Annotated in this window: 50 protein-coding genes and 1 pseudogene (2 of these 51 cut by a window edge); 22 read left to right on the top strand and 29 right to left on the bottom strand. The window is 46.4% G+C overall.

From position 1 onward, the window contains the following. The 5 genes from OQJ86_RS03205 to glnA all read right to left on the bottom strand — a co-directional run. Nucleotides 1–2,178: the 5' portion of an EAL domain-containing protein gene (locus tag OQJ86_RS03205; protein WP_045419401.1), read on the bottom strand. It extends 369 nt beyond the left edge of the window; 2,178 of the gene's 2,547 nt are visible here — the first part of the coding sequence; its start codon is at nt 2,176–2,178; its stop codon lies off the left edge, out of view. Between the two features lie 112 nt (nt 2,179–2,290). Further along, nucleotides 2,291–3,694 carry a nitrogen regulation protein NR(I) gene (glnG, locus tag OQJ86_RS03200; protein ID WP_265986271.1) on the bottom strand — a complete coding sequence of 468 codons (1,404 nt, stop codon included), beginning with the start codon at nt 3,692–3,694 and terminating at the stop codon, nt 2,291–2,293. A 59-nt stretch (nt 3,695–3,753) separates the two neighbouring features. Then, complete coding sequence (glnL, locus tag OQJ86_RS03195) at nt 3,754–4,800, bottom strand: nitrogen regulation protein NR(II) (RefSeq protein WP_038877002.1); 1,047 nt, start codon at nt 4,798–4,800, stop codon at nt 3,754–3,756. 130 nt (nt 4,801–4,930) lie between these two features. Then, nucleotides 4,931–5,512, bottom strand: coding sequence for a DUF4124 domain-containing protein (locus tag OQJ86_RS03190; protein ID WP_265986268.1), 582 nt, complete (start codon nt 5,510–5,512; stop codon nt 4,931–4,933). Nucleotides 5,513–5,709: 197 nt separating this feature from the next. Then, on the bottom strand, nt 5,710–7,119 hold the full coding sequence (gene glnA, locus OQJ86_RS03185; protein WP_038870033.1) for a glutamate--ammonia ligase: 1,410 nt from the start codon (nt 7,117–7,119) through the stop codon (nt 5,710–5,712). 529 nt (nt 7,120–7,648) lie between these two features. Between glnA and typA the strand changes: the two genes are divergently transcribed. Both typA and OQJ86_RS03175 read left to right on the top strand, forming a co-directional pair. Further along, entirely contained in the window at nt 7,649–9,478 is a 1,830-nt protein-coding gene (gene typA / locus OQJ86_RS03180; protein WP_038870035.1) for a translational GTPase TypA, read from the top strand. Nucleotides 9,479–9,555: 77 nt separating this feature from the next. Beyond that, nucleotides 9,556–10,098, top strand: coding sequence for an AAA family ATPase (locus OQJ86_RS03175; protein WP_042604053.1), 543 nt, complete (start codon nt 9,556–9,558; stop codon nt 10,096–10,098). A gap of 31 nt (nt 10,099–10,129) precedes the next feature. Here OQJ86_RS03175 and OQJ86_RS03170 read toward each other — a convergent pair whose 3' ends face one another. Further along, nucleotides 10,130–10,771, bottom strand: a complete 642-nt coding sequence (locus tag OQJ86_RS03170) for a DUF2959 domain-containing protein (RefSeq protein WP_265986260.1) — start codon at nt 10,769–10,771, stop codon at nt 10,130–10,132. 35 nt (nt 10,772–10,806) lie between these two features. Between OQJ86_RS03170 and OQJ86_RS03165 the strand changes: the two genes are divergently transcribed. From OQJ86_RS03165 to OQJ86_RS03155, 3 genes are all read left to right on the top strand, one after another. Next, nucleotides 10,807–11,751 (top strand): virulence factor BrkB family protein, encoded by a 945-nt coding sequence (locus tag OQJ86_RS03165; RefSeq protein WP_038870039.1) that lies wholly within the window; start codon nt 10,807–10,809, stop codon nt 11,749–11,751. Continuing rightward, nucleotides 11,723–12,157 carry a D-aminoacyl-tRNA deacylase gene (gene dtd / locus OQJ86_RS03160; protein WP_038870041.1) on the top strand — a complete coding sequence of 145 codons (435 nt, stop codon included), beginning with the start codon at nt 11,723–11,725 and terminating at the stop codon, nt 12,155–12,157. The genes OQJ86_RS03165 and dtd overlap by 29 nt, the downstream gene beginning before the upstream one ends. 107 nt (nt 12,158–12,264) lie before the next feature. Next, nucleotides 12,265–13,182 (top strand): bifunctional GNAT family N-acetyltransferase/hotdog fold thioesterase, encoded by a 918-nt coding sequence (locus OQJ86_RS03155; protein ID WP_038870043.1) that lies wholly within the window; start codon nt 12,265–12,267, stop codon nt 13,180–13,182. On the opposite strand, the gene OQJ86_RS03150 is transcribed toward OQJ86_RS03155, so the two are convergent. The 4 genes from OQJ86_RS03150 to hslR all read right to left on the bottom strand — a co-directional run bounded on the left by OQJ86_RS03150 (nt 13,168) and on the right by hslR (nt 18,779). After that, on the bottom strand, nt 13,168–15,345 hold the full coding sequence (locus OQJ86_RS03150) for an AsmA family protein (RefSeq protein WP_265986257.1): 2,178 nt from the start codon (nt 15,343–15,345) through the stop codon (nt 13,168–13,170). The two genes, OQJ86_RS03155 and OQJ86_RS03150, sit on opposite strands and share 15 nt — an antisense overlap. A 174-nt stretch (nt 15,346–15,519) precedes the next feature. Beyond that, on the bottom strand, nt 15,520–17,148 hold the full coding sequence (gene pckA / locus OQJ86_RS03145) for a phosphoenolpyruvate carboxykinase (ATP) (RefSeq protein WP_038870046.1): 1,629 nt from the start codon (nt 17,146–17,148) through the stop codon (nt 15,520–15,522). A 337-nt stretch (nt 17,149–17,485) separates the two neighbouring features. After that, on the bottom strand, nt 17,486–18,361 hold the full coding sequence (gene hslO / locus OQJ86_RS03140) for an Hsp33 family molecular chaperone HslO (protein WP_038870048.1): 876 nt from the start codon (nt 18,359–18,361) through the stop codon (nt 17,486–17,488). Nucleotides 18,362–18,392: 31 nt separating this feature from the next. Continuing rightward, nucleotides 18,393–18,779 (bottom strand): ribosome-associated heat shock protein Hsp15, encoded by a 387-nt coding sequence (gene hslR / locus OQJ86_RS03135; protein WP_038870051.1) that lies wholly within the window; start codon nt 18,777–18,779, stop codon nt 18,393–18,395. Between the two features lie 253 nt (nt 18,780–19,032). Here hslR and gspC point away from each other — a divergent pair, with 253 nt between their 5' ends. Genes gspC through OQJ86_RS03075 form a run of 12 tightly spaced genes read left to right on the top strand, consistent with a single transcriptional unit; the run spans nt 19,033 to nt 30,373 of the window. Then, nucleotides 19,033–19,956, top strand: a complete 924-nt coding sequence (gene gspC, locus OQJ86_RS03130) for a type II secretion system protein GspC (RefSeq protein ID WP_038870053.1) — start codon at nt 19,033–19,035, stop codon at nt 19,954–19,956. Between the two features lie 36 nt (nt 19,957–19,992). Further along, nucleotides 19,993–22,020 carry a type II secretion system secretin GspD gene (gspD, locus tag OQJ86_RS03125; protein WP_265986255.1) on the top strand — a complete coding sequence of 676 codons (2,028 nt, stop codon included), beginning with the start codon at nt 19,993–19,995 and terminating at the stop codon, nt 22,018–22,020. Further along, nucleotides 22,013–23,515, top strand: a complete 1,503-nt coding sequence (gene gspE / locus OQJ86_RS03120) for a type II secretion system ATPase GspE (RefSeq protein WP_038870057.1) — start codon at nt 22,013–22,015, stop codon at nt 23,513–23,515. Before gspD ends, gspE begins: the two co-directional genes overlap by 8 nt. Continuing rightward, nucleotides 23,515–24,735, top strand: a complete 1,221-nt coding sequence (gene gspF, locus OQJ86_RS03115; protein ID WP_038870059.1) for a type II secretion system inner membrane protein GspF — start codon at nt 23,515–23,517, stop codon at nt 24,733–24,735. The genes gspE and gspF overlap by 1 nt, the downstream gene beginning before the upstream one ends. A gap of 60 nt (nt 24,736–24,795) precedes the next feature. Further along, nucleotides 24,796–25,239 (top strand): type II secretion system major pseudopilin GspG, encoded by a 444-nt coding sequence (gene gspG / locus OQJ86_RS03110; protein ID WP_265986253.1) that lies wholly within the window; start codon nt 24,796–24,798, stop codon nt 25,237–25,239. A gap of 31 nt (nt 25,240–25,270) precedes the next feature. Beyond that, on the top strand, nt 25,271–25,876 hold the full coding sequence (gene gspH, locus OQJ86_RS03105) for a type II secretion system minor pseudopilin GspH (RefSeq protein ID WP_038870061.1): 606 nt from the start codon (nt 25,271–25,273) through the stop codon (nt 25,874–25,876). Continuing rightward, on the top strand, nt 25,863–26,252 hold the full coding sequence (gspI, locus tag OQJ86_RS03100; protein WP_258070277.1) for a type II secretion system minor pseudopilin GspI: 390 nt from the start codon (nt 25,863–25,865) through the stop codon (nt 26,250–26,252). The genes gspH and gspI overlap by 14 nt, the downstream gene beginning before the upstream one ends. 22 nt (nt 26,253–26,274) lie before the next feature. Further along, nucleotides 26,275–26,937 carry a type II secretion system minor pseudopilin GspJ gene (gspJ, locus tag OQJ86_RS03095; RefSeq protein WP_102848058.1) on the top strand — a complete coding sequence of 221 codons (663 nt, stop codon included), beginning with the start codon at nt 26,275–26,277 and terminating at the stop codon, nt 26,935–26,937. Beyond that, nucleotides 26,930–27,940 carry a type II secretion system minor pseudopilin GspK gene (gene gspK, locus OQJ86_RS03090; RefSeq protein WP_038870065.1) on the top strand — a complete coding sequence of 337 codons (1,011 nt, stop codon included), beginning with the start codon at nt 26,930–26,932 and terminating at the stop codon, nt 27,938–27,940. Before gspJ ends, gspK begins: the two co-directional genes overlap by 8 nt. After that, on the top strand, nt 27,909–29,111 hold the full coding sequence (gene gspL, locus OQJ86_RS03085; RefSeq protein WP_265986249.1) for a type II secretion system protein GspL: 1,203 nt from the start codon (nt 27,909–27,911) through the stop codon (nt 29,109–29,111). The genes gspK and gspL overlap by 32 nt, the downstream gene beginning before the upstream one ends. A 7-nt stretch (nt 29,112–29,118) precedes the next feature. Further along, the gene (locus OQJ86_RS03080; RefSeq protein WP_038870069.1) at nt 29,119–29,610 is read left to right on the top strand and encodes a type II secretion system protein M; all 492 of its coding nucleotides are present in this window, start codon (nt 29,119–29,121) and stop codon (nt 29,608–29,610) included. Between the two features lies 1 nt (nt 29,611). Next, the gene (locus tag OQJ86_RS03075; protein WP_265986247.1) at nt 29,612–30,373 is read left to right on the top strand and encodes a type II secretion system protein N; all 762 of its coding nucleotides are present in this window, start codon (nt 29,612–29,614) and stop codon (nt 30,371–30,373) included. A 288-nt stretch (nt 30,374–30,661) separates the two neighbouring features. Here the strand turns inward: OQJ86_RS03075 and cysQ are convergent, their stop codons facing one another. The 4 genes from cysQ to OQJ86_RS03055 form a co-directional block, all read right to left on the bottom strand. Continuing rightward, nucleotides 30,662–31,489 (bottom strand): 3'(2'),5'-bisphosphate nucleotidase CysQ, encoded by an 828-nt coding sequence (cysQ, locus tag OQJ86_RS03070; RefSeq protein ID WP_038870073.1) that lies wholly within the window; start codon nt 31,487–31,489, stop codon nt 30,662–30,664. 44 nt (nt 31,490–31,533) lie between these two features. After that, nucleotides 31,534–32,103 (bottom strand): ADP compounds hydrolase NudE, encoded by a 570-nt coding sequence (nudE, locus tag OQJ86_RS03065; RefSeq protein ID WP_038876989.1) that lies wholly within the window; start codon nt 32,101–32,103, stop codon nt 31,534–31,536. Nucleotides 32,104–32,293: 190 nt separating this feature from the next. Next, entirely contained in the window at nt 32,294–32,878 is a 585-nt protein-coding gene (gene nfuA / locus OQJ86_RS03060) for a Fe-S biogenesis protein NfuA (protein ID WP_038870077.1), read from the bottom strand. 97 nt (nt 32,879–32,975) lie between these two features. Beyond that, on the bottom strand, nt 32,976–33,701 hold the full coding sequence (locus OQJ86_RS03055) for a phosphoribosyltransferase family protein (RefSeq protein WP_265986246.1): 726 nt from the start codon (nt 33,699–33,701) through the stop codon (nt 32,976–32,978). Between the two features lie 84 nt (nt 33,702–33,785). On the opposite strand from OQJ86_RS03055, the gene bioH reads away from it, so the two are divergent. Together bioH and OQJ86_RS03045 are read left to right on the top strand one after the other, a co-directional pair. Next, complete coding sequence (gene bioH, locus OQJ86_RS03050; RefSeq protein ID WP_039975981.1) at nt 33,786–34,550, top strand: pimeloyl-ACP methyl ester esterase BioH; 765 nt, start codon at nt 33,786–33,788, stop codon at nt 34,548–34,550. 137 nt (nt 34,551–34,687) lie between these two features. Beyond that, on the top strand, nt 34,688–35,152 hold the full coding sequence (locus OQJ86_RS03045) for an ATP-dependent Lon protease (protein ID WP_265986244.1): 465 nt from the start codon (nt 34,688–34,690) through the stop codon (nt 35,150–35,152). A gap of 104 nt (nt 35,153–35,256) precedes the next feature. On the opposite strand, the gene OQJ86_RS03040 is transcribed toward OQJ86_RS03045, so the two are convergent. Further along, nucleotides 35,257–37,578: a Tex family protein gene (locus OQJ86_RS03040; protein WP_265986243.1), complete on the bottom strand. Its 2,322-nt coding sequence runs from the start codon at nt 37,576–37,578 to the stop codon at nt 35,257–35,259. A 210-nt stretch (nt 37,579–37,788) separates the two neighbouring features. Here OQJ86_RS03040 and OQJ86_RS03035 point away from each other — a divergent pair, with 210 nt between their 5' ends. Continuing rightward, entirely contained in the window at nt 37,789–39,672 is a 1,884-nt protein-coding gene (locus tag OQJ86_RS03035) for a RimK/LysX family protein (protein WP_265986241.1), read from the top strand. A gap of 72 nt (nt 39,673–39,744) precedes the next feature. On the opposite strand, the pseudogene greB reads toward OQJ86_RS03035, so the two are convergent. Next, a pseudogene (greB, locus tag OQJ86_RS03030) lies at nt 39,745–40,231 on the bottom strand (transcription elongation factor GreB). A 214-nt stretch (nt 40,232–40,445) separates the two neighbouring features. On the opposite strand from greB, the gene ompR reads away from it, so the two are divergent. Together ompR and envZ are read left to right on the top strand one after the other, a co-directional pair. After that, entirely contained in the window at nt 40,446–41,165 is a 720-nt protein-coding gene (gene ompR, locus OQJ86_RS03025) for a two-component system response regulator OmpR (RefSeq protein WP_265986240.1), read from the top strand. Between the two features lie 125 nt (nt 41,166–41,290). Continuing rightward, a complete protein-coding gene (gene envZ / locus OQJ86_RS03020) occupies nt 41,291–42,583 on the top strand; it encodes a two-component system sensor histidine kinase EnvZ (protein ID WP_265986239.1) in 1,293 nt (430 codons plus the stop codon). A gap of 77 nt (nt 42,584–42,660) precedes the next feature. On the opposite strand, the gene OQJ86_RS03015 is transcribed toward envZ, so the two are convergent. The 13 genes from OQJ86_RS03015 to OQJ86_RS02955 all read right to left on the bottom strand — a co-directional run. Beyond that, complete coding sequence (locus tag OQJ86_RS03015) at nt 42,661–44,052, bottom strand: uracil-xanthine permease family protein (RefSeq protein ID WP_061035051.1); 1,392 nt, start codon at nt 44,050–44,052, stop codon at nt 42,661–42,663. A gap of 238 nt (nt 44,053–44,290) precedes the next feature. Beyond that, entirely contained in the window at nt 44,291–46,288 is a 1,998-nt protein-coding gene (locus tag OQJ86_RS03010; protein WP_265986237.1) for an alpha/beta hydrolase family protein, read from the bottom strand. Between the two features lie 233 nt (nt 46,289–46,521). Further along, nucleotides 46,522–48,606, bottom strand: a complete 2,085-nt coding sequence (gene recG / locus OQJ86_RS03005; protein WP_265986236.1) for an ATP-dependent DNA helicase RecG — start codon at nt 48,604–48,606, stop codon at nt 46,522–46,524. A gap of 211 nt (nt 48,607–48,817) precedes the next feature. Further along, complete coding sequence (gene trmH, locus OQJ86_RS03000) at nt 48,818–49,501, bottom strand: tRNA (guanosine(18)-2'-O)-methyltransferase TrmH (RefSeq protein WP_265986235.1); 684 nt, start codon at nt 49,499–49,501, stop codon at nt 48,818–48,820. 52 nt (nt 49,502–49,553) lie between these two features. After that, nucleotides 49,554–51,674, bottom strand: a complete 2,121-nt coding sequence (gene spoT / locus OQJ86_RS02995) for a bifunctional GTP diphosphokinase/guanosine-3',5'-bis pyrophosphate 3'-pyrophosphohydrolase (RefSeq protein ID WP_038870099.1) — start codon at nt 51,672–51,674, stop codon at nt 49,554–49,556. Nucleotides 51,675–51,713: 39 nt separating this feature from the next. Further along, a complete protein-coding gene (rpoZ, locus tag OQJ86_RS02990; protein WP_005379346.1) occupies nt 51,714–51,986 on the bottom strand; it encodes a DNA-directed RNA polymerase subunit omega in 273 nt (90 codons plus the stop codon). 163 nt (nt 51,987–52,149) lie between these two features. Then, nucleotides 52,150–52,773: a guanylate kinase gene (gmk, locus tag OQJ86_RS02985; protein WP_038870100.1), complete on the bottom strand. Its 624-nt coding sequence runs from the start codon at nt 52,771–52,773 to the stop codon at nt 52,150–52,152. A 363-nt stretch (nt 52,774–53,136) separates the two neighbouring features. Further along, nucleotides 53,137–54,351, bottom strand: coding sequence for a tetratricopeptide repeat protein (locus OQJ86_RS02980; RefSeq protein ID WP_265986204.1), 1,215 nt, complete (start codon nt 54,349–54,351; stop codon nt 53,137–53,139). A gap of 11 nt (nt 54,352–54,362) precedes the next feature. Then, a complete protein-coding gene (locus tag OQJ86_RS02975) occupies nt 54,363–54,995 on the bottom strand; it encodes an energy transducer TonB (protein ID WP_005529132.1) in 633 nt (210 codons plus the stop codon). Nucleotides 54,996–54,999: 4 nt separating this feature from the next. After that, nucleotides 55,000–55,407 (bottom strand): ExbD/TolR family protein, encoded by a 408-nt coding sequence (locus tag OQJ86_RS02970; protein ID WP_005430119.1) that lies wholly within the window; start codon nt 55,405–55,407, stop codon nt 55,000–55,002. A 25-nt stretch (nt 55,408–55,432) separates the two neighbouring features. Then, nucleotides 55,433–55,960 (bottom strand): MotA/TolQ/ExbB proton channel family protein, encoded by a 528-nt coding sequence (locus OQJ86_RS02965; RefSeq protein ID WP_038870102.1) that lies wholly within the window; start codon nt 55,958–55,960, stop codon nt 55,433–55,435. A gap of 9 nt (nt 55,961–55,969) precedes the next feature. Next, nucleotides 55,970–57,331 (bottom strand): MotA/TolQ/ExbB proton channel family protein, encoded by a 1,362-nt coding sequence (locus tag OQJ86_RS02960; protein ID WP_038870104.1) that lies wholly within the window; start codon nt 57,329–57,331, stop codon nt 55,970–55,972. 3 nt (nt 57,332–57,334) lie between these two features. After that, nucleotides 57,335–57,671 carry the 3' end of a DUF3450 domain-containing protein gene (locus OQJ86_RS02955; protein ID WP_265986202.1) on the bottom strand. Its footprint extends 428 nt past the window's final position, so 337 of the gene's 765 nt are visible here — the last part of the coding sequence; its start codon lies beyond the right edge, outside the window; its stop codon occupies nt 57,335–57,337.

Here is a 57,671-nt window from a genome sequence, read left to right as displayed (position 1 = left end):
GATACGAGACTCAGTAATTTCTAATGTGACATTATTGGCTGGCAATTGAGTCGTTTTCAGGACGCTGCTGACGGTGTCGACAAAGTCAGGACAAGAGAGTTGGTTTACTGAGACATTCACATGCAATTGGAAGTTCTCAGGCCACTGTTTTTTGTCGATGGCTTTACGTGTGTCACGGCATGCTTGGAAGAGTATTTGTTGCCCTATTGCTTTGATCATGCTGCTTTCTTCTGCGATTGGGATGAAATCTAATGGAGAAACCATTCCTGATTCACTGTGCCAACGAGCTAAAGCTTCTGCGCCACAAATGTTGCCGCTTGCCAGATCGACGATAGGTTGATAGTAGGGCACGAATTCACGATTATCGATGCCCGTCTGAATCTTGGCCTGCATTTGAGTGCGGAACTTTGAGGCGCTGGCCATTTCTGGGCTGTAGTGACAAACGCTAGCTAGCGAATCTTGCTTCGCATAGCTTAAGGCGATGCTTGCGTTGCGTAGCCACAGTGACATCGATTGCTCTGATTTTGTTCTGACTACCCCTATCGAAACCTTGATTACTACTGTTTCACCATCGAGTATGAAAGGCGCAGCAAGCAATTGCTGTAAGCGTCTTTCCATTAAACGAATATCACCGTCGCTGTGCATGTTTGGCATAAAGACCGCAAACTCATCACCACCAATACGAGCTAGCGTCGCTTCTTCTTTCAACTGTTGCTTAAGGCGCTCAGCAACATGGATCAGGAGCTGATCACCATTGTGATGGCCGACACTGTCGTTGATATCCCTAAATTTGTTGATCCCAATGAGATATAAACTGCCTTGCTCTGCATGTGAGTTGTTTTCACTGACTTCAATGAGTCCTTGGCGGCTGTAGAGGCGGGTTAATGAGTCGAATTCGAGCTGCTCTCGCAACGCTTTGAATGACGCTTTTAGATTACTGGCCATTTCATTAAAGGCTTGTACAAGGATGGTGGTTTCGTAGACATAGCCAGGGCGAGGCATCGTACTGTCCCAATCCCCTTTAGCCAGATGCTGCGCTGCTGTTGCGGTAGCATTGATAGGACGAGTGACGCGATTGAAGATCAGTAGACTGACAACGATGCCAAATAGACTCACTAAAAAGCCAACCATCCAGCTCCTTTGTTGGCTCTTGGGCAAGGTGCCGAGTAATTCACTCTCAGAGATGGAGGTGCCGATAAACCAAGTTAAGCCATTGCTGTCATGATAAGGCGTGATACGACTAAAAGTGCGCTGACCATTAAAGTCGAATTCGAACGTATAGGGTTTATCAGTGTAATTCAACACCTGTCCGCTAACTCGAGCAGCACTCATTTTTATGATTGGGTCGGCACTCTCTGATGCAAGCAAACGCTGGCCCTTATCGGAGAACTTAGTACCCCATGAAATCACACTGCCTTGTCCTGAGTGAGCAACTAAACGATGCTGTTGGTCCATGATATAGACGGAAGCATTGGTCTCTTGCTTTAACTCTTGTAAGAACTGATTGAAAGTGTTGATGCGTATATCTGTGACCAAGACGCCAGCAAATGTACCCATTTCGTAAACCGGTGTCATCGCAGAAAGAGTGATGTCTTGACGCTCATCAGCATTGGCATAAATCGATGACCAATGGGCTTTATGGTCTTGTGCTACGGGTTGATACCAAGGGCGAGTTCTTGGGTCATAAGGGGCGATGATAGTACGAATATCATCACTGACTTCTTCACTACCATAAATCACCAAACTGCCTTTGGTTCGGTAGTCTTGCACCATCAGGGTATATGCATCGGCTGACTCGCGGCGAAAACCGGTAAAGTCACCCGTTTCTGAGCCAAAAGCGATCACATCAAGTTGCGGTATCGAGTGGTACAGATCTTTAAATGCGCTGAGCAAATAGGATTGAATGTCTTTCGTGTCATTCGGGTGGTAAAGGTTGTGATAACTGACGTTGTGGCCGAGTGCAGCGACGGCGGTAAAAGGTTTGCGTAAGTAATCATTCAAATGGTCGTGAACACTTTCTGTGAGTACAGAAAGTTGTTTATCACTGATGTCGGTAACAACTTCTTCGTAGCTCTGCTTTTGGACGTAAACAATCACACCGATAGCCAGCAAAAAAATCATCACAAAGGGGATGAGAACAGCAGTACGTAGTGTAATTTGAGTCGTCGCGTTAGACATTGCCTAGTCACAAAAGGGATGGTGTGCCGTAATTGTACTGACATTTAGGTTATCAAGCGAGATGAAAAATTTGCGCTTGATAACCATGCTCTAACGTCGTGACCGCTCGAAATCAGTACAGCTCTTTTAACTTTCTGGTTAAGGTATTGCGTCCCCAACCTAGTACTTTAGCGGCATCTTGCTTGTGACCTTTAGTATGTTCTAACGCAGCTTCCAATAAAATGCGTTCAAATTCTGGTAAAGCGAAGGAAAGTAGTTCTTTATCCCCAGCTTCTAACGCATGGCGTGCCCAGTCCGCTAATTGTTTTTGCCAACTGCCACTGCTTGTCTCGGTGATGATTTTTTTCTCTTCCAATAATTCTGCTGGCAGATCGCTTGGTAGCACTTCACTACCACTTGCCATTACGGTTAACCAACGACAAATGTTTTCTAATTGGCGCACGTTACCCGGCCAATCAAGACGATTAAGAATGTCGACAGAAGAAGGGTGCAAGGCTTTGGTTTCGACACCGAGCTCATCAGCCGCACGAACCAAGAAGTGTTGCGTTAACTTTTCGATGTCTTGTTTACGCTCTCTTAGCGCGGGGATTTGAACTCGAATAACGTTCAAGCGGTGGAATAAATCCTCACGGAAATCGCCTTCGTGGACCAATTTTTCTAGGTTTTGGTGGGTAGCGGCGACAATACGAACGTCGACTTGAATGGGTGAGTGGCCACCCACTCGATAAAACTGACCGTCGGCTAAAACACGTAATAAGCGAGTTTGAATATCTAATGGCATATCACCAATTTCATCCAAAAACAGCGTACCACCATTGGCTTGCTCAAAGCGACCTTGGCGAACACTGTTTGCGCCAGTAAATGCGCCTTTTTCATGGCCGAACAATTCCGACTCAATTAAGTCTTTTGGAATCGCGGCCATATTGAGAGCAATAAAAGGTTTGTTGGCGCGCGGACTATGGCGGTGCAGAGCATGAGCTACCAGTTCTTTACCTGTACCTGATTCGCCGTTGATCAAAACGGAAATGGAAGAGCGAGATAGGCGACCGATGGCGCGAAACACTTCCTGCATCGCCGGTGCTTCACCGATGATTTCTGGTGTGTCGGTTGGAATCTCTTCTGGGAGTAATTGCTCACGTTTGTTTTCTTGGCTGTGGGCTATTGCACGTTCAACCAGAGTGAGGGTTTCATCAATATCAAATGGTTTTGGCAGATATTCGAATGCGCCTTTTTGGTAAGCATTTACAGCGGCGTCTAAATCCGAATGTGCCGTCATGATGATGACAGGTAGATCAGGATAGTCATGCTGAACTTGCTTTAGTAGCTCTAGTCCGTCGATACCCGGCATACGGATATCCGAAACCAACACGTCTGGTACTTCGCGCTCTAGCGCCATCAGTACACTTTCCCCGTCCGCGTAGGTTTCGCATTTAATGTTGGCTGATGAGAGTGTTTTCTCCATCACCCAGCGAATCGAACTGTCGTCATCGACGACCCAAACATATCCTTTACTCATGTATAAATCCTTGCAGCGAAAGCCTAAAAACTGACGAATACCAAAACCATTTAGCGTGGTCAGATTGGCAAATAAATCGTAAAAGTGGTGTGACCTGGCCAGCTTTCGACATCAATCTTGCCGTTGTGCTGGTCGATCAGGTTTTGTGAGATAGACAGTCCGAGCCCTGTTCCACCTTCACGGCCACTGACCATGGGATAGAACAACGTATCTTGTAATTCTGGTGGGATACCCGGACCGTTATCGGTGATTTCTATGCGAGCAGCGAGCTTGCAGCGTTGGCCGTGAATATTGGCTTGGTGCACCGTTCTGGTGCGTATGGTGATTTTACCGTGTTCTTGGTGAGACAGTATTTGTGCGGCATTACTAACAATATTGAGCATCGCTTGCTCAATTTGGTCTGCATCCATTAGCAACTCTGGCAAGCTTGGATCGTAATCGCGTTCAACTACCACCGAATGCTGAGATTCCAGCTCAACCAATTGGCGTACCTTCTCCAACACTTGGTGAAGGTTCTCTTGCGTTTTCTTGCCTGGTTTTTGTGGCCCTAGCAAGCGATCGACTAATGCTCTCAAGCGATCGGCTTGTTCAATAATGATATGCGTATATTCGGTCAGAGACGGATCGGGCAGCATTTTCTCCAATAGCTGTGCCGCGCCGCGTAGACCGCCCAGTGGATTCTTGATCTCATGTGCTAAGCCTCGCACCAACAACTTAGCCGCTTGTTGTTGAGCGTGTTGATTAAGCTCTTGAGTGAGTCGGCGTTGTTGATCTATCTTGCGCATCTCAACCAACAGCATTAATTGTTTTTGCCATGTGATTGGGCTGACGGTGACCTCTAACATTAAAGGCCGGCCATCGACAACAAAGGTAACGTCGCTGTCGGTAATACTTTGACCGCTTTGTAGTGGCTGGGTCAGTAAAGCCAGATCCAAAGACGCATGTTGAATCAATTGAGACAGTGATTGCTCGACAATGCGCTTAGCGCTTTGTGAAAACAGCAACTCAGCCGAAGGGTTGGCATAACGTACCGCCAATCCATCATCGAGAATCAACGTCGCTGTCACCATGTTATTGAGGATGGCACTGGAGAGACTAGTATCCACATTACGTCCTTGTTTGCGTTGTGATTGTGCGCTGCACTATATTGGTGCAATAGAACGTAAGTATGGCGAATAAATCTCAGAAGAAAAAGTGAAAAGCAGCGCGAGCGTGCGTTTTTTCTCACTTAATATTCTACTTTGCCCCTTTAATGGTCGGCTTGATACTCGCTCTATGTAAATGCACCGTTATAGGGCTAGTAGATGCAATAAGCTTGCCGCTTCTTTTCGCTTGTACCGCAAGGGTGTGAGTACCACGGTCAATGTTGCTGAGTTGCCAAGTGAGGCGGCTTTGAGGGGCTCCATAAGGCTTGCCATCAAGGATGAGTTGCAGTTGCTCTCCAATCCCTAGTTTGCGGTTGGCATCCAGTTGGATGTTGATTAACCCATTGTTACTTCTTATGGTTTCGTCATGTTGAGGTGTGAGCATGGATAGGGAAAGCGGCACAGGTTTTTCGGTTTTTGCTTTCGGTGTATCAGCAGTCTCTTTTGGTACGCTGGCTGGAGGTGTTAAAGACTCCGTACTTTGTACCCGGGGAGCAGGTGCACTAGCCTCTAGGTTGGGAAGTGAAATGGTTTTTGCACCTTGATTGGGGGTGTCACTAAAGTGGATGACCCCGTCCTTATCTACCCAAGTGTAAGCGACTTGGGCACCAGCGGTCGACGCCATCAGCAAGGTACTGAGCGCGTACAGGGTTGGTAAAAGCTGAACTTTCATTGCTCACCTTCTTTTGATCGATGATTTCACGTTTCGGTTGCCTAGAACCTTGATCCATAAAGATAAAAGATTCAGGCGTATTTTTGTTATCTCTCCATGTTAAACGGGCAACTTAGTTGAGCGTATACAAAAAAGGCCCGCCTGCGAGGCGAGCCTAATATTTTGTAACTGTGTTTACATTTTACACAGCTTAGACCTTATACAGAGTAGTAAAGTTCGAACTCAAGTGGGTGAGTTGTCATGTTTACTTTCTCAACATCTTGCGCTTTTAGGCTGATGTAAGAATCGATGAAGTCATCAGAGAATACGCCGCCAGCTGTTAGGAACTCACGGTCTGCATCTAGTTCTTCTAGAGCGTCTTTTAGTGAGTAAGCCACTGTTGGGATTTCTGCTGCTTCTTCCGCTGGAAGGTCGTACAGGTCTTTATCCATAGCTTCGCCTGGGTGGATCTTGTTCTTAATACCGTCAAGACCAGCCATTAGCATTGCTGCGAAACATAGGTATGGGTTTGCTGCTGGGTCACCAAAGCGAACTTCAATACGACGAGCTTTAGGGCTTGGTACCACTGGGATACGGATAGAAGCAGAACGGTTACGCGCTGAGTAAGCTAGCATAACTGGTGCTTCGAAGCCTGGTACAAGACGCTTGTACGAGTTCGTTGATGGGTTAGCGAATGCGTTGATTGCACGAGCGTGTTTGATGATACCGCCAATGTAGTAAAGCGCCATTTCAGATAGGCCGCCGTACTTATCACCAGCAAATAGGTTAACGCCATCTTTTGCTAGAGATTGGTGAACGTGCATACCAGAACCGTTGTCACCAACTAGTGGCTTAGGCATGAATGTCGCTGTCTTACCAAATGCGTGTGCAACGTTGTGTACAACGTACTTGTAGATTTGGATTTCGTCTGCTTTTGTTGTTAGCGTGTTGAAGCGAGTTGCGATTTCGTTTTGACCCGCAGTTGCTACTTCGTGGTGGTGCGCTTCAACAACTAGGCCCATCTCTTCCATTACTAGACACATTGCAGAACGGATGTCTTGAGATGAATCCACAGGAGCTACTGGGAAGTAACCACCTTTAACGCCTGGACGGTGACCTTTGTTACCTTCTTCGTAATCAGAACCTGTGTTCCATGCTGCTTCTACGTCATCAATCTTGAAGAAAGAACCAGACATGTCAGTTGCGAACTTAACGTCGTCAAATAGGAAAAACTCTGGCTCAGGACCGATAAGTACTGTGTCAGCAACGCCTGTAGAGCGCATGAAGTCTTCAGCGCGTTTAGCAATAGAGCGTGGGTCGCGATCGTAGCCTTGCATTGTTGCAGGCTCAAGGATGTCACAACGGATGTTTAGCGTTGCATCTTCAGTGAATGGGTCAAGCACTGCAGAAGATGCATCTGGCATCATAACCATGTCTGATTCGTTAATGCCTTTCCAGCCAGCAACTGATGAACCATCGAACATTTTACCTTCTTCGAAGAAGTCTGTGTCGATCTGGTGAGCAGGGATAGAGATGTGCTGCTCTTTACCTTTTGTATCAGTGAAGCGTAGGTCAACAAACTTAACTTCGTTCTCTTGGATCAGTGATAAAACGTTTTCTACTGACATCGTGGATAACCTCCAGTGTTAATAAAGCGGTAAAGCTCGATTTATGAAATCTTGATTAAATCCAGCATTGATTAATCTGTTTGACATTTTATTAATCGATGCTGGTTTCTCTAAAGCCAAAACCGTGCCAAAAAAAATATTCCATTAATTTCAAGGGATTATGTTTTCAGATCCTAGTTTGGTGCAAACGATTGCACCAAAATGATCTGACTTTGCACTAAAATGGTGCGCATTTAAATTATTGCACCACAATGTGACAAACACGTTGCTTATTTAGTCCAGTTTTTGAGCGAGAGTCAATTTGTATTACGCAACGATTGGAATAAAATTGCGTTGAATCAATTCGCTTTAATAAGGAAAGTGGGCATTAAGCGTAAATTTCGCAGAAAAGCTCGGGAGTAGATCACATATTTCTATGCTTTTTGCTAAAATCTGGTACATTATGGCCGTTTTTTTAATCAGCAAATGTCACCAGAGAGCACCCGTTCTCAGCGTGGGGGCATTTCATCTATCTAAGTGAATCAAATCCATGGCTACTCCACAGATTGATAAATTAAGAAATATCGCGATCATCGCGCACGTTGACCACGGTAAAACAACACTGGTTGATAAACTACTGCAACAATCAGGTACTCTAGAGTCTCGCGGCGAAGCTGAAGAGCGAGTCATGGACTCAAACGACATCGAAAAAGAACGTGGTATTACCATTCTTGCTAAAAACACAGCAATTAACTGGAATGATTACCGCATCAACATCGTAGATACTCCAGGACACGCGGACTTCGGTGGTGAAGTAGAACGTATTATGTCGATGGTAGACTCAGTACTACTTATCGTTGACGCTGTTGATGGCCCGATGCCTCAAACGCGTTTCGTAACACAAAAAGCATTTGCACACGGCCTTAAGCCAATCGTTGTAATCAACAAGATTGACCGCCCAGGTGCTCGTCCTGATTGGGTTATGGACCAAGTATTCGACCTATTCGACAACCTAGGTGCAACTGACGAACAGCTAGACTTTAAAGTTGTTTACGCTTCAGCACTAAACGGTTGGGCTACTCTAGAAGAGGGCGAAACTGGTGAAAACATGGAACCGCTATTCCAAACTATCGTTGATGAAGTAGCCGCTCCAGAAGTTGACCTAGACGGTCCACTACAGATGCAAGTTTCTCAGCTAGACTACAGCTCTTACGTTGGTGTTATCGGTGTTGCTCGTGTAACTCGTGGTAGCGTTAAGCCAAACCAACAAGTAACAGTTATCGGTGCTGACGGTAAAACGCGCAACGGTAAAGTGGGTACGGTAATGGGTTACCTTGGTCTAGAGCGTCACGAAGTTGAGCAAGCGAACGCTGGTGATATCATTGCAATCACTGGTCTTGGTGAGCTGAAAATCTCTGACACTATTTGTGCTCAAAACCAAGTTGAAGCGCTACCAGCACTTTCTGTTGATGAACCAACAGTAACGATGACGTTCCAAGTAAACACGTCTCCATTCGCGGGTAAAGAAGGTAAATTCGTAACTTCACGTAACATCCTCGAGCGTCTAGAGAAAGAATTGGTACACAACGTAGCACTGCGCGTTGAGCAAACAGACGATCCAGACAAATTCCGCGTTTCAGGCCGTGGTGAACTTCACCTATCTATCCTGATCGAAAACATGCGTCGCGAAGGCTTTGAGCTTGCTGTATCTCGTCCAGAAGTAATCATCAAAGAAGAAGATGGTCAGCTAATGGAACCGTTTGAAACAGTAACGATTGATGTTCTTGAAGAGCACCAAGGCGGCATCATGGAAAACATCGGCCTACGTAAAGGTGAGCTGAAAGACATGGCACCAGACGGTAAAGGCCGTGTGCGCATGGACTTCGATATGCCTTCTCGTGGCTTGATCGGTTTCCAAACTGAATTCATGACGCTAACGTCAGGTTCTGGTCTTCTTTACCATACGTTTGATCACTACGGTCCACACAAAGGCGGTAACATCGGTCAGCGTATCAACGGCGTACTAATCGCTAACGCAATGGGTAAAGCACTGACTAACGCACTGTTTAACCTTCAAGAACGTGGTCGCCTATTTATCGGTCACGGTGTAGAAGTTTACGAAGGCATGGTTATCGGTATTCATAGCCGCGATAACGACCTAACAGTAAACGCTCTGAAAGGTAAGCAGCTAACCAACGTTCGTGCATCTGGTACTGATGACGCTCAGGTTCTAACTCCACCAATCAAGCACACTCTTGAGCAAGCTCTAGAGTTTATTGATGAAGATGAACTAGTAGAAGTAACGCCAGAAAGCATCCGTATCCGTAAGAAATTCCTAACAGAAAGCGACCGTAAACGCGCTTCTCGTGCAGGTAAATAATCTGTTTTAACGGATTCGATTAAGAAGAAACCCCGAGTTATGCTCGGGGTTTTTTGTATCTGAAGGGAAAAGAGTACATGAGGCCAATTGTGATTACGGGTGGCCCAGGCGCCGGCAAAACGACCTTGTTGAATGCGCTCGGTCATTTAGGGTATGCGACGTTTGCTGAAGGCTCACGTATTTTGATAGAGCAACAAAGCCAGTTAGAAAATGGCATCTTGCCTTGGAGTAACCTGCCCGAGTTTGCCAACTTATGTCTTGAGTTTATGGGTAAGCAAAAGTGTGAGTCGCTGAGTCATCAGGTGGCTTTTATGGATCGCGCGATTCCCGATATTGTGGCTTATCTGCAAGTTGGAGGGCGTCACGTTGAGCAAGCTTTCTTAACGGAGAGTGCTGGGTACCATAGTCAGGTGCTAACTTGTCGACCTGAAGCGTCAATCTATGTTCAAGATGAAGTACGCCCACACAGCTTTGAAGAAGCGCTTCAGATTCATCACGCCCTTGTCGAGACGTATGCTGAGCTGGGTTATGAAGTGGTTGAAGTACCATGGGGAACAATACCAGAAAGGGTCGAGTTTGTTCGAAGAGTCACAGGCTTAGTGGTCGAGAGCACAAACTAAAAGCTCCTCACGAAGAGGAGCTTGTAAAGGCTTACTTTTGATTCAGCTGTTGCAGGAACTTATCTGATTCTGCGATCGCGGCATTCATTTGTTTGATTGCGTATTGGATGTCTTTCTCTAGGCTAGAAAATTCACCTTTTAGAGAGCCAATCGCGCTCGCGTTTAGGTTGTGTTTTAAGTAAAGCGTGTTGTCGCGGAGTGTGTTGAGTACTGGCGTCATCTTGTCTTCAGCACGCTTCATCGCACTGAGCATGGTTTTGTAAGATGCTTTGGTCTCACGCAGCTTTTGTTCACTTGAGCGACGTAGCTTCGCGCTGGTGTACAAGTCTAGTTCGCCCTGCCACTCATCAAACAGCGCATCGGACACGTCTTCAATTGCAGCAATACGATCGCGCACGTCTTGTGCTGCTTTTTCGCTGTCTTCGTATTTATCGTTTATGTTGTTATAGACGCTTTCCAGTTCACCACCATCAAAATTGGTTAAGGCAGAAAGTGCTTCGAGTGCACTGGTAAATTCTTCTTGTGCGTCTTGTTGTGATTCTTTGGCGTCTTCAACGCGATCAACCATGATGTCACGCTTGTGGTATCCCACTTGCTCCATCGTTGAATAATAAGCGGACTGACATCCTGTTAAAGTGAAAATTGATAGTACAATTGCTAATAAATAAGGCATTCTTATGTCCTCGACGCTAATTTATGGGATGAACTATGAACCAGTTATCAGAGAGTTACAAGGTGAGATTGACTAGGCTTGTGCCGGGGAGCGTCGCGTTTTCCAAATATCTTCTCAAACGAATGACGCACGATCGCGTCAACGTCAATGCTGGCTATCTAGCTTATATTACTTTGCTGTCTATTGTGCCGATGTTGACGGTACTTTTGTCGATATTGTCGAAGTTTCCGGTGTTTGAGAATGTGGGTGAAACCTTGCAAGGTTACATCATTGATAACTTTGTCCCAGCTTCTGGTGATGCAGTAAGAACGGCGCTGCAAGAATTCGTTTCGAATACAGGAAAAATGACTGCCGTGGGCGGTGCTTTTCTATTTGTTGCGGCTTTGATGTTGATTTCAAATATCGATAAGAACTTAAACTACATTTGGCGAGTAAAAGACAAACGCCGCCCTGTCTTTTCTTTCTCAATGTATTGGATGGTGTTGACCCTTGGTCCGATTTTGGTCGGCGCAAGTATTGCTGCGACGTCTTACGTGACATCCCTTAAGTTGATTGAGAACGAAACGCTATCGGGCGCTTACAACCTGTTTTTGCGTTGGCTGCCTTTGTTGTTGTCCTTCTTTGCGTTTATGGGGTTGTACTTTTTAGTGCCAAACAAAAAGGTATACCTATCCCATGGTGCAGTTGGCGCTGCTATTGCTGCTGTGCTGTTTGAATTGAGTAAGAAAGGCTTTGCTTTCTACATTACCCAGTTTCCTTCTTATCAGTTGATTTATGGCGCGTTAGCGGCCATTCCAATCTTGTTTGTGTGGGTGTATTTGTGTTGGCTTATTGTTTTGATTGGTGCGGAAGTCACCGCGGCTTTGGGAGAAAGAGAGCACTGGAGTGATGACCTAGAAATGATACACTCGACGGCAGAATTGCAATTAACAGATGAAGGAAGCGAGAGTCGTGATAGCGCTAATCCAACGAGTCAGTGAAGCCGCCGTTCGCGTGGACGGTGAAGTTGTCGGTGAAATCGACCAAGGTCTACTTGTTCTACTTGGTGTAGAGAAGGACGATGATGAAGCAAAAGCAAAACGTTTGATGGAGCGCGTAACCACTTATCGAGTGTTTGAAGACGATGACGGTAAAATGAACCTCAACGTCAAACAAGTGAACGGTAAGGTGTTGGTGGTGTCTCAATTTACGTTACCAGCAGACACCAAAAAAGGCACTCGCGCAGGCTTTTCTCGTGGTGCACACCCTGCGGATGCAGAACGTCTGTATGATTACTTTTCTGATTTGTGTGAGCAAGAGCTACCAACGCAACGTGGCCGCTTTGCTGCTGATATGAAAGTGTCATTAATTAATGACGGCCCGGTGACTTTCTGGCTACAGGTCTAATCTGGTAACTCCAATATCATGGTCTAAGCTTTAAGCCCAAGCGAATTGAATTTGCTTGGGTGTTTTCTCCTAAGGCTTTCATTTGATTTGTACTTTCAAGGATTGATATGTTCAAACTCATAACTCCAAAAACAGAAAATCAGCTCAATAAGTACTATCAATTTCGCTGGCAATTGCTACGTGAACCTTGGCGTATGCCGATAGGATCAGAGCGTGATGAGTACGATGGCATGAGCCATCATCGTATGATTACTGACAGTCGTGGCCGCCCTATGGCAATTGGTCGTTTGTACATTACCCCAGATAATGATGGTCAGATCCGCTACATGGCGGTGAAAAATAACCGTCGTAGCAAAGGCATGGGCTCATTAGTGCTCGTGGCGTTGGAATCTCTGGCGCGTCAAGAAGGCGCGAAGCGTTTGGTGTGTAATGCGCGTGAAGATGCGATTGCCTTCTACGAAAAGAACGGTTTTGAGCGAAGAGGTGAACTGACCGATGAACGTGGACCGGTGCGCCACCAACAGATGGTCAAACACCTTGACCCAATGGCTGATGTACTTCGCCGTCCCGACTGGTGTACCGAGCTACAAGAACGCTGGGAAGCGCAGATCCCAATTGCAGATAAGATGGGGATCAAAATCAATCAATACACGGGTTACCAGTTTGAGTGTAGCGCACAGCTCAATCCAAACTTGAATCCGCATAACACCATGTTTGCAGGCTCTGCCTTTACTCTGGCGACATTGACGGGGTGGGGTATGACGTGGTTGTTGATGAAAGAGCGTGGTTTGCACGGCGATATCGTGTTGGCAGACAGTTCGATTCGCTATCGCCATCCGGTTGAGCAGAATCCTGTGGCGAGTACCTCACTTGATGGTATTAGTGGTGATTTGGACAGGCTTGCGTCAGGACGTAAAGCGCGCATTGTTATTCATGTGGTGATTTACAGTGGTGACGTACCAGCAGTGGACTTTGTTGGTACTTACATGCTGCTACCGAATTACTCTAAGTTACTCAGCTGTTAGTGTTTCTTGTGGCGCGTCTGTGTTTGCAGATGCGCCTTTTTCAGATGTTAGGTCACGGCCTTGCGGCGCAGCGTTAGTTTCTGCCGCGCTTTCTTTAACTGGACCTTTAGTCGAGTTTTCTTGATTAGAGATAAGTTGCTCTTCTGAGTGCACCGTTGCGCGAGGCTCTTCCTCTTCGACCACTTCTTCGCTCAGTTCTTCTTCATGGTGCTCTAAATTAATTGCGTCAATCGTTTTTCTGCTTGTTACTTTCGATGAAGGCTTTTCTGATTCGATTGACTCAGTCTGCTTTGGCTTAATTGCACATTCATTGGTTTCGACGTCGCCACTCAATATGTCACCTTGAACTTTTCCACACACTTCTTTGAGCTGATAAATCACACCGCTCAGTGGGTTATTCGCCATATCAAACTCACCCGATAGGTTACCCGAAATGGCTTTGCCGGAAATGGTCACTGGTTGAAGCTTTACTTCGCCTCGCTGAGCTTGCAGTCGCAATGGGCTGAAAGTGACTGACTTTAGTGAATCGTCCGCTTGCGATTTCAAGGTGGTATCACGCAAGTTGGCTTCGACTTCTCCCGATAAGCTGTAAGAAAGCATGTTTTGATCGCCCGCCAATCCTTTTAAATCGAGACTTAAGTCAGAGAAGCCATTGACCGCAAGTGCTGTTGGTAAGTATGGGTGAAGTAATTGCAGGGGAATACCATCTGCATTGAGGTTTAGTGCCCATGGTTGACTGGTGGTACTGAGATCGATTTGCCCCAAGCCTTCGATATAGCCTTGCTCTAATGGCGCAAACAAACGTGTTAGCTGCCAGAAGCCATTTTCACTTTGGGTTGCGATCGCAGCATGCGATGAAAGGACTTGATCATAACTGGCATTCACGACGCTTGCATCAAGCTTGCCATTCCAAATACCCCAGTGACCATTGCTGCGTTTTACTTCGAGCTGGTCACCCTCCAAATTCAAGCCAGAAAGCTGCCAGTAAGGTTGTTTGGATAACTGGATTACTTGACTGCGTTCAATCTTTAACTGCTTAACATCGACTTGCTGGAGCTTCTCTGTCGTTGTTTGCCACCAATCGGTTTTATCTCCTGGATGGATTGCCCATTTTAATCCAGTGATGGTGGCGTTGTTAATTTTCCAATGCTCTGGCTCAAACTTACCTGATATCTGAACGGTACCCTGTTGCCAATCTAAGCTTAGTTCTTGCAGTTGAATGGATCCTGGCTTGAATTGAGCATTCAAGCGAGGCTCAACCGCGGTTTGATCTTGGAAACTGACGCTGTCAGCTTGCAGAGATATTTGTGCTGTTGTATTCCACAATAACAATGGGAGAGATGCATCTTCTACCGACAATTCTAAATTCTGCCAATGCCAATCTCCGTATTCCACGTCCGCATTCAGTAGGTCGAGGCTGTTAATGTGACTTATGTTAATCGGTAGAGCATGCCATGGTTTCGCTAACAAGGATTGTAATTGAGTGTTGTTGATTTTGAGCCTGTCAACAGTGACATTCACCAGCGACCAACCTTGTGGATAGTGCTCACCTTGGCCTGAAATCTCACTGCCTCGCCAATTGAACGACGCGCCGTAAAGGGTGCTGTCCTGTGCTTTATAATCGACATCGACCAAAACATTGTTAAAGGTCTCACCATTCCAGTACCACTGCTCGGCAGACAGTTGGATTGCACCGAAAGGAACGAGTTGGTCCTTGCCATTCCATTGTGGATCTTGGGTTTGTAGACTCAAACCATTAATACTGAATGCGTCATCCGCGTAATCGAGGTTTTTTAGCGCCACCTGATGAAATTGGACATTTGTTAATTGAGGGAGAGTCGGCATGCCTTGTTGTAAGCTCAGACCATCAATAAGCAAACTATCGACAACCCACTTTCCATTGTGACGAACATCGGGGTTGAGCCAGACATCAACTTGTTCGATATAAGGCCATTGTTTATCTTTTGATGTGACGCCTTGCAGTTTCAGGTGGTAAGGAAATTCGTATTGGACACTTTCTGCTTGCAAAGGGAGCTCAGTCGACTCTGACAGCAGGTTCCAGGTTTGTTTGGAGTACGAGGTCGTCAGTAAGGCGATAAAAGCAGTTGGTACCGCGATCGCCAATACGAATATAAGAATTAGAATTCGACCTGCTGTTTTCATCCTTACCAAAACCTGTGCGCAAAATAATGGTTAACCCGATGAAGAGATGTCTCTTGAGCAACCTAGATAGGCTTAAGCTTGTATCAATCTGGAGTGGGATTCAATAAAAAGCCCCTCAAAAGAGGGGCTTGACGATTATTTTTGTAGCTAAGTCACGCAGACTTCGTTGATGGTTTAATCCAACTGAGGTCCTGCTGCCACCAAAGATTGGCCTTCAGCATTGTCAGTGTACTTATCAAAGTTGTTGATGAAGCGTTCTGCCAAATCTTTCGCTTTGCTTTCCCATTGAAGTGGATCAACGTAAGTCTCACGTGGGTCAAGGATGCTTGGATCGACACCTGGAAGTGAAGTTGGCACCTCTAGGTTGAAGATAGGAATATGCTTGGTTTTCGCATCTTCAATTGAGCCGTCAAGGATTGCATCGATAATGCCGCGTGTATCTTGGATAGAAATACGCTTGCCGCTGCCGTTCCAACCAGTGTTGACTAGGTAAGCTTCTGCGCCAGCTGCTTCCATGCGTTTAACCAGTACTTCTGCGTACTTAGTTGGGTGTAGGGTTAAGAACGCTGCCCCGAAACATGCCGAGAAGGTTGGTGTTGGTTCAGTGATGCCACGTTCTGTACCGGCTAGTTTAGCGGTAAAGCCAGACAAGAAGTGGTACTTAGTTTGCTCAGGAGTCAGTTTAGAAACCGGAGGTAGTACGCCGAATGCGTCTGCTGATAGGAAGATCACCTTATTCGCGTGACCGCCTTTTGATACTGGCTTAACAATGTTGTCGATGTGATGCAGTGGGTAAGAAACACGAGTGTTCTCTGTCTTAGACCCATCATCAAAGTCGATAGAACCATCACTACGAACTGTAACGTTCTCTAGTAGTGCATCGCGGCGGATTGCGTTGTAGATATCGGGCTCAGCTTCTTTCGATAGCTTGATGGTTTTCGCGTAACAGCCACCTTCGAAGTTGAATACGCCGTCGTCGTCCCAACCGTGCTCATCATCACCAATCAGTGCGCGTTTAGGGTCTGTAGATAGCGTTGTTTTACCTGTGCCAGATAGACCGAAGAAAATTGCTACATCGCCTTCTTCGCCCATGTTTGCACTACAGTGCATTGATGCGATGTCTTTCAGCGGAAGGAAGTAGTTCATCATGGCGAACATGCCTTTCTTCATTTCACCGCCGTACCAAGTACCACCGATCAGTTGCATACGCTCTGTTAGGTTGAACACCGTGAAGTTTTCAGAGTTCAGACCTTGTTCTTCCCACTTGTCGTTCGTGCACTTCGCACCGTTCATTACGACGAAATCAGGTTCAAACGTTGCCAACTCTTCTTCTGTCGGACGGATAAACATGTTTTTCACGAAGTGTGCTTGCCATGCGACTTCTGTAATCACACGAATACTCAAACGAGTGTCTGGGTTTGCACCACAATAACCGTCAATCACAAATAGGCGTTTACCAGAAAGCTGGTTGGTCACGAGCTCTTTTAGATCGTCCCATACTTCTTTGTTGATGGCTTTGTTGTCGTTTTTGACTGCATCAGAAGTCCACCACATGTGCTCTTCTGTGGTTGCATCTTTTACGATGTACTTATCTTTTGGTGAGCGACCAGTGAAGATACCAGTGTCTACGGCAACCGCGCCGAGTTCCGTAACGACACCACGTTCATAACCTGTCAGGTCAGCACGGGTCTCTTCCTCGAATAGCATTTCGTAGCTTGGGTTGCGAACAACCTCTTTAACGTTGTGCAGTCCGTGTTTAGTTAGATCAAGTGTTGCAGCCTTTGTATGTTCCATAACGGTCATAGGTGCTCCTTATAAGGATTTTTGTAGGGATTTTGTAATAATGTTTTAATTTTTATCTGCTCACCATGCTAGCAACGGGGCGGGGAGAAAACAGGGATGTAGCTCAAAAATTATCCATGATTTCAGTAAGGTTTTAGGTAACCCGTCACATATCGGTACGAATAGTTTATCGTGCGCGCAAACCTTTGCGCTAGGCCAAAAGAATTATTAATTACTTAAAATTAAGCGGTTACTTTATTACGTGTGAGGCTAGGTATTACGAGGTTTAGATCACAAAAAGGCCAGCGTGATGCTGGCCTTTTGAAAGGTAAATTACAGGCTTGCTAAGCTATGAAAATTAATGCAGGGTTTTCTTTTCAGGAGCCGCTTGCGCATAGAGTTCGGTAATCTCTGATTCATCAAACGAGTATGACGTGCCACAGTAATCACAATGTAAAGAAACTGATCCTTCTTCGGCCAAAATGTCATTAATTTCAGCACGGTCTACGGTAATGATTGCTGCACCACTGCGCTCACGAGAACAACCACAATGGAATTCGACTGGTTGAGGTTCGTAAAGACGAACGGTGTCTTGGTTATATAGACGGTATAGCAGTTCGTTCGCAGGTAGCGTGAACAGTTCTTCGTTCTTCACTGTGTCTGTCAGTTGCTCTAGGTGATCGAAATCTTCTGGTGCACCAGTGCCGTCTGGCATGATTTGAATCATCATACCTGCAGCGTGTGCTTTACCTTCGTGTTCACCTGTGCGGATCCATAGACGCGTTTTTAGCTGTTCAGAGTTTGCGAAGTAGCCTTCGATAACTTCAGCTAATGTGTCACCTTCTAGGCCAACGACACCTTGGTAACGCTCGCCTTTTTTCGGTTCGATGGTGATCACTAGGTAACCTTTACCCATCATCTCGTGCAGTGTCGCGTTGTCAGCGATATCGCCTTCCCAACGTGCAACGCCGCGGATCTTTTGATCATGATCGCCATTGATGACTGCTAGAGAGACAGGACCGTCACCTTGCAGCTGGATCGTGATTGAGCCTTCGAATTTCAAAGTTGCCGTTAAAAGTGTGGTTGAAACGAGTAGCTCACCCAACAGTTTTTGCAGCGCTGCCGGATATTCCTTGCTGGAGATAATACGTTGGTATGCTTCATCCAATTGTACCAACTCGCCACGAACTGAAAGGTCTTCAAATAGGTAGCGGTGTAAAACATTATTTGCCATGGAGTGCTTTCCTCGTCGGTAATTCCGGCGTTTATTGATGTTTGAACTTAATGATGTCGCGGCGCTGCTTTTTATCTGGGCGGCGTTCCGGACTAGGGTTGTGGGCGTTGAGTTTACGTTGTTTCGCGAACTCTTCGCGTTGATTAACACTGTCTTCAGTTTCGCGGTAGAGCGTTTGAGCGATGGGTGCGCCCATGCGACGATCAGAGATTTTTTCGATGATCACCGTTTTTTCTTCATTACCTTGACGAAGACGAATCTCAGCGCCCAACTCAACGATTTTACTTGGTTTGCTTCGTTGCCCATTATAGTGGACTTTACCGCCATCGACCATATTACGTGCGATAGAGCGGGTTTTATAGAATCTGGCAGCCCACAACCATTTATCTAGCCTTACGGCTTCATTTTCGGAACTCATAGAACTCGATGCTATCTAATCACTGCACTGATAGCGCAATGCTGGTGGATTATTCACCTACAGATGGTGCCAAGGCGTATTTTTTTCAAGGGAGTTGGCAAAAACTGCATAAGAAAAAGGTATGAAATATAAGTTGTGATATAGTTCACTGCTCTTTGTTGAGTAGTAATTTTATTGCAATTTTAGCAAGATAGAGTCGGCTGTCTTTATTTAGATTCAGGCTGACAGACGTAAGAATAAAGGAATCAATTCAGTGAAGCGTTTAGAGCTAAGTGCAGGATTATCAAGCAGCCCGCTACTGGCTCAGATCAAGTCCAACAATCATACCATTCAAGCGAAACTTAGTTTGCTACTTACTTGTCTATTTATAGCAATGACAGGTTGGATACTCGGTAAAGTGGTGTGGTTAGCAATGCCTCAAACTTCTGATGTGACTCAATGGAGACCGTCAGCAAGTGCTGTTGTGTCTGGTAATAAAAAAGACGCGATTGATTTCAATGCCCTCCAAAATGCCAACTTATTCGGAAAGTACACCGAGCAAAAGCCGGTCGTAGTAGAGCAACCTGTCGTGCAAGATGCGCCTAAAACACGCTTAAACCTAACGTTAGTTGGCGCGGTTGCGAGTAGTAACGCAAAAACCAGCTTGGCGGTGATTGCCAACCGAGGCAAACAAGCGACTTATGGCATCGGCGAAGAAATTGATGGAACGCGAGCAGAATTAAAAGCGGTGTTGGTGGACCGAGTTATTATTGACAACCAAGGCCGAGATGAAACCCTTATGCTTGAAGGGATTGAATACAAAAAGCTGTCTGAAACTCGTCAGGCAACTCGACCACAAGCGGCGAAGGCAAACAAACCTTCTGCTGTGGGTGAAAAGTTAGATCAAATTCGAGCGGAAATCGCAAAAGATCCGCAGAGCGTATTTAAGTACATCAACATTTCTCCGGTTAAGAAAGACGGTGGAATTGTCGGCTATCGCGTCTCACCAGGTCGTGATGCGGCTTTGTTTAATGATGTCGGTCTAAAACCTGGTGATATTGCGGTGCAACTAAATGGGATCGATTTAAGTGACCCTTCATCTTCAGTACAACTGATGCAAGTGATGAACGACCCGCAAGAACTGAATTTGACTGTGGACCGTGATGGTCAGCAGTACGACATCTACATCCAATTGTAATACTTAGGCAACCAGCGTAAGTTCAGGGAGACATACGTGAAACATTGGTTTAGCAAAAGTGCTTGGTTACTTGCAGGGACTCTTCTCTGCGCACCGGGTGCGATGGCGAACGATTTTAGTGCTAGCTTCAAAGGCACTGACATTCAAGAATTCATCAACATTGTTGGTCGTAACCTAGAAAAGACCATCATCGTTGACCCGTCAGTACGCGGCAAAATCGACGTACGCAGCTATGACGTTCTTAATGAAGAGCAATACTACAGCTTCTTCCTTAACGTGCTAGAGGTGTATGGCTATGCGGTTGTAGAAATGGACAACGGCGTACTTAAAGTCATTAAAGCAAAAGACTCAAAAACATCTGCCATTCCAGTCTTAGGCGACGGCAGTGCGAAAGGCGATAGTGTCATTACTCGCGTGGTCGCGGTTCGTAACGTATCGGTTCGCGAACTTTCTCCACTGCTGCGTCAGCTGATTGATAACGCAGGTGCCGGTAACGTAGTGCACTATGACCCTGCTAACATCATTTTGATCACAGGTCGTGCCGCGGTCGTAAACCGCCTTGCGGAAATCATTAAACGGGTTGACCAAGCGGGTGATAAAGAAATCGAATTAGTCGAGCTACGCAATGCTTCTGCTGCTGAGATGGTTCGTATCGTTGAGGCCCTGAACAAAACGACGAATCAAAAAAGTACGCCTGAATTCCTTGAACCTAAAATCGTTGCTGATGAGCGTACCAACTCAATCCTGATTTCTGGTGATCCCAAAGTGCGAGCACGCCTTAAGCGATTGATTCGTCAACTTGACGTTGAAATGGCGACGAAAGGTAATAACCGTGTGGTTTACCTCAAGTATGCGAAAGCCGAAGACTTGGTTGACGTATTAAAAGGGGTGTCTGACAACTTACAAGCTGAGAAGCAAGCGGGGCAAAAAGGTGCATCAAGCTCACAACGTGGTGAAGTGGTGATTGCCGCTCACGAAGCGACCAACTCTTTGGTGCTGACAGCGCCGCCAGATATCATGATGGCGCTACAAGACGTGATTTCTCAACTGGATATCCGTCGTGCACAAGTTCTGATTGAAGCATTGATCGTTGAAATGTCTGAAGGCGACGGCATCAACCTTGGCGTTCAATGGGGTAACCTAGAAACAGGTGCAGTTATTCAATACGGCAACTCTGGAGCGTCAATTGGTAGCGTAATGGTTGGTCTTGAAGAAGCAAAAGATCAAACTCGAACTGAATACTACACAAACTCAGATGGTGAACGTACGCCATATGATGTTACTGAATCTGGTGACTACTCAACTCTGGCATCTGCACTTAGCGGTGTAAATGGTGCAGCGATGAGTATTGTTATGGGTGACTGGACTGCGTTGATCAGTGCTGTCTCATCAGATTCAAACTCAAACATTCTATCATCCCCAAGCATTACAGTGATGGATAACGGTGAAGCGTCATTTATCGTTGGTGAAGAAGTGCCTGTGATTACAGGCTCGACAGCCGGGTCGAATAACGACAACCCATTCCAAACGGTTGAGCGTAAAGAAGTCGGTATCAAACTGAAAGTGGTGCCTCAAATCAACGAAGGCGATTCAGTGCAACTGACTATTGAGCAGGAAGTGTCAAACGTTCTGGGTGCGAGTGGTGCGGTGGACGTACGTTTCGCGAAGCGTCAGTTGAATACCTCTGTGATTATTCAAGATGGTCAGATGTTAGTTCTGGGTGGTTTGGTTGATGAGCGTGCGTTAGAAAGTGAATCGAAAGTGCCGCTACTGGGTGATATTCCAGTAATTGGTCAATTATTCAAATCGACTAGCACGCAAACAGAAAAACGTAACTTGATGGTGTTTATCAAGCCAACCATCATCCGCGATGGTATGACGGCTGATGGTATCACTCAGCGTAAGTACAACTTCATTCGTGCAGAGCAGCTTTATAAAGCGCAGGAAGGCTTGAAACTGATGGATGACTCTAAGATTCCAGTCATGCCTGAATTTGGTGAAGATCGTAAACACCCTGCTGAAATTCAAGCGTTCATCGATCAGATGGTAAAGAATAATGGTTGATATGTTAGACACAGCGCCAAGTATGCGCCGTCTGCCATTCAGTTTTGCCAACCGCTTTAAACTGGTATTGGAGACGGAGCACCCTGAGCGCCCTCCAATCCTGTATTACGTCGAGCCGCTCAACCCTGCGGCTTTGGTTGAAGTACGCCGTGTACTGAAACAAAACTTCATTCCTCAACCGATGGACAAGGAAGCGTTCGATAAAAAGCTAACTGAAGCTTACCAGCGCGACTCTTCTGAAGCCCGTCAGTTGATGGAAGACATTGGCGCAGACAGTGACGACTTTTTCTCATTGGCAGAAGAGCTGCCGCATGATGAGGACTTGCTAGAGTCTGAAGATGATGCGCCGATCATCAAATTGATCAATGCCATGCTCGGTGAAGCGATCAAAGAAGGGGCATCGGATATTCATATCGAAACGTTCGAGAAAACCCTGTCAATTCGTTTCCGTGTCGATGGTGTATTGCGTGAAGTCTTAACCCCAAGCCGTAAACTCGCGCCTTTGCTGGTTTCTCGTGTGAAGGTAATGGCAAAACTAGATATCGCAGAAAAACGTGTTCCTCAAGATGGTCGTATTTCTCTGCGTATCGGTGGTCGAGCAGTAGACGTTCGTGTTTCTACCATGCCTTCATCGCATGGTGAGCGTGTGGTAATGCGTCTATTGGACAAAAACGCAACGCGTCTAGATTTACACAGTTTGGGTATGACGCCATCGGTGCACGATAACTTTGGTCGCTTGATTCAACGTCCACACGGTATCATCTTGGTGACCGGTCCGACAGGTTCGGGTAAATCAACGACCTTGTACGCGGGCTTGCAAGAGATCAACAGCAACGAACGTAATATTCTGACGGTAGAAGACCCAATCGAATTCGATATCGATGGTATCGGCCAGACGCAGGTTAACCCGAAAGTCGACATGACGTTTGCGCGCGGCTTACGTGCCATTCTTCGTCAGGACCCGGACGTGGTGATGGTCGGTGAGATCCGTGACTTAGAGACTGCACAGATTGCAGTGCAAGCGTCTCTGACTGGTCACTTGGTAATGTCGACGCTGCACACCAATACGGCAGTGGGTGCTATTACGCGTCTACGCGATATGGGCATCGAACCTTTCCTCATTTCATCTTCATTGCTTGGTGTGCTTGCTCAACGTCTGGTTCGTACCTTGTGTTCGGACTGTAAAGAGCCTTATGAAGCTGATAAAGAACAGAAAAAACTGTTTGGTTTAGAAGAGCATGAATCTCTGGTTTTACATCGTGCGACAGGATGTGAAGTCTGCAATCAGAAGGGCTATCGTGGTCGTACTGGTATTCATGAACTTCTGATGGTGGATGAGCAAGTTCAGGAGTTAATTCACAGCGAAGCGGGTGAACAAGAAATTGAAAAAGCCGTCCGTCAGCATACACCAAGTATTCGTAGCGATGGCCTAAGCAAAGTGAGCCGCGGCATTACCTCACTTGAAGAAGTCATGCGAGTGACCAAGGAAGCGTAATGGCAGCATTTGAATACAAAGCGCTGGATGCGAAAGGCAAGCAGAAGAAAGGTACAATTGAAGGGGATAACGCTCGTCAGGTGCGCCAACGCCTAAAAGAACAGGGCATGATTCCTGTCGAGGTAATGGAAGCTAAAGCAAAAGCGGCTAAGTCTTCAGGCGGGTCAGTCGGATTCAAGCGTGGTATCAAAACCGCAGAACTTGCACTGATCACACGCCAACTTTCAACACTCGTTCAATCGGGTATGCCATTAGAAGAGTGTTTGAAAGCGGTATCAGAACAAGCAGAAAAGCCGCGTATTCGTACTATGATTGCCGCCGTGCGTTCAAAAGTCACGGAAGGTTACCCTCTGGCAGATAGCCTGGGGGATTACCCGCATGTTTTCGACGAACTTTACCTTTCAATGGTTGCCGCGGGTGAAAAATCCGGTCACTTGGACACGGTGTTAGAGCGCTTGGCTGACTACGTAGAAAACCGTCAGAAAATGCGTTCTAAATTGCTGCAAGCCATGATTTACCCGGTGGTATTGGTGGTGTTTGCCGTTGGTATCGTCTCTCTGTTGCTCTCTTCTGTTGTTCCGAAGATCATCGAACCTATCATTCAGATGGGACAAGAGTTACCTCAATCAACGCAATTTCTTTTGTCTGCGAGTGAGTTTGTCCAAGAGTGGGGTCTGATCATCTTTATCGTGGTGGTGGTGCTCTTTTACGGGCTTAAACTGGCACTACAAAAACCGAACTTTCGTTTAGCGTGGGATAGAAAAATCCTTAGCCTACCGCTGATTGGTAAGATTTCTCGTGGCTTAAATACGTCGCGATTTGCGCGTACGCTATCGATTTGTACATCCAGTGCTATTCCGATTTTGGAAGGCATGCGAGTCGCGGTTGATGTTATGTCCAATCGTTACGTGAAACAGCAAGTTTTGGTCGCGGCAGATAACGTAAGAGAAGGTGCAAGCTTACGTAAAGCATTGGATCAAACTCGTTTGTTTCCACCAATGATGCTGCACATGATTTCTAGTGGTGAGCAGAGTGGTGAGCTTGAGAGTATGTTGACTCGTGCTGCGGATAACCAAGATCAAAACTTTGAATCTACGGTCAACATTGCACTTGGCATTTTCACTCCAGTATTGATTGCATTGATGGCAGGCTTGGTACTTTTCATCGTAATGGCGACATTGATGCCAATGTTGGAAATGAATAACTTAATGAGTGGATAAAATTCGAGTTAAGCTGTGTCTACTGATGATATAGCTTGAATCTAACTTTCGGAGATAATAATGAAATTTAAGCGTAGTAAACAACAAGGCTTTACACTTTTAGAAGTGATGGTTGTTGTGGTTATCCTAGGTATTTTGGCGAGTGTTGTTGTTCCTAACTTACTTGGTAACAAAGAAAAAGCAGACCAACAAAAAGCGATCACCGATATTGTTGCATTAGAAAATGCACTGGATATGTACAAGTTGGATAACAGCGTTTACCCAACAACAGACCAAGGTCTTGATGCGTTAGTAAACAAACCATCGAACCCAGAACCACGCAACTACCGCGATGGTGGCTACATTAAGCGTTTACCGTCTGATCCATGGGGCAATGAGTACCAATACCTAAGCCCTGGTGACAACGGTACGATTGATATCTTTACTCTAGGTGCAGATGGACAAGAGGGCGGTGAAGGCCCTGCGTCGGATATCGGCAACTGGAACATACAAGATTTCCAATAAGATAAAGTTCAAACCAGCACTAATGAAGCAAATGCAAAAACATCGTGGTTTTACATTAATAGAAATTCTATTGGTGTTGGTTTTGTTATCTCTTACCGCAGTCGCCGTAATAGCGACCCTGCCTACCAGTCAGAAAGATCTTTCCAAACAATATGCTCAAAGCTTTTTCCAGCGCTTACAGCTACTGAATGAAGAAGCTGTATTGAGCGGCAAAGACTTTGGTTTACGTGTTGATGATGTGAAATCCACTTACGTCTTGCTCAGCTTGACTCAAGATGGATGGCAACCATTGGAATTGAAACAGATTCCTAGTGAGACCAAATTGGAAGGCGATATTTCGCTGCAATTGGATCTTGGTGGTGGCGCATGGGACGATGACGACCGACTATTTGAACCTGGTTCTTTGTTTGATGAGGACATGTTTGCGGAAGAAGATGACAAAGAGAAAAAGAAAGTGAAGCCACCTCAAGTATTCATTTTCTCTAGTGCGGAAGTCACGCCATTTAGTTTGTCTTTCTTTCCTGAAGATGGCGACGCATTTAACGATGGTTGGCGCATTATTGGCAAAGAAACCGGCGAAATCTTGTTACTAGAGCCTGGTGAAGAATTGGAAGACGACAACAATGCGACATTCTAAGCAAAGCCGTATCGGTTCTTCTTCGCTTCATACTAGAGGCATGACGTTGTTGGAAGTGTTGGTCGCATTGGCGATTTTTGCGACGGCGGCAATCAGTGTGATTCGCTCGGTGAGTCAACACATTAATACTGTCAGTTATTTAGAAGAAAAAATGTTTGCAGCCATGGTTGTGGATAACCAAATGGCCAATGTGATGCTCTCGACTGAAAAACTCAAAGCCAAAAAAGGCACTGAAGAGTTAGCGGGGCGAACTTGGTATTGGAAGGTAACTCCTGTTGCCACCGCGCAGCCATTGCTGAAAGCATTTGATGTCAGTGTCGCAACTGAAAAAGAAGCGAGTCCTGTTGTGACGGTGAGAAGCTATGTTGCGGAGTAATAAGCGATATAAGGCATCAAGTATGAAATCGAATCGAGGTTTTACCTTGATCGAAGTGCTCGTCTCGATTGCTATTTTTGCGAGCTTAAGCGTTGCTGCCTATCAAGTGGTCTCGCAGGTGCAACGCAGTAATGTGTTATCGCAAGAACGTACGCAGCGTTTGAACGAGTTGCAACGTGCAATGGTGATGATGGATAACGATTTCCGCCAAATGGCCATGCGTCAGATGCGAACCAATGGCGAAGAGCCATCAAAGCAGTTGTTGTTTTGGTCGGAATACCTGCTTGATTCGGATGCGAAAGGCGTGATGTTTGCGCGTTTGGGGTGGCACAACCCTCAGCAGCAATTCCCACGTGGTGAAGTCACGAAAGTTGGCTATCGCATTAAAGATGAAGTTCTACAGCGTGTATGGTGGCGTTACCCAGATACACCCGTTGGACAAGAAGGTATTGTGACACCGCTTCTGACTCAGGTCGAAGAATTTGATATGCGTTTCTACGATGGCAAAGCGTGGAAAAAAACATGGGAAAGTAAGCAAGAGTTACCGAAAGCGGTTTCTGTTGTTTTGAAACTCAAAGACTACGGTGAGATCAGCCGCACTTACTTAACCTCTGGAGGCAAGATTAGCGCCTCTGGGCAAGATGACTCATCCAATGATGAATCCTCCGGAGGCAATAATGGCTAAGCGACAACGTGGTGTAGCGCTTATTATTGTTTTAATGCTACTGGCGATTATGACGACCGTTGCAGCAAGTATGTCTGAACGATTGTTTTTGCAGTTTCAGCGAGGCGCGAACCAGATCAATTACCAACAGGCGTATTGGTATAGTTTGGGGGTTGAGGCGTTGGCTGAAATTGGTATTGAGCAGAGCTACGAAGACAGCGATACCATTAATATGAGCCAGCCCTGGGCAATTAAAGAACAAGTGTATCCGCTAGATTATGGTCAAGCGGCCGGACGCATCGTAGACAAACAAGCTTGCTTTAATATGAATGTATTAGCGAGTGTTCAGCCATCGGGTGACTCGACAAATCGTCCTTATTTGGTGCAAGTGTTCCAGCGCTTGATGGAAGAGATGGACGTGGAACCATACCAAGCGGAAGTGATTGCTGATTCGACTTGGGAATACGTCGATAGCGACAGCACAGTGCGCTCCGCTGCCGGTGTAGAAGACAGCACTTATGAGGCAATGAAGCCTGCGTATTTACCACCCAATGGCCTGATGGCTGATGCCAGCGAACTGAGAGCGGTATATCAAGTCACGGGGGACATTTATCAGAAGATCGCACCGATGATTTGTGCTATTCCGACAGACGATTGGCGTTTGAACGTAAATACTATTGAAGTCGAACAAGCGCCGATCTTAGTCGCGATGTTTACTCCTGGCTTGAGTTCTAGTGATGCGGTGCAGTTAATTGAAAAGCGCCCTTTCGATGGTTGGGATAGTGTTGATGAATTTTTAGCTGAGTCAGAATTAGCTGGCTTGAGCGATGATGTAAAGAAAAATGCTAAAGGCTACTTAGGAGTCGATAGCTCCTTTTTTGAATTGGACGCACAAGTACTGGTGGATGAATCCCGAGTACGTATCCGTAGTCTTTTACAAAGTACAGATAGAGAAACGGTGACTGTCGTTCGCCGTCGTTTTGGAGGAATCAGTGAGCGAGTTTCTGACCGTTCGGCTGAGTAGCGAACAACAAAGTACCATTCCATGGTTGGTGTGGTCGACACAACAGCAAGACGTGATTGCCAGTGGTGAACTCGCCGGATGGGAACATCTGGATGAGTTGGCGTCTTACGCTGATCAGCGACAAGTGATTGCCTTGTTAGCCAGTAATGATGTTGTGCTGACAGAAGTAGATATCCCGCCGGGTGCTGCTCGTCAGTTTGATAGCATGCTGCCTTATTTGGTGGAAGATGAAGTCGCACAAGACGTGGATAACCTGCATTTCACAGTATTAGACAAGCAAGCAGAGAAAGCGCAAATTTGTGCTGTTGAGCGTGCTTGGGTTCAAACCATTTTGCAGCGTTTTTCCAGTCAAGGTATTGTAATTAAGCGTATCCTTCCTGATGTGCTGGCGTTGCCTGTGCATGAAGAAAACAGCTCTGCGGTAGCGTTGGGTGAGCAATGGCTAATTCGTCATTCCAATACTCAAGGTGCGGTGGTCGATGCGTCGTGGCTAGATTTATACCTTTCTGCTTATCTGCAAGCGAATGAAGGATGGAAACTTGATTGTTACAGTTCGATTCCTGAATCTTCACTCCCAGAGGTTTGGGTCGCAAAGCCTGAAGAAATGGCGATGGCACTACTTGCTAAAGGTGTTTCTGAAAGCAAGGTCAACCTATTAACGGGTAGCTTCAAGCCAAAATCGTCTTGGGGTAAGTACGTAAAAGTCTGGCAAAAATCTGCTATCGCTGCGGGTGTGCTATTGGTTGTTCTTGTGGGGCAGCAATTGCTGGTGGTCCATAAATATGAGGCGCAAGCACAAGCCTATCGTGAAGAAAGTGAACGCATTTTCCGCCAAATTTTCCCGAACAAGAAGCGAATTCCAACGGTCAGTTACCTTAAGCGTCAGATGACCGATGAAGAGCGTCGTCTTTCTGGTGGTACAAGTGAAACAGCAATGCTGTCTTGGATAGCGGCACTGCCAACGACACTGGGTCAGGTTAAAGATCTGGAGATAACCAGCTTTAAATACGATGGCCAACGCGGTGAAGTACGCATTCAAGCAAGCAGTTCAGATTTCCAACCGTTTGAGCAAGCGCGTGTGAAATTGGCAGAAAAGTTCACTGTTGAACAAGGTCAGCTGAATCGCAACGGAAATGTTGTGATAGGCAGCTTTGTACTAAAACGTTTGTGAGGTGATGATGAAGAATTTAATCGCTCAGGCTCAAGCTTGGTGGAATAGCATCTCACAACGTGAGCAACGTTTGGTGATGGGTGGTGGTGTGATTGCCATTATCGGAATGATTTATTGGGGGCTACTACAGCCAATGAATCAACGAGCTGAACTCGCTCAGACTCGAATTCAGTCAGAAAAACAGTTGTTGAATTGGGTGCAAGACAAGGCTGATGATATTACTGCTCTACGCAAAAGTGGTGGAGTCAGCTTCTCTAATCAACCTCTGAACCAATTAGTTTCTTCTTCTGCTCGTCGTTACAAAGTGGAGCTGATTCGAGTTCAACCACGTAATGAAAGTGTTCAAGTTTGGATTAAGCCATTGGCATTTAACCAGATGGTGGATTGGCTGCGTTACCTAAAAGAACAACAAGGTATTGAGGTGGAGTTTCTCGATATCGATCGTACAGACCAAGCAGGCATGATTGATGTGAACCGCCTGCAATTTAAGCGAGGTTAAGGTGAAGCGAGCAATACTTTACGTTGTTATATTCATAGCCTTTTTCTCCACAAGTTTGATTGTTGGTTTGCCTGTTTCTTGGGTGCTTCAACAAGTACCGACGGTAAGAGGGTTAGAGATTCAAGATGCCCAAGGCTCTGTGTGGCAAGGCCGTGCTTCTAACATCAGCTGGCAGCGTCAAAATCTCGGTGAGGTAAATTGGGATTTCCAACTATCAAGCTTATTCACTGGTAAAGCGGAATTCGCCGTACGTTTTGGCCGTGGAAGTGATATGGACGTTCGTGGTCGTGGTTTGGTTGGCTATAGCCTAACTGGTGGTCCATACGCTGAAAATTTGGTTGCATCGATTCCGGCTGCCAAAGTAGTGGAGCAAGCACGTCTTCCTGTACCGGTTGGTGTTGAAGGTCAGCTTGAGTTGAACATCCGTCATGCGACTTACGCGGCACCTTGGTGTAAAACGGGTGAAGGTACACTAGTTTGGAATGCGAGTGGCATTCAAAGCCCGCTCGGTAGCCTTGAACTTGGTCCTGTGATTGCCGATCTGAACTGTAAAGACAGCGTACTATCGGCATCAGGTGAGCAAAAGAGCAAGCAAGTGTCCGCAGCGTTTTCTGCCGAGTTGATGCCAAATCAGCGCTACTCTACTAAAGCGTGGTTTAAACCTGGGGCGGAGTTCCCATCAGGGATGAGTGACCAACTGAAATGGTTGGGCAACCCGAACGCTCAAGGCCAATACGAGTTTGATTACAAAGGGCGTTTCTAGTCAGTTTTAGAAACCATCCCATTATTGAAGAGCTGCTAATGTGCAGCTCTTTTTGCTTTTAGATCATAGTAGGCCAAACCTGCTATTCGCTGTACAGGAAATTCAGTTGGTTATTTACTGTTTGTCTAACCTTCTGATTTTTAAGTAAATGGTATGAATATGTACAGCTGGGTGAGTATTTAGAACATAGTAGGCTAAATGCTCCTATCGCGGTACAAGAGATAAAAAGAAAGGCCACGAAGTCGATTCGTGGCCTTTTAAAATCTAGCTATGCAGTTTGGATTGTGATCAATCTTTGCGTTGTAGAATCTCGTCCCAAGGTAAGTCAGCATCGCCCAGTACGATGAAGTTCGGATTTTCTAACGTCTCGCGCTCGTTGTAAGACAGCGGCTCAAGTTGTGTGCTGAGAATACGTCCGCCCGCTTCTTCAACAATACACTGCGTAGCCGCAGTATCCCACTCGCCAGTTGGACCTAGACGTAAGTAACAGTCCACAGCACCTTCAGCGACAAGGCATGCTTTAAGTGCGGCAGAGCCGAGTGGAATTAAATCGTAGTTCCAAGCACTGCTCATACGACTGGTAATGCGGTTGATGTCTTGACGACGACTGATTGCGATTGCGATGTTTTGTCCCGGTTGTTCATGTTTGTGGGTATGAATTTTCACACTCTCTGACATGTCTGGGATCTTCCATGCACCTTTGCCATTGTAAGCATAGTAAGTTACGCCAGAAACTGGACCGTAAACTACTCCCATGGTTGGCTTGTTGTTGTCGATCAGAGCAATGATTGTCGCGAAGTCACCACTGCGTGCGATGAATTCTTGTGTACCATCAAGAGGGTCAACTAACCAGTAACGTTCCCACTGTGCGCGTTGTTCTAAGCTAATGTCCGCTGCTTCTTCTGAAAGCACGGGGATATCAGGTGTCAGCTCGCTTAGGCGTTCTGTAATTAGCTTATGTGCTGCAATGTCGGCACTGGTGACCGGTGTCTCATCACTTTTGATGTAGGCTTCGTACTGCTTTTTTTCGTAGATATCTAAAATCAATTGTCCTGCACTACGCGCGATCTCGATGACTTGCGGGAGCAGGTGAGATAAATCTTTTGTCATTGGCATAAGTAATGGTCCTTTCTCACAATTATGGCTCGGCTCTTTGACCGTTATTGGTTTTGGTTGTGAGTGGTGTTTTGTAAGTGTTTTAGTGCCAACATCAACGCCGTGATGCTTCTTGCTTCACAAAAATCCAAGTGCGTTAATAATTCTTCGGCTTGAGCAAGTGGCCAGCGAACAATTTCTAATGGCTCTGGCTCATCACCTTCTTGTTTTTCAGGGTAAAGGCTTTGTCCTAAGAACAAGGTCATCTTGCTGGAGAAATAAGAAGGAGCAAGGATGACTTGTTTGAGTGGTGTTAGCGCGTTAGAGCCAAAACCAATTTCTTCTTTAAGCTCACGATTTGCCGCTTGATGCGGAGTCTCCCCTGGGTCAATCAAACCTTTTGGAAAGCCGAGCTCGTAGCGTTCTGTGCCTGCTGCGTATTCGCGTACGAGCAGTAAATCGCCTTGCTCCGTAACAGGAACAACCATTACAGCATCGCGCCCACTTGGCTTCATACGCTCGTAGGTACGCAACTCACCATTAGAGAAGCGAAGGTCTAGGGCTTCCACTGCAAACAGTTTAGATTGTGCGACCGTCTGACAAGAGAGTATCTCTGGTGGGGTCCTTTTCGACATAACGCCGGCTCCTATGTGTCGTTGACTCTTTAAAGCTAATGAGATTTCTTAATATATGAGAAGAAGGCTCGAGTTTCTAGCGTGATGATTCAGCTTCGTTCGATTGAAAACAAAAATGGGAAGCAAACGCCTCCCATTTTTCGTCAATGTACACTTTTACTGGCTCTCAAAGCCGAGTTCTTTTGAACGTTTAGTAGTAAGAGTGATCACCACGGTCATGTTCTGTTGCGTCGCGAACCGCTGTCAATTCACCAATGAATTGGTTCAGTAGTTCTTTCTCGATGCCTTCTTTTAGTGTCACATCAACCATTGAACAGCCGTTACAGCCGCCACCGAATGCAACGATAGCGATACCGTCGTCAGTGATTTCAACAAGGTTTACGTGACCACCATGACCTGCTAGCTGAGGGTTCACTTGAGTTTGGATTACGTACTCTACACGCTCTACTAGAGGAGCGTCGTCAGACACTTTGCGCATTTTTGCGTTAGGTGCTTTTAGCGTCAGTTGAGAACCCATTTTATCTGTTACGAAATCGATTTCAGCATCTTCCAGGAAAGGTAGGCTTAGCTCGTCAACGAAAGCAGAGAAACCGCTGTAAGGGATTTCGGTGTCAGTGCCTTCAATGGCTTCTGGTGGGCAGTAAGACACGCCACACTCTGCGTTTTGTGTTCCTGGGTTTACAACGAAAACTCGAATGTTAGTACCTTCAGGTTGTTGGCCTAAAAGGTTGGCGAAATGCGTTTGCGCAGTTTCTGTAATAGTAATATTTGACACGACGAATACCTGAGTAAATTTGTAGGCTATTGCTGCTATTCTACTCCTGTTACCGCCTTGGTCTAGTCTTTTTGATACTAAGGCATTGCCAAGCGATCTAGCCTGAACCAGGGGCAGGAGTTCTGCAGATGCAGTAAATATCGATGCTTTCTACGCCAACTTCAAGTAGTAAATGACATAATTGTCGGACGGTACTGCCTGTTGTGACAACATCGTCCACGATAGCAATGTGGGAAAAGTTTACCTCACCGTGTAGGGCAAATGCTGCTTTCAAATTTTGCTCGCGACCTGCTTTTTTATTTCCACGTTGAGATTGTGCGCTTTTGACGCGTTTAAAAACGCGATTGCGATAGTTGCTATTCAAGTGGTGCGCTAAATGTGTCGCCAAGACATGACTCTGATTAAATCCTCGCTTTAAGTAACGTTGCCAATGCAAAGGGACACTAGTAATGGTAGGAGCAGGATGCTCGATTCGTTCCGCTAACAATTGAGTTAGGGCGGTAACATGCCAAGATTCACCATTATCCTTAAAGCGTTGTACTTGATGAGAAAGGGGGAAATCATAATCTCCCAACGTATACAAACGTTGCCAAGGCGGTGGCTCTTTCAGGCACTCACCGCACTCCGTGGAGGTTTGTGACGCCTTCTCTGTCATTTTTAAACCACAGCGAGTGCACCGTTTGATGGGTGTAAGGTGTTCAAAACAATGGTCGCACCAACGCATTGGGTTTGGTTTCTGTTCAGCGGAAATCGGAAATCGACACAAACCGCATTGATTGCCAAGTACACGGTGCATGATGTTTTGCCATTGATCAGATAACATACAATCCATCCAAGGTGAGCGAATTATCAGATTAAAGCTTGGAATGTCTGGTAAGGAATAAGATAAGTGGGAGAGAACGAGAGCATGAGCACAAATTTACACTGGCAGTCGTTTGGTCAAGGACCAGATTTAGTGTTGCTTCATGGATGGGGCATGAATGGTGCGGTATGGCAGCAGACGGTCGAGTCTCTTCAACCTTATTTCCGAGTGCATGTGGTCGATCTTCCGGGGTACGGACACAGCGCAGAATCTCACGCCGAAGACTTAGCAAAAATCGCTGACCTTGTTCTGCAAGATGCGCCAGAAAAAGCAGTGTGGCTTGGCTGGTCACTAGGTGGCTTGGTGGCAACCCATATTGCACTTAATGCACCGCAGCGTGTGAGCAAGTTAATCACGGTAGCCAGTTCACCAAAATTTTCTGCTGAACGTCCTTGGCGTGGCATTCAACCTAACGTGTTAACCGCATTCACTGATCAATTGCTGGAAGACTTCTCGGTCACGATTGAGCGCTTTATGGCGCTGCAAGCGATGGGCAGCCCGTCTGCGCGCAAAGACGTAAAACAACTCAAGCAAGCCGTACTATCACGTCCACAACCAAACCCTGATTCATTGTTGGTTGGTTTGAACATTCTTGCCGATGTGGATTTGCGCGATGCGCTGGCTTCCCTTTCTATGCCGATGCTACGCCTTTATGGTCGACTTGATGGTTTAGTGCCAATCAAAGTGGCAAGTGACTTGAGTGAACAGTTGCCAAGTTCTCAGCAGTTTGTTTTCAACCAATCTTCCCACGCGCCGTTCATGACCGAACATGAAGCGTTTTGTCTCCAAGTGCGAGAATTTGCCGCTTAATTAGCGAGTCTACAAATCTAAGCGAATAAAATCCTAAAGCAGTTTAAAAATTGGTCGATATAAGTTTTAGTGAACTCTATTCTTATAGGAGGAGTTTGCTGTATTGACGAGTTGGGCGACTCTGAGGAGGGTTCGCAATGATTGTGTCACCGGCTAACGTAAGCGTGCCACTGATCGCCCCATCCGTTAATGTGCAGACGGAACAAGCTGCTCGTGACAATAAAGTCCGAGAACCTGTCACGCCAACAGTCGCACTGGCAAAAACCAATGCGGAGCGCAAAGTAAAAAGTGATGAGAAGCGGCGACGCCAATCCTCGTGGGACCCATCGGAGCATCCAGGTTACGAAGTGGAACCCGAGGTGGATACCCGTTATCACGAAGAACCTGAAGACACGCTAGAGCGTCTCTTCGGTTTGCTTGCGCTCAAGAGTTACAGCGAAGATCAGGGTAAGGGCTACGCGATACGCTTTCGATTACCTAAGCGCATTTTGGATGCTGTGGTCAAAGAGGGATTGATGGAAAAGCGCAGGAAGGTGATTAAGTTTCATTATGGTCACTCGGTCGCGCCCCATACACCGTCAGAAGTGATAGCAGTATTATGACGACTCAATATCCTACTCAAACAAAAACGCTCCAAGCAGATTCACTGATTGGAGCGTTTTCTTTTTAGTTGTGAAAACTCGTTAGTGGTGAAGCCTAAGCGAGATTACTTTTTCGCTTTAGCAAACGCTGCGGCAAAAGCACCACCCATCGCGTTGTTAGATGACGAGTCATCACGGCGAGGTTGACGACGCTGCGGTTGGTCATTACGGCGCGGCGCTGCTGATGAGCGTTGGCTACGGTTGTCTTGACCCGGTTCGTCGTTCATACGCATCGACAGACCAATGCGCTTACGCTGCACGTCCACTTCCATTACTTTCACTTTAACGATGTCGCCCGCCTTCACCACTTCACGTGGATCAGACACAAAGCGATCTGTCAGTGCCGATATATGCACAAGGCCATCTTGGTGAACGCCGATATCAACGAAGGCACCGAAGTTGGCTACGTTCGATACTACGCCTTCTAGGATCATACCCGGTTCCAAGTCAGAAACTGAGTTTACACCTTCTGCAAACGTCGCCGTTTTGAATTCTGGACGTGGGTCACGGCCCGGTTTATCCAGTTCTTTGATGATGTCAGTAATGGTTGGCACACCGAAGTTATCGTCAGTGTAATCGACTGCATGCAGACCTTTTAAGAAGCTTGAATCACCAATCAGTGCTTTGATGTCTTTGCTGTTCTTTTCAGAAATCGCTTTTACCACTGGGTACGCTTCTGGGTGAACTGCAGATGCATCAAGTGGGTTCTTACCATCCATGATTCGTAGGAAGCCAGCACACTGTTCGAATGCCTTAGGACCCAAGCGAGGCACTTTCTTCAAGGTCGTGCGAGCTTCGAAACGACCGTTTTCATCACGGAAGTCGACAATGTTCTGCGCGATGGTGTTCGACAAGCCCGCTACGCGTGTCAGTAGCGCTGCAGAGGCGGTATTCACATCAACACCCACCGCGTTTACACAGTCTTCCACAATCGCATCTAGGCGTTTTGCCAGCATAGATTGGCTAACGTCGTGCTGGTACTGACCCACACCGATCGACTTAGGATCAATTTTCACTAGCTCAGCCAGTGGGTCTTGCAGACGACGAGCAATCGACACCGCACCACGCAGAGACACGTCCATATTCGGAAATTCTTTCGCTGCAAGCTCAGACGCAGAGTAAACTGATGCACCCGCTTCACTCACGATAATTTTCTGAACTTTCAGGTTGCCACGTTTAATGACGTCTGCGACAAAGCTGTCGGTTTCACGTGAAGCCGTGCCGTTGCCGATAGCGATCAAATCCACGTTGTACTTGCGCACCAACTGATCAACGACTTGCGCTGATTTGTCGTATTGCTTTTGTGGTGGGTGAGGGTAGATGGTTTCGGTTGCAAGCACCTTACCAGTCGGATCGACAATAGCAATTTTAGAGCCTGTACGCAGGCCAGGATCGAGACCAAGTGTTGCACGAGGACCTGCCGGTGCTGCCATCAACAAGTCTTTTAGGTTGGTGGCAAATACTTCAATCGCTTCGATTTCTGCGCGCTCTTTCATTGCGCCCATTAGCTCGGTTTCCATGTGCATCGATACTTTGATGCGCCATGCCCAGCTAATTACTTGCTTACGCCACGTATCCGCAGGTGCGCTGCTAAGCGTCACGCCGTAGTGGTCAGCGATAATTGTTTCGCAGTAAGACTGGCGAACGCCTTCTTCCTGTTCTGGATCGGCATTCATGGCCAATGTCAGGAAGCCCTCGTTACGACCGCGTAGCATCGCCAGTGCGCGGTGCGATGGCACTTTGCTTAGGGCCTCGTTGTGGTTGAAGTAATCTTTGAACTTCTCACCTTCTTGCTCTTTGCCTTCTACGACACGAGCACCCATTTCTGCACTGCGGTTTAGATGAGCGCGGATTTTCTCTAGAAGATTCGCGTCTTCAGCGATGCGCTCCATGATGATTGCGCGAGCGCCATCCAGTGCGGCTTTGGTGTCTGCCACGCCTTTGTCTGCATCAAGGTATTTACTTGCTTCGCTTTCTGGCTCAGTTTGCGGATGATTCCAAAGTTGGTCTGCGAGTGGCTCAAGACCGGCTTCAATCGCGATCTGACCTTTGGTACGACGCTTTGGTTTGTAAGGTAGATACAAGTCTTCAAGACGAGTCTTGCTGTCTGCCTGAGTGATTTCTTGTTCTAGCTCTGGCGTAAGTTTGCCTTGTTCTTGAATCGACTTCAGGATGGTTTGACGGCGATCGTCCAGCTCACGAAGGTAAGACAGACGGCTGTCTAGAGTACGCAGTTGGGTATCATCAAGACCGCCCGTCACCTCTTTACGGTAACGTGCAATAAATGGGACCGTGTTACCGTCATCGATAAGGGTTACAGCAGCGTTGACTTGCTCAGGGCGAACATTCAGCTCTTGAGCAATCATGCGACAGATAGCTTGGCTCATCCGTGTATTCTCTTTAATTCTGTTTGGGTATTGGTTGTGTATAGAACATTGGGGCCATTCATGGAATTTGCAATGTTTTAAACTAGTAACGCAAAAATTTACCGAGCGCTGGTGGACATCAGTCAGATTTGTGTCAAAACTGTAATTAAATTGAGAACTTATACGTTTGGTTATCGACTAACCCCTGTACCTTAGCTCACACGGAAAACAATGATGAAGAAAATGTCTTTGGCTCTGGCGCTCTCAGGTGCCTTATTAGCGGCACCGCTCGCGTGGTCACAATCTCTCTCTGCAACAACCCAAGATCCAATCTATCAACTTGATGACAAACTGGTACTAGGCCGTGTTGAAAGCGTGTATTACAGCGACATTCCAGAGCTAAGCGATGTGCCGTTCATCGGTAAAATTGATACCGGTGCCGATACGACATCGATGCACGCAGAAAACATCCATGTAAGCAGTACCAACCCAGGATACAAAAACTTAAAAGATAGCAAGTTGATGTGGGCAATCATCGATGACCTTGGAGGAACTAAAGCGAAGTGGGATGCAGACAGCTTCAAGCCTTATCAAGTGAAAGTGACGTTCACTCTTCATCACCCATACACCGGTAAAGAAATTAAGATCACCGATGATCTTGAACGTATCAGTGCGATCCGTAGCCGTACCAGTGAAAAACCTATTCTGCGCCCGACGGTAAAAATGCCGATGACCATTGCAGGGCACACGGTCGATACGGTAGTGAACCTAACCAAGCGTACTCAATTCTCAGCGCCGATTTTGATTGGTAAAACTTACCTCGATAACAACGCGTGGGTGTTTGCTGGTTATGATTACCTGCAAGAGCAGCCAAATGCACAAATGATCGGTAAGAAAGAAACGGTGAATGTTGAAGGCGTGCCATATCGCATCAGTATTTCTACTACCAGTCGCTACACCAACGTGCATGCGCTGAACATCAAGGTCGATAAGAAGAAAAAACAAGTCTCTTTCACCCTTGAAGGCGAAAACGGTAAGCGTCACCCAATGACACTGCCACTTGTTCGCATGCTGAAAACCAGCAAGAGTGAGCGTCCTTTGGTTTACCTTCCAGTGCAAGTGAGTGAAACCGAGACTCAGCAATGGTTGGTGTACCTACGTGACCGCAGTGGTTTCAGTTCGCAAATTCGCTTGGGTAAGGATGTTGCAAGCCAGCACTTTGTGATTGATACCGATAAAGAAAATCTTCTCGGCGGGGTTGAGAAGTCTTTTAAGAGTGCATTGAAATCGAAACCGCTGGTTATCTCGCCAGAGGAATCCGTCAATATTGATGGCTACGTCTTGTCTGCGTATCCCACTTTTGCGGTGAAGACACCACTGATGCGTGTGGATGGTTTTGAATTGACCGAAAAAGACAAGAAAGAAGTCGTGACCTTCTATCTCCCGAATGCAGAAGGCAAAGAAGAGAAAATCACTAAACGCGTATTGAAGAAGCTCAAGGTAGGTGACTCAGTACGCCCAGTAGTGGAAGGTGAGTTCCTATTTGGTGACGAAGAGAAGACCATTGATTTCGCCATTGATGTGTTAGAGAAGGGCGATCAAGAGCAACCATTTTTTGTCTTTGGCCACAACATGGCAAAAGGTGGTGTGCTTCTGAATACTCGTGCGGATCATTTGCTGGATGCAAAACCGCTGTTCAAAGCGGGCCATATTGAAGTGGCGGAAGTGGAAGGTATGTCATTCCCTGTGAAGTTGGATACAGGTGCGGATGTGAGCTCGATTAATGCCAAGAACATCAAACAGTTCAAGAAAGATGGCAAAGACATGGTGAGCTTTACCTACGAGAATGACAGCGGCATGAAGAAAGAATTTACCAAGCCTGTTGTCGACGTGATGCGCATTAAAGCCAAGAAAGGCGAGAAGGCCAACGTACGCCCTGTAGTGGAAATGCACGTCAAGTTGGGTGAGTTAGAGAAGAAGATTCGCGTTAACCTGCAAGACCGCAGCCGCTTCCATTACAGCATGATTCTGGGTAAGAACTTCTTGAAGCACGGTGCGATTGTTGCCAGCGATACCAACTACATTGTGACCGAGAAGCCTGACTACGAAGAGTAACCTTCAAGGTTGATATCCAAAACGTAAAAGCCGCACTCTTAAGTGCGGCTTTCTTTTTATCGTGTAACTCAATCAGTTTTCTTCGGCTTGGTAGCGAATGCTGTTAATAAACCACTCTTTGTAGCCTTCCGGCGTTCTCACTGCGAACTCGTCATCGACTTCTTTTTTTAGTAGCGCACGAGCCATTGGGGAATCAATCGAGATATAACCTTTTGCATCGCCATAGATTTCATCGGGACCAACGATTCGGAAACTCTTCACATCGCCCGCTTCGTTCTCAATTTCCACCCAAGCACCAAAGAACACTTTGCCTTCTTGCTGAGGTGAGTAATCCACCACTTTGACTTGCTCTAGACGCTTGCGTAAGTATCTGACGCGGCGGTCAATTTCACGCAAGCGTTTTTTGTTGTAAATCATAATCTGCGTTTTCGCTTCGGTCGCCTAAGCTTGCTGCCCAAGTTACCTTTTTGGTGACCTCTGGGCGATCTTCTCTCCAAAGAAAGTCGAGTTCTGTTTTTAGGCGATTGTAGCCTTCACGGGTAATTAAATTGGTTTTCATTAGAAGTAAATCAGCCGTTATTGGATTCTGTTGATCATATTAGCCTTGATTTTGTCTGACTGTAAATTGTTGTGAAGGGAAGAAAAACAAGGTGAAACATGGGAATAATCCATCAAAATCGTGGCTAAGATAAAAAGAGTAACAATTTGCACAAGCACGTTTGAAAAAACAGTGATACATTTTTGACTATAGATGCCTCTGAAAGGATGTTTCAATGCAGGAAAATCATAAAATATTAGTGGTTGATGACGATGCTCGTTTGCGTGCTCTTTTGGAGCGTTACCTTTCTGAGCAAGGTTTTCAGGTGAGAAGTGTCGCTAACGGCGAGCAGATGGATCGTCTTCTGACCCGTGAAAACTTCCACCTTATGGTGCTGGATTTAATGTTGCCGGGCGAAGATGGCTTATCGATTTGTCGTCGTTTACGTCATGCCAACAACATGCTACCTATCCTAATGCTGACGGCGAAAGGCGATGAAGTTGATCGTATCGTTGGTCTAGAAGTGGGAGCAGACGATTACTTACCAAAACCGTTTAACCCGCGCGAACTGCTGGCTCGAATTAAAGCAGTACTTCGCCGCCAAACGGTTGAACTACCTGGTGCGCCAAGCACGGAAGAGAAAGTCGTTGAGTTTGGTGACTTCCGTCTGAACCTAGGAACGCGCGAAATGTTCCGTGGTGAAGAGGCGATGCCACTGACTTCAGGTGAGTTTGCGGTGCTGAAAGCACTTGTGACTAACGCTCGTGAGCCGATGTCACGTGATAAGCTGATGAACATGGCTCGTGGTCGTGAATACTCAGCGATGGAACGTTCTATCGACGTTCAAATCTCACGTCTACGCCGCATGCTAGAAGACGATCCAAGCAAGCCACGCTACATCCAAACGGTATGGGGCTTAGGTTACGTGTTCGTCCCAGACGGCAAAGACGCGTAATACCTTCTAAGGCCTGCCGATAATACTCGGCTGCTCACATTCCACCCTCAAACCTCCTTCCTGTTTGAGGGCTGGAAACTCGCAATTAATGTTGTTCACTAGGAACAGTCCATTAGGGATCCTCCATGCGAATCCGAAGTTCATTTACACAATCCATTTTACTGTTCATTTCTTTGCTTCTCGCTAGCCAAGTCTTTTCTTACTACGCCGTTTTTAATTACGCGTTGATGCCAAGTTTGCAACAGTTCAACAAAATTCTCGCTCATGAATTGAATTTGGTTCTTGATGAAGATGGTTTACTCAAGTCTGATGCACCTCTGCGTCACCAATTGCTAGAAAATCTTGGAGTAACAGTACATAGCGTTGATAGCGAGATGATGAATGAGTTCAATCATGCGATGTCGATTGACTTGATGTCAGAAGAAATGTCGCAAGAGCTTGGCTCACCAACGGAAGTTCGTTTGCTACTTGGCAGTGAGAGCTACATTCTGTGGATGCGCATCGATCAGTTGCCGAACTCCATCATTCGTATTCCGCTCTCTGAACTGCAAGAAGAAGATTTTGCTCCGCTGTTCCGTAACAGCTTGATCATGGCGCTTCTTATCATTGCTGGTGGCTGGTTGTTTATCCGTTTGCAAAACCGACCTTTGATTGCGTTAGAAAAAGCCGCGAAAGGAGTAGGTCGAGGTGAAATTCCGCCGCCATTGCCAGAGAAAGGTGCTTCAGAAATCCGCTCTGTAACTCGCGCATTCAACCAGATGTCGAAAGGTATTCAAGAGCTGGGAGAAGATCGTGCGCTACTAATGGCAGGCATTAGTCACGACTTACGCACGCCACTGACGCGTATTCGCCTCGCGACAGAAATGATGTCACCTGAAGACAGTTACTTAGCCGAAGGCATCATCAGTGATACCGAAGAGTGTAACGAGATCATCAGTCAGTTTATGGACTACCTCAAGCCAGTAAATAAAGAGTCGTTTGAGCAGGTGGACATCAATACCATTACCAGCGATGTAGCAACGTCGGAAGGGGGTTATGAAGTCGAAATCGAAACTGACCTCAACCCTACGATGCCAACCGCGAAAGGCAGTCCAATCGCGATTAAACGCGCGGTGAGTAACCTTGTGGTTAATGCTCTACGATACGGCAATGGCTGGGTGAAAATCAGTACGGGCGTCACGGCCGACAAACAGTTGGTGTGGGTTTGCGTTGAAGACAATGGCCCGGGTATCGAGCAGTCGCAAATTGCCAAGCTGTTTGAACCTTTTACTCGTGGTGATACCGCGCGAGGCAGTGAGGGGACCGGATTGGGCTTAGCCATTGTGAAGCGTATCGTTAGCCAACATTCTGGCTCGGTTGTGGTACGTAACCGCAGTGAAGGCGGGTTAAGCGCACAAATCAGTTTCCCAACCAAGTAAGCTTTCTTGCTCAATCGATTCCAATAAAAAAGCCCAACCTATGACTAGGTTGGGCTCCCCGATCATCCTAGGCAAGGTTAGGATTCTTTTACCTCTTGAGCAACCTGCTCACCTTCCTCTTCCAATTTCTCTGGAAGCAGTAGGTTCAATACGATAGCGGTGATGCCGCCTGCCGCCACGCCTGTTGAGAAAATACTCTTGATGAACTCAGGCATGAATTGCAGAATTTCAGGTTTTTGTGCAATACCCAAACCCATTGAGAATGACAGCGCCATAATTAGGATTGCGCGGCGATCGAGATCGACACGAGAGATAATGCGCACGCCCGCTGCGGCAATGGTGCCGAACATCACGATGGTTGCGCCGCCCAGTACTGGCTCAGGAATCAGCTGAACAAAGCTTGCCACACCCGGGAACAGACCCAGAATCACCAGCATGCCTGAGATGAAGTAACCCACGTAACGGCTTGCTACGCCAGTGAGCATTATGATGCCGTTGTTTTGGCTAAAGGTAGAGTTCGGGAAGCTGTTGAATAATGCTGCAATCGCTGAGTTCAGGCCGTCAGCTAATACGCCGCCTTTGATGCGCTTCATGTAAACCGGACCTTTCACTGGCTCTCCAGAAACTTCAGACGTTGCGGTAATGTCACCAATCGCTTCTAGTGCCGTAATGAAGAAAATCAGAACCAATGGAATAAACAGCGACCAGTCGAAACTTAAGCCGTATTGCATTGGGATTGGCAGTGCGATGAGATCAGTTTCGCCCAGTGTTGAGGTATCGACCATGCCCATGAAGTACGCCATGACGTAGCCAACCAGCATAGCAATTACAATTGATGCAACGCGTAGGTATGGGTTCTTTGAACGGTTAAGAATTACGATTAGGCCAAGTACCGTACCAGCGAGAGCTAACTTGTCTAGGCTACCGAAAGAGCCGTCGCTCATTGCCGCGTAGCCACCGCCCATTGATACCAAACCCACTTGGATAAGTGTTAGACCGATAAGCGTCACGACAATGCCAGATACTAATGGCGTAATGATGCGGCGTGCGTGTTCTAGGACGCGAGATAGCAGGATTTCAGCAAAAGACGCCACCAAGATAGTACCGAAAATCGCTGCCATCATGGTGCTAAGATCAGCGCCGCCAGCTTTAAGAGAAAGACCCGCACCGATGATTGGACCTAAGAAGTTAAAGCTGGTGCCTTGCACTGAAAGCAAACCAGAGCCGATCGGACCAAAGGTACGAATTTGAATAAAGGAAGACACGCCTGACGCAAACAGTGACATGCTGATGATGGTATTGGTTTGGTCTGCAGGCACACCCAAAGACTGACAAATGATCAGAGAAGGAGTAATAACGGCTACGAACATCGCCAATAAGTGCTGAAGTGCAGCAAAAATGGTCTGAGGTAGTGGTGGACGATCGTTTAACTGATAGACCAGTTCCGAAGTTCGGTTTGAAGTTGTCATGTTTGTCTCGCTAGTCGCAATAATTCTTGCCCCAGAGCTCGCTGAATGGGAGTGCTGGGTGGAGTTGACGTTATGACCTGTGATTGCTGTTAATCAGTGTCAACTCAGGTTGGTTTGATGTGACAAGGTGCACACCATAAATTTTGAGCGCGATTATAGAGGGATTTATTCAAAAAGCAAACGTTTGCTTTGGGCTGAAAAGAAAAGGCGATAACGGAATGGTTATCGCCTTTAAGGTTTACCTTGGGAGGTTAGTTTTTAAGTGCTTATCAAAGAAGCCCAACACATGAGCGTAATATTTAGCTCGGTGTTCATCTTTGTAAAAGCCATGTCCTTCATCGTCTAACACAAAAGATTCATATGGGTAGTTGAGCTTGTCGAGTGCTTTAGCCATTGCCTCATAATGTTCAATAGGCGCACGTTGATCTTTTCCCCCGTGCACGAGAAGAATAGAAGCTTTTAACTTGTCTGCATTATGAGTTGGAGACATGGCTTTCCAGACTTTAGGGTCGGTTCCCAGTACTTCTTTCAAAAAGCTTAATCCCATGCGGCTATCGGGCACATCACCTTCGGTGAACATCAACTCAAGGTCATAAACACCGGCACTGCCCACGGCGCACTGGAATAACTCAGGTGCAAGGGTGGCGGATTGCAATGCACTGTATCCACCAAAGCTTCCGCCAGAAATACAGATGCGTTCTTTATCTGCTATGCCTTCTGCGACAATGTGTTTGGTGGCGTCGATGATGTCATATTGAATGTTCGTTCCCCATTTACGATAGCCAGCCTCTTCAAACTGCTTACCGAAACCACCACTACCACGGAAGTTTACTTGCATCACAGCATAACCATTGTTAGCGAGAAACTGATTCTCCTCGGTAAAACGCCACCAATCTCGTGGACCATGAGGACCGCCATGCGGATTGACGATAAGAGGGAGATTTTTTGCTTCAGTATTTGGAGGCAATGTCAGATAGCCTGATATGGTTTTCCCGTCTCGACTGGTGAACTCAAAAGGCTTCACTTCGGCCATTTTCTCTGGGTCTAACCACTCTCGTGCCGAGAACAGATAACGGATTTCTTTTGGCTCGGTGGTAAATAAGTAGTAATCCCCAGGATTTCTATCGTTAAAGGCCATGATGACGTAAGCGTCACCAGCTTCTGTCTCACTGACTAGGCGAACTTGATGACCAGGCAGAGAAGTGAGGATTTGCTTTAAGTATTCGCTGCGTTTGTTTTTTGGATCAACAAAGGCATAAGTAGGGTAATCACTTTCAAACTCGACCGCGTAAAGTTGCTTTGAGTCTGGATCTAACCAATATTCCTTCGGATCGACGGTATCATCCGAAGCAACTTTTGTACTTTTACCGGTTTTTAAGTTGAGGTGATGGATTGCTCTTGGCTCACCTGACTGACTTATCGCGGCATAAACGGAATCTTGATTCTCTGCAAAAGAGATGGGATAGAACTCTTCGAAGTTTTTTAAAGCCGCCAATTTATCGGAGCTTTTCCATTGATCGTTGACGCGATAATAAAGCTCGACTTTGTTATTGTTATTCAAGCCTGAAACAAAGCGAACTTCACCATCATGGTCGGTGAGAAACCGACTAAACGGGATGGGTGCTGTCGTTATCTTTGAGCGCCTACCGGTGTATACGTTGACGCGGTACACCTCTCTTGGCGCTTCTAAGTTGAAACTGTATTCACCAAGAGGAAGAGCAGAAACTAAGATATGGCGGTCGTCTTCAGGCAGAATATCTAGGACATCACCGTAAGCTCTTACGATAGAGGATGCTCGCACTAGGCGGCTAGTTTGAGGAGGGTTATAACCAAATATATAAGCGTATTTGTTTCCATCCACATTGGCCGAGACGAGTTCGCCATAGTAGCGAGGAGCGGTAGACCAACTCTTTAAATATTCTTTGGATGCGACAACTCGTTCATTATTGACCCAATAATAATCACCCACTTGCTCGTTACCTGAGAAGCGCAGCACACTGCTCGGCTGCATGGTTTTACTGTCGAGTATAACCAAAGCATCTTTACCATCGATACTGGATTCAAAGGCTAAGTGATTGCCGTCAGGTGATATTTTTGGATTAAAGTAAGCCGAACTTTTGGCAAAAAGCTCAGCCGACTGAAGAATCGCGCTTTGTTTATCTTGCGCTGCTATGGGGGCGGAGTGTACAGAGCCAACTAATGCTGCTGTGACCGCAAGCAAGGTACGTTTTTTCATGCATCTATCCTTGATGACATTGTGTATTTATGACGTTTTTATATCCGCTTGGAGTATTAATTTTATGTAGAGTTTACTTGCTCTAACTTGTCGTAATTATTGAATAAAGTCGACTTGGTTTTTATTAAATGAGAGATTCATTGGTGGAATGAATGTATGCAAAACCAACCTTACAGAACAGTGTCTGTAAGGAGGTTTATTAATGGAGTGAGGGTAGGTGAGAAAAGAACAGCTTACGCCTTAGAATAAATATCACGCTCGCCTAACCAACGGTCAATAATTGCGGTCGCATTCGTCGGGTAGTTGTCATGAATGTAACGCGCAATGCGTTGAACTTCTGGAATCAAGCGCTGATCTCGTACTAAGTCAGCAATTTTAAAATCGGCCAAGCCAGTTTGTTTGGTACCAAGAAGCTCACCCGGCCCACGAATCTCTAAGTCTTTCTGTGCAATCACAAAGCCGTCGTTGCTTTCACGTAATACGCCTAAACGTTTTTGGGCGGTTTTTGATAGTGGCGAGTGATACAGCAACACACAATGACTGGCGACTGAACCTCGACCAACACGACCTCTAAGCTGGTGCAACTGAGCCAAACCTAAACGCTCTGGGTTCTCGATGATCATCAAGCTGGAATTAGGTACGTCTACGCCAACTTCAATTACTGTCGTTGCGACCAGCAAATGCAGTTTATTGTCTTTGAAATCCTGCATCACAGCTTGCTTCTCTGCGGGCTTCATTCGTCCGTGCACTAGACCAATTTTTACGTCAGGCAGTTTGCGTTGCAGCTCTTCTGCGGTATCAGCGGCAGCTTGAGCTTCCAAGACTTCAGATTCATCAATTAAGGTACATACCCAATACGCTTGTTTGCCTTCGTTTAAGCAAGCATTGCGCACTCGTTCGACGATATCATCGCGTTTGGTGTCTGGAATCGCGACGGTCTGGATTGGTGTTCGACCTGGCGGTAGCTCATCTATCACCGACGTTTCTAAGTCGGCATAAGCAGTCATGGCTAATGTTCGCGGAATCGGCGTTGCTGTCATGATGAGCTGATGTGGATAAGCGCCTTGTTTCGCGCCTTTCTCTCGCAGTTCTAAGCGCTGGTGGACACCAAAGCGGTGCTGTTCATCAATAATGACCAAAGCAAGATGATGAAACTCAACATGCTCTTGGAAAAGGGCGTGAGTGCCCACTACCATTTTCGCTTCACCACTGGCAATCCGAGCTAGTTCGGCTTCTTTGGCTTTACCTTTCAATTTACCCGCAAGCCAACCGACCTGAATGCCCATTTTCTCGAACCAATTAGCGAAGTTAATTGCGTGCTGTTCGGCGAGTAGCTCGGTCGGTGCCATTAAAGCGACTTGATAGCCGTGTTCAATGGCTCTGACGGCAGCAAGCGCAGCAACTAAAGTTTTCCCCGAGCCTACGTCACCTTGAACAAGGCGCATCATTGGGTGCGTTTTTTCTAAGTCAGCTTCAATTTCTTTAACGACTCGTGCTTGAGCATTGGTCGGCGAGAAGGGCAATTGAGCCAGTAGCTGTTTTTTTAGTGAGTCACACGGCGCCAAAGGCAATGCAACGTCCTGTTGCCCTTTGCTGCGCACTGCCAACATAGAGAGATTCTGCGCCAGTAACTCTTCCATGATCAAACGAATTTGAGCTGGGTGTTTACCTTCATCAAACTCATCCAAATTAATGGTTGTTGGAGGCGGTCGATGAATCGTATGCAGCGCTTGCGACATGGTGATCTGGTGATCGTACAAACCGGAAGGTAGCAACTCTTGTACTGCGGCTTTATCTAGGAGTGATAAGGCTTGTTCCGTCAGGTTACGCAAAGTGATTTGGCGCAACCCATCGGTGGTTGGATAAACGGGGGTTAAGCTTTGTTCCACATCCGGTTTTTGTTCACTTACATAAAACTTGTAGTCAGGGTGGACAATTTCTAAGCCCATACCGCCACGCTTAATTTCACCGTAAGCGTGTACTAACTTACCATTCGAGAAGTTGTTCTTCATCGCAGCAGTAAAGTTAAAAAAGCGTAGGGTAATCGTGCCATTGCCGTCGCTGATTTTTACCGTCAGCATTTTGCGTTTGCCGAAAGTAGTATCGACAGCCATGACTTTGCCCTGTACCGCCGCCCAAAGTCCGGCATGCAGTTTGGCGATTGGATAAATGCGAGTGCGATCTTCGTAACGAAGAGGAAGATGAAACAGTAGATCTTGAACGCTATGCAAACCAACTTTGGCGAGTTTTTCTGCGACTTTAGCGCCAACTCCAGACAGAGAAGTTAAAGGAACAGCAGATAACATTTGGGCAGACATAGTGGGCTCAAGAAAATAGTTAACATAGCAGTATGTTAACCACTAAGCTGTGTTTTTGTACAGGATTAAGTTAGAGAAAGGGATATGGGAACGCTTACGCTCCGAGATTCGAGAGCGCGGAAATAAACTAACCAGTGAGGCGAGAAAGAGCCATATCGATTGACGATATGAGGTTATCCCGAAGTGAAACGTTCTCGCCTCTCGAGTCTATTTATTTCTTCTGCATCTCTTTCCACCATGATTCGTCAGCCACAATTTGGCCTTCGTCATCAAGTTGTGGGTATTCTAGCCCTTTGCGCTTCGCTACCTTTGCTAAGACCGGATGCCCACGTTCGAACATAATGCGGTTGATGGTTTCTTTTGGTAGAGCGCTCTCTTCACGTTCGTACATGCCAGCGGCTTCACGCTGACGCTGCGCTTCATAAAGAATCACAGCACTGGCGACTGAGACATTCAGAGACTGCACCATACCGATCATTGGAATAATGATGTCTTGGTCTGCGAGTTTCTTCGCTTGCTCTGAAGCGCCGATTTTTTCGCTACCCAGAATAATTGCCGTTGGCTTGGTGTAGTCGATTTCACGAAAATCGACCGCGGTGTCCGAAAGGTTCGTGACCAAAACCTGCATGCCTTGCGCTTTGAGCTCGGTAATCGCGGTTTCAATCGAATTGTGAGTATCTACTTCTACCCAGTTACGTGCGCCTGCTGAGGTGTGAGTGAGGGTACGCATTTTGTCTGGCCAAATCGCATGAACTTTGTGTAAGCCTGTTGCGTCAGCAGTACGGATCACAGCGGATACGTTGTTTGGCTTATGAACTTCTTCAAGGCACAGAGTGAGGTCGGTTTGGCGTGCTTTTAGCACCTGATGAATGCGGTTGTAACGTTCTAAATTCATAATTAATAGGGATATAAAAAATCGCCACCCAGTGATTGGATGGCGATGAAGTTTAGTTCTTTCTTCGTCTGACTCGAGTCGCCTGTGGCATGGTCTTAATTTTACGCATGATGCCAGCAAGGTGAACACGATCTTTGGTGGTTAGCAGTACGGTAACGGTGTACAAGCGACCGTCGCGCTCTTCGGTCGAGAGACCGTGAATGTTCGAACCGGTTTTCGAAATCACATTGGTCAATTCCGCTAACGCACCTTGGTTGTTAAGCATATCGACTTTCAGTTCAGCGATGAATTCTTTGTCGTACTCTTCAGACCAAGCAACAGCCATGTATTTGTCTGGTTCTTTTTGATAACCGCGTACGTTTGGACACGTTTCACGGTGTACCACAAGACCACGACCTGGCGATACGTGAGCGATAATGTGGTCATCTGGGATAGGGTGACAACAATTTGCGAAAGTCAGTAGCAGGCCTTCAGCCCCACGGATTGGCAGTTTCTTTTTAGATTCGTTTGGAATCGAACTTGTTGTGGTCAACTCATCGGTGTCACCTAGTAGGCGACGAGCGATGACGATACTCATCAATTCACCCAAACCAATTGCTGCAAGCAGATCATCAACGCTTTCTAAACGTAGATCTGTGAGCACTTCTTGGATGTTTTCTGGGTAGATTGAATCAATCGAGTGGCGACCTAAGGCGTGATTCAGAAGGCGACGACCCAAGGTAATCGACTCTTCGCGACGCATGGTTTTCAATACTTGACGAATCTTAGTGCGGGCACGCGATGTCACGACATAGTTTAACCAAGCCGCGTTTGGACGAGCGCCTGGTGCACTGATGATTTCTACTGTCTGACCGTTCTTCAGTGCCTTACTCAATGGGTAAGGGTTGCGATCAACACGAGTACCAACGCAAGAGTTGCCAACATCAGTATGCACTGCATAAGCAAAGTCGACCGCTGTAGCACCTAACGGCAATTCAACGATCCGACCTTTTGGCGTGAAGACGTAAATTTCGTCTGGGAACAGATCCGATTTTACGTTTTCAATGAATTCGAATGAGTTACCTGCACTTTGCTGTAGCTCAAGTAGGCTTTGCATCCAACGCTGAGCTTTCACTTGCGCTGTTGTGCCAGACTTGTCGCCCTTGTCTTTGTATGACCAGTGTGCTGCAACACCTTTATCCGCCATTTGATCCATATCTTCGGTACGGATCTGAACTTCTACTGGTACACCGTGTGGGCCGACCATAGAAGTGTGTAGCGATTGGTAGCCGTTCGCTTTTGGTACTGCGATGTAATCTTTCATGCGACTAGGGCGCGGCTTATACAAGCTGTGTACTTGGCCTAGGACGCGATAACAAGTATCGGCAGTATCAACAACCACTCGGAAAGCGTAGATATCCATGATGGTGTGGAAACGCTGTTCTTTGGTTTTCATCTTGTTGTAGATGGAGAACAGGTTCTTTTCACGACCTAACACGCGCGCGTTTAAGCCTACATCTTCGAGTCGGCCTTCAATTTCGCTGTGAATACGTTGGATCATCTCTTTTCGATTACCACGTGCCGCTCGCACCACTTCTTTTAGAACGCGGTAGCGGTTAGGGTAAAGCGCTTCGAAGCCAAGCTCCTCGAGTTCCGTTTTGATATTGTGAATACCAAGTCGGTGAGCCAGCGGCGCGTAGATTTCCAGTGTTTCACGAGCAATACGGCGTTTTTTGTCAGGGCGCAGGGCACCTAGCGTGCGCATATTGTGCGTACGGTCGGCCAGTTTGATCAGGATAACGCGGATGTCTTGCACCATCGCCAGAACCATCTTACGGAAGTTCTCGGCTTGAGCCTCTTTCCTATCGCGGAATTTGAGTTTGTCCAGTTTAGATACACCATCAACCAGCTCAGCGACGGTATTGCCGAATTTCTCTTCGAGATCTTCTTTTGTAACGTCACAGTCTTCGATGACGTCATGCAGCAAAGCAGCTTGGAGGGTTTCGATATCGAGGCGCATTTCGGCCAAGATTCGAGCCACAGCGACTGGGTGGATGATGTATGGTTCACCGCTTGAGCGGGTTTGCCCTTCATGGGCATCTCTTGCTACCACATAAGATTGACGCAGAGCCTCAATTTGAGGCTCTGTTAGGTATTCTTGGGCAACGTCTTTGAGGCTATCGAATAGATACAAATTATAGGCCCGGGAGGTTGTTGAATTCTAAAGTCAGAATTAACGGTTGTGAGCGATGCTGCTTACTGCCGCTAGCTCTGCCGCTTCTTGCTCTTGCTGTTCTTGACGTTCACGAGCGTCTAGAACTTCTTTAGTAATTAAACCTTCTTCGATTTCGCGTAGAGCGATAACCGTTGGCTTATCGTTCTCTTCTGGCACTAGTGCATCTTTACCGCCAGTTTGCATTTGACGAGCGCGGCGAGCCGCAATCAGTACTAGGTCGAAACGGTTGCCAACTTTTTCAACAGCGTCTTGAACAGTTACGCGTGCCATGAGGACTCCAAATAGTTAACTAAATTTTGAATGACGAGAAAGTATACAGTCTCAGCGTAATATTTACTAGCGATAAGACGTGCAACAACAATGACTTTCTATATAAACAATATAAGCTTCCTTACCGTAATAAAGAAGCGAAAATTTGTGTTTCCGAACAGAATTACTCTGCTAGAAGCGCATCAAGCATACCTTTATATTTAGCAGCTTGCTTTTCTTCCTTCAATCTTTCCGCACGTAGAATGGCTTTAAAGTCCATCAATGCAGTGTCGAAATCGTCGTTTACGATCACATAATCGTACTCGTTGTAATGCGAGATTTCAGACTTTGCTTCTGCCATGCGTTTTGCGATTACTTCTTCACTGTCTTGACCACGAGTGTTTAGACGGCGCTCTAGCTCACCATTTGATGGTGGCAGGATAAAGATGCTTTTCGCTTCTGGCATTTGCTCACGGATTTGGCGTGCGCCTTGCCAATCGATGTCTAGGAATACGTCGATGCCTTTATTTAGCGTTTCTTCAATCCATACGCGTGATGTGCCGTAGTAGTTACCGAACACTTCTGCATATTCTAGGAAGTCGCCTTTAGCAATTAGAGTTTCAAACTCTTCTTTTGCTACGAAGTGGTAGTGCGTACCATTTTCTTCGCCAGGGCGCATGCTACGAGTAGTATGAGACACAGACACTTTCATTGCGTATGTTGGGTTGCGTTCCAACATTGCTGAGATCAAGCTAGATTTACCTGCGCCGCTAGGTGCCGATACGATATAGAGAGTACCTTTGCCCATTGTACTGTTCCACTTTTGGTTGGATTGAGTGAATGCCGAAAGAGTATCGACCTTGTGTCATGCTAATAACGCTTATTGGCGAAATTGGTATAACGATAGCACTGACGTTGATGATTTTCTCACCAAACCGCTTGAGATTGGTGATAAACCCGCCAGAAAAATGGAGGCGAAGAGTATCATGATCTCTTTGCGGTGGCTAGCCGATCTTTTGGATCTTTGAGGCTCAGTATAAATTCATATCTTTGTATACAGAAACGAAAAAAGGGGAAGCTTTCACTTCCCCAGGCGTGCGACTGACTCACACTTAATTTTCGGAGTAACCATAACCACTTTGGTTACTACTTTACAGGTGTTGGTGGCCTGTTAGCCTTGAGACTCTAAGAAGTTGATCCAAGGGCTAGCGACAGGCTTCATATCAGGCGATTGCGCTGCACTCTTCATTGCTTTCAATGCATTGCTTGGCTGATTTAATTCGAAGTACGCCATACCTCGAATGTAGTTCAGCTCACCTTTATCATCACGTTTGGCGTCTGGTGCGGCATTCTTAGCAAACTTAGTTGCTGCTGAGTACTGCTTGTCGAGAATCATCAAACGAGCAATCTTGATCTGCGTTTTTGCTTTTGGCGCTAACTTGTAGGCCGCTACATAAGTCTCGATCGACTTATCTAGTTCCTGCGCTTGTTGCCAGAAAGACGCTAGTTTTTCTAAGTTTTCAGCAGTACGCGCAACATGACCTTCTTCCATCGACGTTTGCATTGTTTTAGCCGCGCGGAAAGGTACACCTTGATAAGCTTGGAAGTTCACTAAGCGTAGATACTCTTTCTCTCCCTCTAAAAGACCCATTTTATGAGCCATTTCTAAGGTTGAAAGGGCATTACGCTCTTGTTTGAGTTCCATGTAAATACCAGACAATTGTGTCCAGTAACGCTTATTTTGCGGGTACTTGGTAGTCAAGATTTTTAGCACGCCAGCAACACTTTTGAATTGCTTTAATTCATAGTGAGCAGACATCAACAGCTGATACCAAGATTCACTAGGATTCTTCGTCATTGCAATTGCCTTTTTGGTTGGCGGAATTGCGTTGCGGTAATCTTCTAGTTGAATGTAAGCACTTGCCAATGTGATGTAAGCATGTGCTTGAGGTTTTTCCTCTGTTGTTTCAGCAATCTTGAACCACTCGTTCATCGTATTAACTGATTGCTTAAATTTGCCTTCTGCTAGATAAAGCTGTGCGAGGCTATAACGAACCTGTTGAGCTACGGGTACTGGTAAAGCATCTAACTTGAGTGCTTCAGCAAAGTACTTCGCTGCTTTTGGGTAATCGTCCTTTAAAGAATATAGAAAGCCCATCTGTTGTAGTAACACGGCGCGGTCGTATTTCTTTTTCTTGGTACTTCCCAAGGCAGAGTTCAGTTTAGAGATAGCATCCGAGTATTTTTCAGTTGCAATCAGTTCCTGAACTTTGTTCACAGTTCGGAATGTTCTGTCAGACAACTCTGGTGTTTTTGCTAGGGCAGGTGCGTTGTACGCACCTGCAATAACCAATAGAGAAGCTAACAATTTTGTATATGTTTTCATGTTGCGACTCCTTAGTTAGTAGAGAACTCGATTTCTTGCGATAAGCGCGAAGTTACCGGCTTTCCATCAACCATTTTTGGTTTAAAGGTCCACTTTGATACGGTTTTTCTTGCTGCTTTACCCAAGCCTAACTTACGTGGTGTTTCTTTTAAGACTTTGACATCTTGAACACTGCCACGCTCGTTAACAGTAAACTCTACTAAAACGATACCTTTCTCAATCCCAGCTCGTGCCGCTTTACGTGGCATTTGAGGTTGGAATGTCGCAAGAGGAACAGGACCTCCGCTTCCAGCCAGTTGAGCACCACCACCTTGAGAGTAGTGACCGAGTACTGAACCACCCGTAACGTTCACTGGTAGGTCGAGTTTCGGCATATCCATTGGGATTTGATCCATCACCGGTTTGACCGTTGCTGTTACCTTCATTTCAGGTGGCGGCGGCGGGCGTTTCGGTGGTGGTGGTTTCGGGAGTTCGCGCTTTTTCTCCTGTATTTTTTCGTCCGGTTTAATGCGAATGAATTCCACCATACGGAGATCATCATTCGACACTAGCTCGTGGCGCTCTTTGTTTACTAGCTTGTCCATCCCCCAGAACAATCCAAGGGAGACAATGAGCGCCAGTGCAATTGAGGCCAGATACCGCATAGGCTTAATCCTTATTGGTTGCGGCAATGGAGATGCTTTCAACACCTGCCATCTTAATCTGGTCCATCACCTTCACGACTACGCCAGCATTTGCTTCTGTATCCGCTTGGATTACAACCGCACCGTCTGGGCTTTCAGCACGTAGACGCTCGATGTTGGCACGAACCGCATCGACTTCAATACGACGCTTGTCTACCCACACATCGCCTGCTGCACCGATAGCAACCATGATGTTACCTTTCTTCACGGTTTGCGCTGAACTTGCCGTAGGACGATTTACTTCTAGACCTGCTTCCTTAACAAACGATGTTGTTACGATAAAGAAGATCAACATGATGAATACGATGTCTAGCATCGGAGTCATATCGATAGCAGCCTCGTCGCTGCTGTCATTGCTATAGCGTCTCTTCATGACCTATACCTCTAATTCCGTTTACTCAGGCAATGTGCTTCAGCTTGTCTTCAAGCTTCTGCGTGGTGACTTTGGCTAAATGATCAAGACGAGTACTAAAGAAAAGTCCTGATAGAGAAGCCACCATTCCCGCTAATGTTGGGATTGTTGCCTTTGAGATCCCCGAGGCCATTGCTCGGGGGCTTCCTGTTCCTGTTACCGCTAAGATGTCGAATACTTGAATCATACCGACAACAGTGCCGAGCAGACCAAGTAGGGGACAAAGTGCAATCAGTACTTTAACGATTGGCAGTCCCTTTCTATTCTCAATATCCTGACGAGAAACCATTTCTTGTCGGATCATCTTTGCGTTCCAGCTTTTATGTTCTGAACGCTCTTCCCAAAAGCTCACCGCTTTTTTCATTGCTTTGGGAGCGACAGCAGCGAAGTAAAACCAACGTTCTAACAAGACTGCCCATAACATAAAGCTGAGGATAAAGATGGCGACAAGTACATCGCCACCCATTCCCAAGAAGCGCCTAATTGATTCAAGTTCTCCAACTAACCACCACATAATGCCTCCTTAGCTTTCGGCTTTATGCAGTTTTTCCTGATAGCGAGCGATGAAGCCTGCACTCTGTTCTTCAAGAGTTTGAACCAAACGGCGACCTTTACTGTGTACGATGGTGTACAGGAACAGTAGAGGAATTGCGACAACTAGACCAAGCATCGTAGTAACAAGTGCTTCTGAGATACCGCCAGCCATTAGCTTCGGATCACCTGTACCAAATAGTGTGATTGCTTGGAATGTACCGATCATACCCATAACGGTACCTAGTAGACCCAGAAGAGGAGCTACCGAAGCAAACAGCTTGATTGAACTGATAAAGCGTTCAATGCTCGGTGCGTTACGTAGGATGATTTCATCCAGTTTCGCTTCAAGATCCTCAAGGTTGTCACCTTTGTGGTCTTGGTAAGCTTGGATTACTTCACCCAGAGGGTTACCTGGAATAACAGTGTCTGATTTCGCTTGCTTACGCATTTTGCCACCAATAACCAATAGGCGTAGGTAACAGATAAGCGCGATAAGTGCACCGATAGCACCCATGCCTAGGATGACGTAACCCACGATACCACCTTGGTCAATACGCTCCTGAACAGTAGGGCTTTGTACGAGTAGAGACAGAATCACACCACGAGATGGGTCGATAAACAAAGGTTCGTATGTGCCTTCTGCTGCTTCAAAACCACCAACTAGGCCAGTAATGTTTTTGCGTGGTTGGCGTGATAGTTCTTCAAACTTAGCGGTTTGAGGTACGTAAGTAACGTACTTACCATCTGCGATTGCGTTAAACTCACCGACAAGAGTGACGTCACGTACCGCTTCTTTACCTTCGCCGTATACAACCGTTGCTTGTGCTGTTGTTGTCTCGCCTGATGCCACTACCTGTTGTAGGATCGTGTGCCAAAATGCTTCAAGTTCTTGCGTTGATGGAAGTTCTTTACTTTCTGCTAGTTTCGTAAGAAGCGCGTCACGCTCTGGGAAAAGAACAGCATTTTGTGAAGCGGCAAATAGGCCTTTAAATTCACCTGCATACTGACGAACCACACCAAACATTTCACCTAACGTACCTGAACGAACACGCAGTGTTTCTGTTAGGTCAGTTAGCTGTTTGTCGTTTTCATCAAATGTTGCTTTTAATTCGTCACCAAGAGCTTGCTGTGCTGCAAGTTCTGCACGTGCTTTTTCAAGAAGTGCAGCTTGTTGGTCACGGTTGTTTTTGAACTCAGCTTCACGAGCCTTGTTCTCTTTTGATTCAACGATACTTTCTGATTTTACGTTTTTCAGTAGCTCAGATAAGTTCTTAGGTGCTTCAGCTTGCGCACCGGAAATCATGAATAAGCTCGCTAGCAAACCAGCGGCTAGAGTTTTGAATCCTTTCATTTCTTATTCCTCCCCAGCAAATACAGGCAGTTTGATCAGCGCTGGTGGCGCTTGTTTCTTAGCGATACGAAGGCCTTGCTGTACAGCGATACGGTAGTTTTCTGGTAGTGATTCCCATTGACGGGTTTGTTGATTCCACATACCTGTTTCACCGCCATCCGGAGATTGGAATAGAAGCGCAGTACGACCAATACGTAGGAAGTCGTAAGTCACGGTCTCACCGTTACGCTCTAGGCTAGCTTTGTAAGATTCGATTGAGCGAGAGAAGCCTTCTTCAATTTGATACGCTTCCATTACTTTACGGAATTTCTCAGAAGTTGTTACGTCTGCACGATCCATC

Origin of the sequence: Vibrio sp. Sgm 5, assembly GCF_026241575.1 — a bacterium.
GTDB lineage: Bacteria > Pseudomonadota > Gammaproteobacteria > Enterobacterales > Vibrionaceae > Vibrio > Vibrio jasicida.
Note: the sequence above shows the minus strand (reverse complement) of the source record. Positions and strands in the feature narration are given on the sequence as shown.

Excerpts from the sequence above, each read along its gene's own strand:
- glnA (WP_038870033.1), bottom strand. The coding sequence starts at position 7,119 with ATGTCAGTAGAAAACGTTTTATCACTGATCCAAGAGAACGAAGTTAAG.
- gspH (WP_038870061.1), top strand. The coding sequence starts at position 25,271 with ATGCAAAAACATCGTGGTTTTACATTAATAGAAATTCTATTGGTGTTG.
- OQJ86_RS03055 (WP_265986246.1), bottom strand. The coding sequence starts at position 33,701 with ATGTTATCTGATCAATGGCAAAACATCATGCACCGTGTACTTGGCAAT.
- OQJ86_RS02975 (WP_005529132.1), bottom strand. The coding sequence starts at position 54,995 with ATGCGGTATCTGGCCTCAATTGCACTGGCGCTCATTGTCTCCCTTGGA.
- hslR (WP_038870051.1), bottom strand. The coding sequence starts at position 18,779 with ATGAGTTCCGAAAATGAAGCCGTAAGGCTAGATAAATGGTTGTGGGCT.
- OQJ86_RS03190 (WP_265986268.1), bottom strand. The coding sequence starts at position 5,512 with ATGAAAGTTCAGCTTTTACCAACCCTGTACGCGCTCAGTACCTTGCTG.
- gspI (WP_258070277.1), top strand. The coding sequence starts at position 25,863 with ATGCGACATTCTAAGCAAAGCCGTATCGGTTCTTCTTCGCTTCATACT.
- recG (WP_265986236.1), bottom strand. The coding sequence starts at position 48,606 with ATGTCTGCCCAAATGTTATCTGCTGTTCCTTTAACTTCTCTGTCTGGA.
- OQJ86_RS03080 (WP_038870069.1), top strand. The coding sequence starts at position 29,119 with ATGAAGAATTTAATCGCTCAGGCTCAAGCTTGGTGGAATAGCATCTCA.
- OQJ86_RS03010 (WP_265986237.1), bottom strand. The coding sequence starts at position 46,288 with ATGAAAAAACGTACCTTGCTTGCGGTCACAGCAGCATTAGTTGGCTCT.
- nudE (WP_038876989.1), bottom strand. The coding sequence starts at position 32,103 with ATGTCGAAAAGGACCCCACCAGAGATACTCTCTTGTCAGACGGTCGCA.
- OQJ86_RS03040 (WP_265986243.1), bottom strand. The coding sequence starts at position 37,578 with ATGAGCCAAGCTATCTGTCGCATGATTGCTCAAGAGCTGAATGTTCGC.
- glnG (WP_265986271.1), bottom strand. The coding sequence starts at position 3,694 with ATGAGTAAAGGATATGTTTGGGTCGTCGATGACGACAGTTCGATTCGC.
- OQJ86_RS03175 (WP_042604053.1), top strand. The coding sequence starts at position 9,556 with ATGAGGCCAATTGTGATTACGGGTGGCCCAGGCGCCGGCAAAACGACC.
- gspK (WP_038870065.1), top strand. The coding sequence starts at position 26,930 with ATGGCTAAGCGACAACGTGGTGTAGCGCTTATTATTGTTTTAATGCTA.
- ompR (WP_265986240.1), top strand. The coding sequence starts at position 40,446 with ATGCAGGAAAATCATAAAATATTAGTGGTTGATGACGATGCTCGTTTG.
- OQJ86_RS03170 (WP_265986260.1), bottom strand. The coding sequence starts at position 10,771 with ATGCCTTATTTATTAGCAATTGTACTATCAATTTTCACTTTAACAGGA.
- trmH (WP_265986235.1), bottom strand. The coding sequence starts at position 49,501 with ATGAATTTAGAACGTTACAACCGCATTCATCAGGTGCTAAAAGCACGC.
- OQJ86_RS02960 (WP_038870104.1), bottom strand. The coding sequence starts at position 57,331 with ATGAAAGGATTCAAAACTCTAGCCGCTGGTTTGCTAGCGAGCTTATTC.
- hslO (WP_038870048.1), bottom strand. The coding sequence starts at position 18,361 with ATGGCAAATAATGTTTTACACCGCTACCTATTTGAAGACCTTTCAGTT.
- OQJ86_RS03165 (WP_038870039.1), top strand. The coding sequence starts at position 10,807 with ATGAACCAGTTATCAGAGAGTTACAAGGTGAGATTGACTAGGCTTGTG.
- OQJ86_RS03045 (WP_265986244.1), top strand. The coding sequence starts at position 34,688 with ATGATTGTGTCACCGGCTAACGTAAGCGTGCCACTGATCGCCCCATCC.
- gspF (WP_038870059.1), top strand. The coding sequence starts at position 23,515 with ATGGCAGCATTTGAATACAAAGCGCTGGATGCGAAAGGCAAGCAGAAG.
- bioH (WP_039975981.1), top strand. The coding sequence starts at position 33,786 with ATGAGCACAAATTTACACTGGCAGTCGTTTGGTCAAGGACCAGATTTA.
- gspE (WP_038870057.1), top strand. The coding sequence starts at position 22,013 with ATGGTTGATATGTTAGACACAGCGCCAAGTATGCGCCGTCTGCCATTC.
- cysQ (WP_038870073.1), bottom strand. The coding sequence starts at position 31,489 with ATGCCAATGACAAAAGATTTATCTCACCTGCTCCCGCAAGTCATCGAG.
- OQJ86_RS03150 (WP_265986257.1), bottom strand. The coding sequence starts at position 15,345 with ATGAAAACAGCAGGTCGAATTCTAATTCTTATATTCGTATTGGCGATC.
- gmk (WP_038870100.1), bottom strand. The coding sequence starts at position 52,773 with ATGGGCAAAGGTACTCTCTATATCGTATCGGCACCTAGCGGCGCAGGT.
- OQJ86_RS03015 (WP_061035051.1), bottom strand. The coding sequence starts at position 44,052 with ATGACAACTTCAAACCGAACTTCGGAACTGGTCTATCAGTTAAACGAT.
- typA (WP_038870035.1), top strand. The coding sequence starts at position 7,649 with ATGGCTACTCCACAGATTGATAAATTAAGAAATATCGCGATCATCGCG.
- envZ (WP_265986239.1), top strand. The coding sequence starts at position 41,291 with ATGCGAATCCGAAGTTCATTTACACAATCCATTTTACTGTTCATTTCT.
- gspG (WP_265986253.1), top strand. The coding sequence starts at position 24,796 with ATGAAATTTAAGCGTAGTAAACAACAAGGCTTTACACTTTTAGAAGTG.
- OQJ86_RS02980 (WP_265986204.1), bottom strand. The coding sequence starts at position 54,351 with ATGAAAACATATACAAAATTGTTAGCTTCTCTATTGGTTATTGCAGGT.
- OQJ86_RS03035 (WP_265986241.1), top strand. The coding sequence starts at position 37,789 with ATGATGAAGAAAATGTCTTTGGCTCTGGCGCTCTCAGGTGCCTTATTA.
- OQJ86_RS02965 (WP_038870102.1), bottom strand. The coding sequence starts at position 55,960 with ATGTGGTGGTTAGTTGGAGAACTTGAATCAATTAGGCGCTTCTTGGGA.
- gspJ (WP_102848058.1), top strand. The coding sequence starts at position 26,275 with ATGAAATCGAATCGAGGTTTTACCTTGATCGAAGTGCTCGTCTCGATT.
- OQJ86_RS03155 (WP_038870043.1), top strand. The coding sequence starts at position 12,265 with ATGTTCAAACTCATAACTCCAAAAACAGAAAATCAGCTCAATAAGTAC.
- rpoZ (WP_005379346.1), bottom strand. The coding sequence starts at position 51,986 with ATGGCACGCGTAACTGTTCAAGACGCTGTTGAAAAAGTTGGCAACCGT.
- pckA (WP_038870046.1), bottom strand. The coding sequence starts at position 17,148 with ATGACCGTTATGGAACATACAAAGGCTGCAACACTTGATCTAACTAAA.
- OQJ86_RS02970 (WP_005430119.1), bottom strand. The coding sequence starts at position 55,407 with ATGAAGAGACGCTATAGCAATGACAGCAGCGACGAGGCTGCTATCGAT.